Below are 56,790 nucleotides of genomic sequence, written 5' to 3'. Positions count from 1 at the left end.
CAGGGCAACACATCCTCCCGACTTGTTCCACATGAAACAAATTCTGAGGGTGAGCTGGTCCCCGTTTACAGCGGTACTCGTGTGGTGGATTTGTTTAAAAAGGACATCGGCCCCATCGAAGTCATTCACTGCCCATGCGGTGTAGACCTCATTCACACACTAAAGAACGACCACGATCTCAGTGAGATCGAAACCGGCCTCACGCTTGTAGACGCACTGAACCCGCGCGAGAATTTGCGTGAACTCATACAGCAGTACGACTATGTTTTGATCGACTGCCCGCCTAGCCTCGGCCGCAAGCTTTATGCTGCCCTCGCCATGAGCACCCATGTCGTAGCACCCGTCAAGCTGTCTGGTTTTGCTTACGATGGTCTAGAGGGCCTGCTGAGAACGTTGATCGGTGTTCAGCACTCTACGAATCCCGATCTTGAGATCTTGGGCGTCTTCATCAACGACCGCACGTCTTCGCTCAGCCATGAGCGTGCTGAAGAGAAGATACGCGCGGCTATCCCGGATCTCGTGTTCAAAAATACCATCAGAAACCGTCCCCCCCTGGATACAGCAACATCTGATGGGGTCCCGATCTGGACGCTCCCTTACGCTCACGTTGCCGCCAAAGAAGTGCTGGCCGTGATTAAAGAGCTGCTGTCGAAAGTGAACAAGAAATGAAGAACATCACCTCATTAACCGAACTGGCCGCTGTTGCTACGCGCGGCATTCAACAAGAGGACGGCAAACCTCTGTCCGTGGACATTGACGATATCGTCTCCAAGGCCCAGGTGCGCAAGCGCTTCAAGAACCTGGAAGAGCTTGCTGAAAGTCTCAAACTTGATGGCCAGATCAATGCCATCAACGTTGCTCCCAAGAACAAGGATGGCAAGTATGTGATCCTCAAAGGTGAGCGTCGCTGGCGAGCAGGCAAAATTGCCAAGCTCAAACAGATGAAGATCGTCATCGATACGCGGATGCAGGATGATCTGGACCGCACTGCGGAAGAGCTGGCAGAGAACATCCAACGTGAAAACCTCACGCCTTTTGAAATCGCTGATGGACTGAGCCAGTTCAAGGAAGCAGGGTGGACCAATGGCCAGATCTCCAAACGTGTGTCTAAAACTCCAGCGTTTGTATCTTTGTACCTGTCTCTGCTGAGCATACCCAGCTTCATTCGCGCGCTGAACGATGAGGACGTCACGAACGATGCCGAGACGCTGTACAACCTGAGTCGCATTCATGATCTGGCTCCGCAAAGAGCCATCGAGATTGTTGCCCTGGCCAAGGAAGAAAAGAGCCTATCTCGCACTGCCACCCGTGCCATCTTGAAAGAGCTGACCGCTGATGATGGGAAGGAACGTGGCAAGCGTGGACCTCAAGCCAAGGAGAGCAAGATAAAGCCCAACAGCAGCGACGACAGCAAGTCCGCAGCGGATAAGGCTCTCAATGCCAGCCAGGGCAAGCCTGATGCATCAAGCGCTTCCAGCGAGTCAGGCTCAACGGCCAGCTCTCAAGAGAGCACTGCCAAAGAGCTGGACAAGTCTGCAAAGATGAACAGTCCAGCAGCGCAAGATGCTGAGACGCAAACTACCGTGGCCAGCAAGCCCAACGATGCTCACAAGAAGCCAAGTCAACCAAGTGTTCAGAAGAATGTGAGCTTCAAAGCTGTCACACCAGGACAGATCATCCTGGCAGTTTCAGTCTCCATTGACGGCGTTGTTACAAATGCCGTGGTCATGAATGACCGGATTTCTCTTAAAGATGGCAGCGTTTGGGTGAAAACAGATGCTGGAAATGTAACTGAGGTGCTGGCCGAACAGATTACACTCCGGGGGGTTCAAGCAACCGACTAACTGTGGCTCATGACCATCTCGCGCGACACGAAGCGTAAATTCGATCTCATCAATGCGCTGTGTTCGCACGAGAAGCCTACCTTGCATGTTCTCCAAGAGACGACAAGCATCCCTTTGCAGACAATCAAACGCCAAATTGGCTTCCTACGGTCTGACTTTGGCATGCAGGTACGGTATGTCCGTGTCTCTGGGGGCGATAGAGGCTCCAACGGGTACTACACCATCGATGACTGGGGCATCATCGACATGAAGAACTTCCTGAAGCACTATGGAAAGTTCTGACGGAACACTCTTCCGCCAAGGATGTCCTACAAACCTGCGTATCTCCACGCAGGTTTTTTTTTGACAGAACTGGCATTGAATGAGGGCTGGCGCATGCCAGGTTGCATTTCTGGGAAGCAGGGTAGGGTAGTGCACTACCCCAAAGAAGAGCATCACCATGAAATTCAAACGAATGGAACGTTTTGAGCGCGCGGCTTGGACACAGCGCGGACTCGCCATGGCCACCTCAAAGCCAGCACGTTTGGCAAAGAAGCTCCAAGAGAAATATCCGCTTATTTCAGATCAACTCCCAGCTCCGAAGCCATTTGACGCAGATGCAGAGCTGTCACGCCGTCAATCTCTGCTCGACAGCACAGAGGCGCGGCAGCGCGCGCATGAAGCTCGCTGCTGGCGCAAAGCTCGGGGAAATTTCTTCCGCGCTACTCCTGATCAGCAGGAAGCCATTCGTAGCACCTGGAAGGGCTGGAGAGGCCCGCTGACGGCTTTCTACTTCGGCTATGTGGTGGACGTAGCCACAGGCGAATATGAAGCACGCTGCCAGCGCGCACGAGACAAAGAACGGGCAAGGTCCATGGAGATCAGAGCTAGGGAGCGTCAAGCTCAGACCCTGCAGCTCCAGTTCGCCTGAAGCATGTGAAAGGCTGTGAGGATCGACATCGAGCACATCACCCCAAAAATACCCCATGGATTTCGCTCTTCACGGAGCCGGTGAGGGGCAACCTCTGGTTGACCCAAAAACCCCCCCAAAAATTGTCCGAATAGCCCATTTTGGGCAACCATGTCGGGCATGTGACACTCTCAACCCCAAAAACCCCCCCGAAATTTTGACCGATAGGTTTGCCGGGAGCCAGCAGAGGAGAGGCAGTGATCAGCACCCGCTTTCCACCCCCTATTTTTGTCCAATTAAGGCAATGCGCCTGTTTCACCCTTATCAAAAGCTCATTTTGAGTAGCTTTTCCCCGTTCTAGATCTCAGCTAATCCGTTGGAAAGGGAAAAAAACTGTCCAAACGTACCAATTGAGGGGGGGTGAAGGGCATACCTGTTCAGCTCAGAACCGCACATACCAATTGAGGGGTGTTAAGGCCGATTTTTTCCCAGTGGAAGTGCTCAACGTACCAACTGAGGGGGGTTGAGGCCAATTTTTTTCCTAAAAGCACTCTGCACGCCTATGCGATAGCTCACCACTAGCTCAGATGGGCATAGCCATCAGGCCACAGTTAAGCACCTCAACGTGCCGCCTCAGAGCAGAAGGCGTTGTACCAATCCAGGGGGGATAAACAGATTTTTTGGCGCGATAGCGAAAAAGCACACGTACCAACTGAAGGGGGGATACGTACCAAATGAGGGGGGATGAACACTGAAATTTGCTTGATAGTGCTCCAGAAAATGGAGCACCAAACTGTGAATAACAGGGGCTATCGAGCAAATTTGGGTGACACCAATGATCCCAAATTAAGGTGTGTAAGAGCCCAAATCGGGGGTGACACCCTACCAACCAGCGGATGTTATCGAACCAATGGACGGGGCCTACCGTACCAATACGGGGGTGTTATGCCTCTGCAACCCATTGTCAACAAACAGCTTTTCGCTCTCTTTATTGTAGTTAGCGTATTAAAGTTTTTATTGTTTTTAACGGTGCGCTTTCGCGGTTTACAAAGGCAAAAAAATGCGGGACTCCCTGGGGTTCTTAAAACGTTGCAGCGGTAGAGCACAGAAGAAAATTTTTCCCGATAGCTAACCAATGCAGCGACGATTCACGGAGTCAGACAGAAGACGTTCCACACGCACAAAACCACTTGGCTAGATCAGGAACCAAAAAAAGGGGTCTACCGTACCAATTGAAGGGTGCTAACGAGCAATTTTTCTGTATGGCGGAGGGGGCCATACCTCTGAAATAGTCGCTGCTGAAAAGCTATCGAGACAAAATTCGTACTGGGTGCGGTTTTTTGCTCTTTACGCTAAAAATTTCCCAATACAAGGGAGCTATCAGCACAAATTAAGGCTTGCAACGTACCAACTGAGGGGTGTTGAAGTACCAATACCCGGCATTCTTCGTACCAATCAAAGGGTGTCATTGCTCTATAAGTTGTTGATAACAAACAACTTAATTAAGTCCTTATAGTATCTATGCCTCTAGGTATCTATGTTTTTACGGTGCGCGCGATGAGCAAGTGCACACCTATTGCAATCCTGCAAAAAAATGAATAAATTCCGGGGTGATAATCCGTTGGCAATCAATAAATTTTTCTCAAATCGGCTCCAGGATCAGGAAAATTCCTTGTCTTGGTTAGGGCAACAAAAAGGGCGAAGCCATGGCCAAAGACGTTGAAGCAGAAGAATTCAATCTGCCGATGACCGATGCTGACCGGCAAATTGGCCTGTCTGGCTTCCCTGACCCCGAACCTGATTCGAAAAAGCGATTTCGCCGCGTCAACGTCAGAGCAGCAAAAGCTCGGCCTGAGTCCATCAGGAAGAACTATCCGCTCATCCATTCGTTGACTGCAACATTGCAGACAAATCATCAGCAGAAGCTGATGAACATGATCATCAAGTGCGTCCAGACGCAAGAGCGCGATGCTGATGGTTTTTGGTCGATGCCATTTTCGGATTTGAAGGTTGCACTCAACCTCAACACCAACAATCGCACCCACATCTCTGCAGTCGCAAATTCGATGCAGGAGATCAAGATGCACTTCGACATGGCGTCGAAGGATCTGAAGAATCCCAAGCTGGTGTGGATTGTGTTCGTGCCGACCATCCTGTACGAGTCAGGCGAAGTGCGCTTCAAGATCAACAGCGATGTTGAGCATCTTTTTTCTAAAGACCATCGATACGCGTTGCTCGAAGAGCGCGAGATGGCCGCTCTCAAGCTTCAGTGCTCGGTACGGCTGTACGAACTCGTCTGCCAGGATGCTGGTATCCAGCACTCCGCACTGATGCCATGGGAAATGCTGCGAGGCCTGATCATGGCCAAGGACATTCCGAAGAAGGCCGAGACATGGAGCGGCTTCAGCGAGCGATATTTGATTCCATCGATCCATGAGGTTTCGATGCAGACCCGGTTCAACGTTGAGCTGGATGTCATCAAGCGGGGCAAATTCGTTCATCAGGTCCGTCTGCTGATCAAGCTGAAAAACAACCGGCAAGAAGTTCTCTCTGGCATCAGCGAAACACCTGCGCATGCTCAGATGCGTGGCTTCCTTGAAGGCTGGCCTCTCCCTAACGGTGACATCCTCAGCCTTTTCGGTAAGTACTCCATCGAGGACATACAAAACGCATACGCCCACACGCTGTACCGCTCGAAGTTTGAAAAGTACCAGCTCAAGCACCCACACAAGTATTTCTTGCGTAGCTTGGAGCACAAGTATTTCAAGGACTACCCCGATTGCGCGAAGGTGATGGGGCTTATCTTCGTCTCGGCTGTTCGCAACGAAGTTGATGACGTAGTGCCTGATGCCCGCAGGTCTAATGTCGAAGACACAGTGACGATTGAAGATATCGATAGGCGAGTCATGCTGCGTCGGCAAACCGAGCTACAAGGGATGGTTGATGGCATGCCTGCAGAGCAGCGCCATGCTCTGTTCTCCAAGTACAACGACACGCTGAAGGATGATCGATTCAAGCTCAACATCGGACGGCGCAACCGTGCCGGAAGCATGTCGATGTTCAGGCACTGGTACGGCGAAACGGTCTATGGTGCCATTTCTGCCGAAGAGCGTGAGTTGGCAAAGCAAGCGATCCTAGCTGAGGCCGTGGCGACTACCTACTGAGTTTGGTCTTGCATTTTTAACGATGCCGGTACTCTGGTTGTCAGTCACAACAGGAGTCCAGCATGTTTCAGACCGCCGATCTATTTGGGTTTGTCGCACCAGCAATTCAGCCAGGTGCGAAGGCAAGTGCCAAGGCCAAGCCCTTCATCATCGACATCAATGCCAAAGCACCGATTCCTGCTGCTGTCCGTGCACAGCTGAAAAGGGATGCACAAAACGTGCGCGCCTGCGCTGAGCGCAAAGGCCTGAGCATGGACCACTGGGAAGAAATGGATGAGGTAGACCATGCGAAAAATCACTTTGAGCTGGGATGCTGGCTGTACTTCTATCAACGGTCTTTCTATGACCTGAGCAAAGACAATATCAATGAGCGCGTGCAGTGCATGCTGCGCCTGTTCTTGAATGGATTCACTAACCCCGGCTATAGCTTCTACACGGTCTTCGATTTCGGTGAGCGCCAATTCGATTCGATCATGGAGATGGGAGACAGCGAGCGTGTGAAGGCAGAGATGCAAAAGGCTTTGCCCCTGGACAAGACAGGCAAAATTGCAGCTGCGTTCAGCTACCATGGCTGGTCCACAAATTGAAAAAGGTGAGGGGATGAAGCAGGCGATTTTCACCATTTTTGAAGATGCTCCGGGCTACTGGTTCGTGCCATACGAACAAGAAGCTGCAGCGAAGGCAAACCCCGAAAAGTTTCGGCAGGATGTCTACCAAACCAAGATCGCAGCCTGCCGCGCTACTCTTGCTTTGGCCAAGGAAGTTGGTGCAACTGAGCTTCATCTGCACGGGTTTGGTTCAACCACAACAATCAAGAAAGAAGCCGCTGCACAGGGCATCAAGCCCATGGTCTACTGGCCAGCAGCTTCTACGAAAATTGCTCCGTTTGCACGAGGAAAGTAAGGCGACTTTTTCGCATGCGAAAAACTTCGACAGTGGAGAATGTTTCGCGTCGGTTGATCGACGACTTATTCCCAGAAACCTTACCTAAGCGCACGAAGCCTCGCGTGTTGATGCATGTCAGCGATGCTGGCCAAGTGGATTCCGGCAAGCCGGAGGACATAGGCAAGCCGCTGTGCAAGATGGTCTGCAGACGCTGCGGTGCTGAGAGCGATTACATGATCTTCGGGACCATCACAGCGGCAAAACGCGGCATCCCATGCAAAGCATGCAATAAGCTAGGAAGTACGTCATGAAGGAACTGACAGCCCAAGCTGTTTTCGATGAGGCTTTCAAGCCTGGGCGCGCCCCACGCAGCGAGGCATACAAGCAAGGTGTACTGGCATCTCTTCGTGTTCGTATTGACAGGTTGCCGACGGTGCCATGCCCGTATGTGGTCGGCACTGCTGATTCAGATGCCTTCTTCGCAGGAGTCGAGGAAGGGCGTGATCTATCACCTGAAGACGGTCAACCTGGACTGCTCGATGTCTATGCTTATCTGGATGAAATAGAGCAGGGGGAAAACAGCTCTGTTCAAGAAGCGATCCCAAAGAACATCCCGCGATAGCTGAGTGCTACCCGCTTTTGTATTGGCGAATGGGTAGCGCTTGCATTTTTCAGGGCTATGAAAGACTGATTGCATCGTTTCAAGGACTTCCCCATGAGCATGCACACAGTCACAACTCGCAAACTCAGTGAGCGCGATGGATCGCCTCGTCTTTGGCTTGAGGGCAAGCGACTTCTCAACTCGGGCTTTGAGCCTGGACATCAGTTTGTTGTTGAACCCTATGGCCTCGGTGTCGTGCTTAAACTTCAAGTGCAGGGCACGAACAAAGTCGCTCGCCGTGAGCGTAAAAAAGACGGTCGTATTGATTCCATCATCGATGTCCGAGACTCCACGGCCCTGGCTCCGCTGATGGGGTGCAAGGCCATCCGCGTGGTCTTCGGTGAACGTCAAGTCTTTGTCTCTCCTATGGCCTCGGAGCTGCGTTTGATTCGCCGCGTCAAGCGTTTGATGGAGCGCTTGAAGGCGGGCAAGAGTCTCGCCACTGCGGGGGTAGCCAGCGGCGGTGGGGTTCTGGACCACGCGTTACATGCGGGCCTGCGCAAGGCCGGTATCAAGGCGCATCTGCACGCCTTCAATGAGATCCGCGAAGACCTCACAGAACAAGCGTTGGAACACAACGAATTACTCAATGACTCCACCATCGTATTGAACCTTCCTTTGCAGGAGCTGGCTTTCGATGAAATGGTGATGGACCGCATAGGTGAGGTTGACGTTGTTTGCATGGGCCTTCCGTGTTCTGGGGCCTCCAAAGCGGGCCGAGCAAAGCGACGTACAGATATGCCTGAAGCGCACCCGGAGGTCGGGCATCTGGTCGCAGGCGCAGTTGCGTTGCTGGCCAAGCTAAACGCATCTGTCTGTATCTTTGAGAATGTGATCCCCTGGGGCAATTCGGCCAGCGCGTGCATTCTTCGTCAACAACTGCGCGATATGGCCTATGAGACGCATGAGCGCGTTCTGAGCGGACCGGAATTCGGTGATTTGGAGGCCCGTGAGCGTTTTTACATGGTGGCTGTATCACGCGGGATGGACTTTGATTTTGATGCCATGGCCAGCAAGCCCGCGTGCTCGTCGCGCACCCTGGCAGATGTATTGGAGCCAGAAGAAGTCGTGAAGGACCGTTGGTCAACGATGGACGGACTCAAAGCCAAGCAAGAGCGCGACAAAGAGGCGGGGAAGAATTTCATGATGCGCGTCTTCAAGGCCGAAGATACGTTCATTGGTGGGTTGACTAAGGGCATCACAAAAAACCGCAGCACCGACCCGAAAATTCAGCACCCTACGAACCCTGAGTTGCTGCGCGTGCCTACAGCCATAGAGCATGCAGCGTGCAAAGGAATTCCTAAGCATTTGATTGAAGGCCTGCCCCAGACCAAGGCCAATGAGTTGCTGGGACAAAGCGTCACTTACGGTGCGGCTTCATCGCTCGGTGAGCATGCTGGGCTTGAGATCTTGCGTTGGGCTAATTCGTTTGGTCACTGCGTCAAGACCGCACTGCAGCAGCTGCGCAAGACTGTGCCCGTGGGGCAAAGTGAATTGTTCAGCGCTGCAGCGTGAGTGCGTTGCATCCATCAAAGATGCGGGTGGTACTGTCTGGCCATCTGGCGTGCCTGTGCGAAGCCTCGACACACAGATTCACAAACTGGTTTCTGAGCGCGAAGAAACATGAGGGCAGGGCCAATGCTGGGAACTTCAATTCCGTCGCGGGTGGAATTGAGATGGCCGAGATGGCTGGGCAGGTAGTCTTGCCATCCCACAAATTCTGGATACGGGATCAGGTGATGGCTTCCGCTGTCTCTCGATTGCACGCGCAGCCAGCTGCTCCCGTCCGCCATTTGTATGAACAGGACAGAGCGAAGTGGATCAACCCATGGCCAGGGCGGCAGTGCATTGCGCAGAGCCTCCCCAACGACCAGCTTTGGTGGCATGGCAGCTGGGGTAGGCCTGGACGGTGGAGAGTTGGTAGGGCGAGCTTTTGCAGCAAGTGCTTGGGACATGGCCAGTGCCTGCAGAGCCTCACTGGCCAGCTGGGCTTCGTATTCATTTTTCAAGCGTGCAAGAAGCTCGTGGGTATTGCTGATCAGGATCTGGCGCTCTTCCTCAGTCAGCTCTCGGCCATTGCCAGACGATACGGAATAGGCAGGCTGGCTCAAGTCGATACCTGCAGCATAGCCATCCTTGGTAATGCATGTAGACCCAATGAGCTTGATGTCACCAGCATCGTCCACCACGTAGATGCGCTTGTGGATCGGGTGATTGCAGTTGGGGAACATGCAGCGAACCCGGTTCTCTTGATTGACAGAGACGATGGCTAAAAGTCGGCGTTGATTCATGGTTCCCCCCATACACTGCTGGTGCCCAATCATCAGGCGCTGGCTGCTGGGATTGTCACAAAGAAACGGAGAGGAATGAAATGATCGAACGGGACAAGCTACCCGAGCAAGAGACGATGGTTGGCTTCATGGAGGAAAACGATGTGCAGGGTGTTTATTACGGCCTGCAACTTGCAGAGCGCGCATACGGAGGCGGTGTGCGCGCTGGTATCGATGCCCTGGTTCACAAGCCCAAGGAATTTGATGCGGCGGTCGCAAAGTACCTGAGACAGCCCAATCGACAGGTTCAAATGCACACTGCCATCTTTGGTGGCGGCGGCCTGCTTTTCGGAGCGTTAGCTGCTATTGATCTGATCAATGGGAGCGAAGATATCTTTCTGACCGTTTTCAAGGCTGCGATTGCTGTATTTGGGGTGCTTGCAGCTCTGCATGAGAGGATGAAGAGGGCTGTCATGGCCAAGATGATTGATTCGATCAGTGCGGCCTTAGACTCCACACCCGCAAGTTTGAATCGTGAAAGATATTCGGCGTTCTTGCATGAAAATCCCCAGCTCAAGGCTTTCGCTGAAAGGCTCAACCAAGCCAACGAACTTCCAACGTTGCGTGATCTGGTTGCGCTGAAGTTTCATGAGATTGACCTGTTGGGAGCAGTGAGCAGCTGAGCATGTCCAAGCAGTACGAAAAGCACAAATTGAGCCGTTGGGTTCGGGAGGACGATATTGGTCGCGTCACTGCTTGGCTGCGTGCCTTTCGCGCGGCGCTTGAACAGTTGGGCCTTCCCGGTGCGACGATTCGCTACGGTGACAAACGGACATTGCAGGAGTGGATTCGGCAGGACGGCTCACTCGTACTGGAGCGGGCCGACAACATCGTTCCACTGGCAACTAAGACCGCGAACTTGGTTCCGCAGGTAGTAGTGCATTTGCAAGTTCTCTTGCCTGCAGACGCACAGAGTTTTGGCATTTCGCAGGTTGTGCTTGATAAGCTGGTGTCCACGTTCAATGCGTTCATCGACCACAAGCCTAAGGCTCATACACCGGCCCAGGCCCAGGCTCCTGCCGTGACGATTGTGGAGTTCTTGGCCCACCTCCACGCAGTGATGCAAGCGCTCCCGAATCAAGGTAAGGATTGGGAGTTGTTCAGTATTCATGCCAGGGAGACGGTTGCTCGAATTGGAAAAGTGAAGCCGAATGTCGAGCAATTGCAGTTCGCAGAAAGTCTCTTTGAGCATCTGATCTACCGTCAGAAGAAGTTGGTCATTTCCTACCAGCGCTTCTTGCACTCAGGGCAAGTGCGAATCACCCAGAGGAATGGGGTGTTCGACTGGAGTGATGTACACATAGCCTGCAGGCTCTATGCAAGGGCTATGGGCATTAGGGACTTTGTATGGTGAGGGACGTTGGGATGGGTTCAGATTTCAAGCAGCTGCTGGCCAGCATTGACAAAGACCAATTGGCCAAGATTATCGACCGACAGACTGCTCAAAGTTGTGGCCTGACATTGGATGAATACGAAGCTTTGATGGCTTACAACAAATCGCTGCAGGAAGAGGGCGCGTTGTACCTCGGGAAGCCGGTATGCGAGTGGCCCGCGCTTGTTTTCAACTGGGACTATTCGCAAGCTGGACAGCACTTCGCAATGGATGGAGTGACTGCGCAAGCGATGCTTGAGATGTACCCAAATGGCCTGCGCTTGGGCCACATGCCGCTGCGCGAGTTCGATCAAAATCTGGCCCGTTACTGTCGCCGCGACTCTGAAAAAGAGCTGTGGTCACTCGGCTCTGATTGGCGATTGGCCCAGGTGATAGCTCATCTGCGCCGTGGGATGCCGATGACCCCGCCGCTTGTGATTCGCGTTAAAGATGAAGCTTTTTTCAGCGGTGGCAATCATCGCTATGCCGCAGCAAAGGCCGTGGGCTTAGCCGTAATTCCGTTCTATGTGAACGAAGACGATGTGGCCGAGATTGAAGAGATCTTGAATGTGACCTGGGGGCAACCGCGTTGAGTATGGGTGCTGGCCTTAATTGACCATCATGCAGATACGCAATGACCGGCCTGCTTGTACTGCACCACCGACAACAATCGCCCCGAAGCGGGTATCTATCTAGGATGGTTCTGGGATTCTCTGCTTGCCGCCTTTTTTCGGTCGTTGCCTTACTGGAGCTTGCTTAGGACCAGTTTGGGTAAGGCGAATAGACTCACTTTGGGGACGCCGAGAGCTGCTTCCAGGATGCTATCGCACAGGATGATGCGTTGAGCTTGAGGATCATGAAGCGCATTCGCCTCGATGTAGGCGTAGACCCTGCGCACCGCCTCAGCATGACTGATTCGTTCGTGACCAATTATGAGAGCGATGGATTGGGACGGTGAAAGCATTTTTTCTGGTTTTTCTGGTTCTGCTGGAGAGGGCAGCTCATCGTCATCTGCATCCAGGGAACTATCAAGGTTCTCGCATGGCGGTTTCCCACAGCGCTCACACTTTTCCCAGGATTCGCTCGTCGGACTGACGCGAACCCGCCAGTCCATATGACTTTCAAAGCACCCACGGCAGAGGACTGTAGACCAGTGCCATGGGCCATCCAGTGCGCCATCGTCATCGTAGAAATCACAGACTAGGTTGCTCATTTCTTGGCCTTCCTTTTGCGTGGTTCGTATTTGGAGCGTGGACTTGCCCAAAACGGGTCGCGCAGCATTGAAGAGTACAGCCTCGACGCTTCTAAGGTTCGGATTCCTTCACAGACTTTCACAGGAAATCATGAGCTGCATTCCAAATCGAACCTCGCCCAACACTGAAAAGAGGATTGGCGCGAACGGCGGCAAGTACCAGGCACGCTTCAAAAATGCTGATGGTTCTTGGACTCCATGGTGGAACCTTGGCGGGGGATTGAATGCGTCGGATGTCGAGGTGAAGCTGGTGGAAGCTGCTGAGCAGCCGGTGGGGCCAATGTGGAATGCGTTGCTTAACTATGTTCTGGAGAATCAGAGCGAAGATCCCATGGCGCTGCTTCGTTTGTGGCGCGAAGGTTCGTTCGACGTTATTCGCAAAGAGTGGCCGGATGCGCCGAAAGAAATCTACCCAACGGCATAAATTCGTTGGGAGTAGCCGGTCAGGTGTGTGGTCCTGGCTCTTCCGCCGGGAACTCACACCTTTTTGTCAAAAGAACTCTCTAGCTCTCCAAGCTGTCACGCCCTGGCAATTGGCGCATCCTGGAGATTCGTCGTGTAGTGCGGGGTTCTAAGCTCTTGCCTGCTGTAGCTCTTCACTGTGGTGCTGCCTGTGCGCAAGCAATTTCGGCCATAGCGCTCATTGACGGCATCGACGGCCAGCATCAGGGCATGTTCTTTAGACGACAGCGGCCCCTCGTTTGTCACGTCCGCACAATCATCAAACAACAATTGGCCTTGGGCCATGGCCTCTTCGCGCGAGCTGATGTCCATCAGCATGACGCCTACCTTCACGATGTCATAGCCAGTTTCAAAGATGCTCCGCATTCCAGCTGCTGCGGCAGTACAAAGCTTGCGGGAGTCGTCAGTCGCTCTGGCTAGGGGTACTACACGAGAGCGTGCGAATCTCGGGCCATCACGGAAGGGGCTACTCATCGCAAAAACGGAAACCGCCTTGCTCACGGAGCCTTGCTGGCGCAGCTTGCGCGCAGCATTGGTTGCGAACAGACTGGCCAGCTGCTGCAACTCCTGGCAGGACTCCACCGGCTTGGCAAGGGAGCGGGAGCACATGATCTGTTGGCGCGTGCTAGAGCCTTCGACATCGATGCAAGCAATGCCATTCAGCTCGCGCACGGTGCGCTCCATATTGACCCCCCACCTTGCACGTACAGTGCCCGCATCCATGTTGGCCAGATCCAATGCCGTGAGAATGCCGCCGTCGATCAGCTGCGCGGAGTAGCGTCGTCCTATACCCCACACCTCGTTGACGGGCGTATTCGCCATGCAGTCCTGCAGTAGGGAGGGCGCACACTGGCCAAGGTTGCATACATGGGCCAGTTCTGCGGGGTAGGTGCCTGGTCTACGAAACGCTTGCTTGGAAATATGGCTGGCCAGCTTCGCAAGCGTGAGCGTTTTTCCAATGCCCCCACCCATAGGCAAGCCTAGCCATTGGCCAACACGCTCTCGCATGCGCCAGACCCGCTCTGTATGGTCCCCGCGCATGTCTCCCAGGTAACTGAATGACTCATCGACGGAGTAAGGCTTTGTGTGCTCAGCAAGGCCTGCAAGCAGGCTGTGCATGCGTGTTGAATAGTCGGAATACAGCGTGAAGTTCGCGGACAGCCCCATTAAGCCTTTCAACTCGCGCAGATCCTTGAGCTTGAACCACGGCTCTCCCATCTTGACCCCCAGGGCACGCGCCAGCTCGGATCGAGCCACAACAGCTCCATCGTTTGCTGAAAGGATCACATAGGGGTGTGAGCGCAGCGCAGGCCGCATGTCCCCCTCTACGGATGCGTAAAAGTTGTGAGCGTCTAAAAGGGCGAACATAGGGCACCTATGAGGGCCGGATATTGAAGCCGGGAAGCGCGTGCAAGCCAGTGCGTGCAACGCCGAAGATCTCCAGCGTCTGTCCTTCGCGGGGAACCATCTTTGGGTAGGTGGGGTTCGCGGCTTCGAGGTAGAAGCAGCCGCGCTTTCGGAGGTACTTGATTGTGAAATCCTGGTCCCAGACTGCGACAACGATATGACCCGGTTCCGGGCGTATAGCGCGGTCTACAAGTACATAGTCCTGATCATGCAAGCCGGCCAGCACCATCGAGTCACCAGAGACTCGGAAGTAAAACGTCGCCTGTGGATGAGGAATCAGTAGCTTGCTGATATCAATTGGGGACTGGGAAAAGTCCTCGGCAGGGCTAGGAAATCCAGCTCTGACAGCGCCTGAGACGCCGATCAACCAGCATGGTCTGGCGTCGATTGGCAGTGGCTGTAGGGGAAGAGGTTGGGGCTGCATGTCGGTTTTGCGGTGTACTGTATATATATACAGTTTAGCAAAATGCGTGACTCAGCAAAAAGGCCATGGTCACAAGCCAGCTTTCCTGGCTGTGAGCATGGCCCGAGTTTTCGCGCGGCTTGCGGTGGTTCTCAGTGCAGCGTGTAGTCGGTGTTTTGTTGCTCTTGCACCAGGGACCATGCTGCACGGTAGACCGCTTCCTGGGCAACACCGTTTTGGCGCATGGGTTCAGCAGTGGTGGCCACTGCCAGCAATTCGTCGTGCGAGAACTCGCGGCTGACCTGATCTTTCTTGCTGGAATACATAACGGAGATGGCCACGGCAGTCACGCGCTTCAGAGCCAGTGTGAGCTTGTTGTTCATCAGCTCCAGCTGCTGCAGTTGATCGGACTGGCTTTCAAAGACTTGATTCAAGGTCATTGCGGATTGTTCGTTACGGACCAAGCTGCACAGATCGCTACTGTTGAGTTGACGCAAGGCCAGTTCGAGGGCGGTCAGTTCAGCGGTGGTTTGGTTTTGCATTGTTGAGTACCTGGAAAAGTGTCGTTCTTCGTGGCCCGTATCGGCCTCACATAAACACCATAGCCGGAGCCTCAGGAATGCAAGCTTCTGCCCAAACTGGCCCAATGCGAGTACTGAGCTGTACGGGGTGGCACAGGCATACTTGGCAAATCTAATTTGTTCCCCCTGGGAGCGAAAGGTGAGGTAGCTGGCCTCCACAAACAAACAGCTTCTTATTGGCCGCAAGGTCTTTTTCAAACCCGGATGGGCCTCTGTTGCCCTTGGGCCGGGGTCTGTCCATTTCATACGGAGTGGATATGTCGATACACGTACAACCTCAACCGCTGCAGGCCTGGGCCGTTTCCTTCACCAGTTTGGAAGGGGAGAGTGCCAAGGTTCCAACCAAGGCCAGCTACAAGGGGACCGTGCCACCTTCAAAGGATGGCGTCTATCTTGTCAATGGAAAGTTCTCGCGCTTTCTGAGCGGGTTGTGGCGAGTCCCGAGTTCTGATGTGGCCAAGGCCGCGCAAGAGGTTCGGTTTGATGCTTTCTCAAGCCCTGAGTTTCGTTTTGCGCAGCGATATCGCTGGACAGAAATCGAAGAGTGCCTGCTTGCCTGAAAAGGCATTCGGCTAGGACACAGGCAATCAATTGCCTTCACCGACTGGGTAGGGTCAACCAACCTTGATTGATCCCTATCCAACCCTTTGAGTCCGCATAGCGGTCTTTTTCAACCCCCTGGGGCGATTCAGCCCCTGTGGGGGAGATCGCCCTGATTTGTTTCAGGAGATCAAAATGAAAACGCTAGACCTTTTCCATGAGACAGCAAGTGATGTCGGGTCCACCACGGCGCTTGTTAGCGTGAGGCTGGAGTCAGCTGAGGATCGCGCTCGTCGTATCGTCTCGGACATCATGAAAGCTCGGCACATCTGTGTCGGTGCTTTCTCTGCAGGTAAAGACAGCTCGGTCCTGGCCAGCGTCATTTTGCTGACGGGTGCCGAGCTGAAAACGCAGGGCTATGAGGTGCCACCCATCGTCATCGTTCACAGTCAGACTGGCATTGAAAACCCAGTGGTTGCAAGGCTGGCGCTGGCTGAGCTTAAAAAGATGGAGCTGTTTGCGCAGCGTCACCAGCTCGATCTTCGGGTGTTGCTTGGTTATCCAGATCTGAACGACTCTTTCCCTGTCCGAGTGATTGGCGGGCGGGCGCTACCTGCATTCGCCTCAAGTCGCCCGGATTGCTCAACTGATCTGAAGGTCAAGGTGAACACTAAGCTGCTCAACCAGCTGATGCGCTCAGCACCGAATCTCGGTGATTGGAAAGCACCTGTGGTCATGACTGGTGTGCGCCAGAACGAATCTGCAGCGCGCGATAAGCGTATTGAAGAGCGTCAGGAGTCTGCCGAAGGGATCTGGGTGAATGATCAAGGTCATCTTCGCGCGTCACCAATATTGCTTCACACCGTCGATGACGTTTGGGAGCATCTGGGGATGTGTGCAGCTGGTGTGTATGACAGCTATAGCGATTTCTCCGACACCATGGAGCTTTACAAGGCTGCAGGAGGTTCGTCGTGTGTGATCGTTGCCGACATGAAAATGTCGGGAAGTAGCAAACCGTGCGGAGCGCGCACAGGATGCTGGGCATGCACTCGCATCGGACCGCATGACAGATCAGCAGAGCAGATGATTGATTCTGACCTGGTGCGCTACGGGTTCATGAAACCCTTGAACCGGCTACGCAACTGGATTGCCAACACTCAGTATGACTGGAGCATGCGGCAGTTTGTGGGCCGCTCGATTGCCAGTGATGGCTACATCGAGATCGGCGCAGACACATACTCGCCAGACACCCTGAAAAAGCTCTTGGTCTACACCCTGACTGCCGAAAGAAAGTCCGGTGTGCAAATCATCAGCATTCAACAGCTTATTGCCATAGATGCTCGTTGGTCTTTGTACGCAATCGCCCCTCCTTTCAGCGCTTTGAAGATCTATCTGGATCTTCAGAACAATGATGGATGGGAGGAAGCGCCGGTAGTACCAGTCTTCCCCAAAACGGACGTACCCAAAGTGGGCCGCATTCATGTGGGCGATGATTGGTACAAGGTCACAGGCATCAAAAGCGCAGTCGGTCTGCGTGATGTGGGCCTGGAGATGTTTGCGGACTCGTGCAACGTGGGCCTCAAATCCCTTTCCAACGGTGCATTGGTGTGTGACTACGAAGAGGCGGATGCTTTCTCGGTAGACGCTGTGGGAGCAGCAGACTTTTTGGAGTTCCTGGCCGAAGACTACATTGCGAGCTATTGCGATCCGTCTTGCAGCGACTGGACTTATGGCTTCAAGACCTATTTGCGCATGGGCACAATTTCTCTCGCCACTGGCCAAAGCCGGATGACCGATGAGATCTTGCGTCGCTCGCAATGGCGACAGGAGCATGAACTGCATGGCCAGCGCGCCTGGTTGGACCTGGAGCACAGATGCGACCAGCTCCATACAGCGCAAATTGCCTTGCTGTGACAGCAAAAAGCCCAGCTCGATCCTTACAGGGATTGGCTGGGCTTTTTTTATTCTGGCAATGAGCTACGGTGCTTTGTCGTGACGAAACACCGCCCAGATTGGGCCAATGCGCAGAGGCCGAAGACCATGCGGTAGGGGCATACTGGGCAGATTGATTTTGTTCCTTTCGGAACGAAAACGTGAGGTAGCTGGCCTCCGCAAACAAACAGCTTTTTGGCAGGCCTCGCGGCCTTTTCTAACCCAGATGGGCGACAGCTGCCCTGAAGGGTGCTGCGCGCATCTTCAACCCGCGAAAGAAGATGATCGCCAGTGAGCATTCTTTTCACAAACCACCCGATAAGGGATGGACCCATCAAGCTGTGGAAGCCGTAGCCAAGCCCACCGAGGCCTGGGACGCGTTCCTCGTTTCTCAATGAATAGGCTCCTCAGGAGTCTGACCTAGTAGCGACTGCAAATGTGTAGTCGCTGAATCTGTTCTTTCCCAACTTTCTTCAACCCTATGGGGCGCTGTCTTGCCCTATGGGGCGCGGTGCCCTTTCACTTCCCCACGAAAGGAATCCCATGTCCAAGCACTTCATCAAACAAACGAGCGTCAATGGTGTTGAACTGGTTCTGGAATGCGGTTACGACCGCCCAACGGAATCGTTCTTTGCCAACATCAGCTCTGAGGGTGATGTCTACTACACCTCACTTGCAGAGTTCGGGCCGAAAGACTCGGGCTGGCTGCTCACGGTGACTGCGAAGCACGGTCTGGTTCTCCCTCCGAGAATGATGGAAACCCTGGCCATGGAAGCAATGTTCGGCGGTAGCAATGCTGTCGTCGAGCATGATGCTTACACACTGACGAATGCCGACAAGCTGCTGCTGTTGCTGGGCTTCCGTCAGCAGATGCCTTCCATGTTGCCTGTTGGTAGCCCGGTATGGGTTTGGTACACAGACAACGAAGAAGGCCTGGGTGAATATGCATTGTTGCAATGCAAGGACTATCAAGCCTTTGTGCCTCGTTTGCTGTGCGATGTCCTGCCACAAGAGCAGGGCTGGCCGGTGCTCGATGAACAGGACTTGCTCAAGCACCTTGAAGTGATGCAAGTGCGTCTTTTGAAGGGCGCATATCAGGAGCATCCAGGCGAAAGCGTGAACGCGGTACTGCACCGCATTCTCGGGTTCGTGCCCGCAATACTGACCCTCGAATCCAAGTTGCATGTTCTCTACTCCGAACAGGAGTTTGAGCACGAAAAGCTGGGGTTCTGGGAAGGCGATTGCTGGGGGGCTTTCTCCACTGCGAAGGTCTACGAGCAGTGCGATGAGCCTGCTAAGGATGGCGAGCACTTCATCTCTGTAAGCAAGGCCTATGCCCTGCTGAGCGGTGAGCTGGTCAAGATCCAGACTTCTGGTGTCAAAAGCATCAGCGATGACGATCTCTGCGCCTCATGCGGCCACTGCAACTATTGCCCAGGCGATATGAGCAGTTGCAGCAAGGGCTGGCCTGGATATCAGGATAAGGATGGCTATGTGAAGGTGTGCTTTGCATCTGATGTAGCAGTCTGAAGCGAAAGCTTTTTGTTTAACCCGGAAGGGCGTTGTCGCCCTCCGGGCCGCGCCTTTCCAATTTAGGAGATTGGAAATGAACGCATTTAGCAACGAACCCCAAACCATCACTGTGATTGCAAAGCTCATCGTGACTACACCAGCAGGCGCGGCTTTTGAAAATCGCTTCAAGAACCAGGCTGATACGGTGGAATGGATGAAGGCTTGTTTGAACTGCAATGCCAACCACGCAAAGGTTGATATTGAGCCACTGTGCGCAAGTGACGACCCCGCTTTTCAAGCGCAGATTTCTGCACTGAAGGAAGTGACCGACACATTGAACACTGGACTGGGATCTGAGGACCAGGAAGAAGACCCCACGCCGGAACAGCTTGCCGCCCTCTCACGCTTTGCGAAGCGTGCTGGCGCTGACTGGAAAGGCCGACTGTCAGCCGCTTGGACTTCGGGAAAGGATGCGACGATGCCGGATGGGCATCTGTTGCGTCAACTGCGCAATCGTCTTGGCCCTGAATGGCTTATGAGTTTTACGCTGCCATAAGGCGGCGGGGTTCATAGGTCAAGAAGGTGAAGATATCTTTAAACCCGGAGGGGCCTTGCCCTTCCGGGGCATGCTCATCCTCAAATGGAATCTGGCATGTCTGATATGTCTGTTCAAACGTCAACTGCGGTTGCACAGTCCCTAGAAATGGTCCTTCAGCGGATTGACGAAATCTCTGCACTAGGCGAAGCGCGAAAGCGTGACGCTAGTGATTGGTTTGTCGCTTTGCATGGTGGAGCTACTGTCGATTTCCTCACTCAAGAGGAATTGGCTGAGATGCACACCTTGAAAATGAAGCTGCCGACCTTTACCCAACTGCGTCTAGAAGCGAGTGAACGCCTGAAAGCCCGCATTGCATCCCGCAAGCGCGGCCCCAAGGCCAACTCTGTTGTTTGACGATATTTAGAAACCCAGACGGGCACATGCAGCCCAAGGGCCTGTGTCTGTCTCTACCAATAGGAGATAGAAATGAACCAAAAAGCCTTCACCGTGGATGAATACCATGACACGCTTGGACAGACTGAGCGACCAATTTTTGATGTGTCTGTGTCAGGATTTATCGTGCCAGCTCATCCTGAGCTTGGTGCATTCCAACGTAGCTACAAAGATGCGGTCTGTGCTCTAGCTAAGAGCCGTGGTATCAGTCTTTCAGAGATACAGACCTGTGCGGCTGAGCAAGAAAAGTCGAAGGTGGAATCCTTCATGGATCTGCTCAAGAAAGCTGATTCAGTAGAACTCAGCTGCAGCCCACTGCTGTCGGGTTGGTCCACTGACTCAGTGAAAGGGGTTCCCTCAAATGAAATAGTCAGCTTTGCGTGGGTGGATGAGGAATCCGCAACCTACCAGCTGGCGCTGACAGAAGAGGGAGTTGCCAATGGCAAATGGATTGGGGATAAATTTGTCTGTGAGGACAGTGAAGGCGACGAAGTTCAGATCACTCTGAATGTCCACATCGCAATCACTTTTCACACGACTTCTATTCAAGCACCTGTCATCCAAGCTACTGCTGTTCAGGAGCAAGGAAAAGTGGAAGGACGGTTTTCTCTTAGCGATTTGTATGCGAAATGGGATGCTCTCGGAGATGTGCCGATAGATGGTGATGACTGCATTGAAGAGGTCTTTTTGGACTTTCGTGTGGGTACCCATCGGGAAGGCATCTGGCAATGGTTTGAGCGTCAACATCCACTATTCATTGTGGGGGATGTGATGCAAGGCATTCGCCATCAGGACGACGGAAAGGTTCAGTTGCTGCAGTCGTATGGCTACTTCGCTGGAGCGCGCGATCCTAAGGTCAAGCCGGAGTTCTCTGGACGATATATGGTGCGCGATACGGAAGATGATGCAGATGGCTTCTGCATCGTTGGCGATGACCTCGGTGCCCTTGTGCGTGAAGCGATTGGGTGTCTGGAAATAGCGTCCTCACCGGAGCGCGGAAACGTGCAGAACGTAAGCATTATCAAGGTTGTTGTTGCATGCAGAAATGCAAGTGGCAGTAGCGATATGCCCGTCTTTGATGTTGCTGCAACCCAAGATCAAATTGACCTTGGCGAGCATTACGATCTGGCTGAAAAGATGGCCTCCGAGGCGGGCTATGAAGCACCGTTTGTGTGCTTTGATCCCCAGGAGGTTCCGGCATTGAAACGTGCTCTTGAGGCGTATGGAAACCACGCTGAAAAAGCTCATGATGACGTAACCCCAGGCATGTAATTGCCACTCCTAACAAGCCCAGCTCGATCTTCGGATTGACTGGGCTTTTTTCATTGGTGCTCTGGGCTGCACATTCCTTGGGTGTCACGCGACCACGGAAAGATGGGCAACACGTAGTTGCCCAAGTGTCCGCTCAGGTGGTTAGGACACAGTCCCACTTCAGCCCTTGCTTCCGAGCTTCTTCCCCCGCACGAGTGAACTTCTTACGCAGGCGTAGCTTTTGTTGCCCTGACATTGGGCGCGAGTCATGAATTGCAGCAGCCAAGTCGGAGTACGTAACATGGGCCACGCCGTTTGCGGATTTGGCGGCAGCAGATTCGACCATCAGCATCAGCCCGACCGTGGGGAGAGAGGGAGAATCCTCGGTTTCCGTCGAAAGCTTCAACTGCGGATCTCGGTGCTGATTCGCATCACTCAGCGCGTCAGGTGTTGTAGATGGGCGCACATCCTTCAAGGTACGTTGAGCATGCGCGTAGTTGGCGAATCCGGCGCGCATTGCTGCCTGGTCAAGCGCAGCGAAGTGCTTGATCCCGGCGTCTTTCTTGATGGCTTTTGCGAGGCGCTTGATGCTTTCAAGCGTATTGAGCGATGTGGTCTCAGTGGGCATGGAACTCTCCTGTTTGAGGGAAAGAATCGTCTCTCGACCACCGTTCTTCAAACACGAAAGTGCCTGCGGACTTGAGGGCAGTGCTGGGTGGCTTTGCAGTGTCGAGAGGCGGGTTCCTGCCAGAACCGCTGACCCGGATTATCCTCGGATTTCTAACCATAGCGCTACTGGCCTGGATTTCAAGCTTCCTCGCATGGCAGGACACTTACGCAAAGAACGCTTCAACTCGATGGCCTAAGCTTCTGGTTCAGGTAGTGAAACATCGTTCGGACGGCGTTAACGACCAAAGCAGCCTCCGGCGTACCGACAATGCTCTCGTTGGGGTGAGCGATGCTGCCGTGGTTACGCAGGGTATTGATGGCATCGAGAACGGCTGCGAAGGGGGCCAAAATTTTCCCTATATCACCATCGTGATTCCCGAGTGATTGCAGCGCAGGATGTTGCGCACGCAATGCCTTGTAGGCCACGGTCAAGGTTGCACCGTCTGGGAGTTCGATTCCGCTTTCTTGGCACATGGTTTTTAGGTATCCATGCATAGCGGTATGGAGACGGTCAATAGTGCTAGGTGCCCCAGAGGTTGCAAGCAAATTATCCGCATCGGCCAAAGCAAGACGAACAGCCTCTGATGCAGAAATATGTTGCGCCACGGGGGGAACATGCCCTGCTTGGTAGCCCATCGAGATCAGCTTTCCCGGTTGATCTCGCTCCAGGTGGGGACGAATTTTTGGATGTTGGATAACCGCAACCAAGGCTTGAATGTCCTGCCGTGAGAAATGCTCAAGCACCGCAAATACATGATTGCTGTAGTCAGCATCATTCCAGGACAGACTACGCAGAAGGCGCGGATGCTTGGTGATGTAGTCCTGAAACCCCGTCTCATAGCCAATCTCACGCCAATCGGCTGCAGTAAATTCGGTCAATATTGCCCGCTGCATTGCAAGCAGCAATGGCCCGCGCCAAGCCGAATCATCCAACAAATCATGGTTCATAGTGCCTCCCTGAAAGGAGCAATCTAACCTAGATTGGGCGAGTCCTCTAGAATGAGTTCATACAGCTTGATTCCTAATGGGAGGGTGTATGAAAAATGTACTTTATGCCATCACGGGGGTCTTGTTCGCCGTTAGTGCAGGCGCAAGCCCAGCTGATAGTGTTCCGATCGTGTGCGAAAAAGTAGCAGAGCCAAGTTTTGGTGGCTACACGCTATACAAAAAGCAGCCAAAAACTGCTGAAGAACACGCAATGAACATAGTCACTGGTAATGGAGTAGCAGCGCTACTAATTGATAAGCCAAGGCGTATTACTTACGTTTTAAAAGAGGCTGTTAATAGGATTGAAAACACAGATGGAACGACTCAGTTTGGTGGAGCAAATATTGAAATTAATAGCCTTCATGTCAAAGCCGTAAGTCCTAGCCAAGTTCTTGAAATAAACAGGACCACGGGTGAAATGATCCATACATTTATCCTTTCGGACGAAGCAATAGCTTTATGGAAAGACAAGCATGGAGGGACTCCGCCAAAGTATGGAACTTGGCGTTATCTATGCAAAAAATCTACCCCTGCTTTTTAGTGCGAGCACTTCATGAAAAGACAGCATCTGAAGTCAGGTGCAGTACTTAACAAAAAGATCTACCTGATCGGTGAGTACTTCAACAGGCATTTGTTTAGCGCCAGCGAACTCCATGTAAGCTGATCTGTGTCGTCCATTGGTGAATGAGACGACCGCATGAATTCTTGGTGGCATCAATCCAAACCAGCGCTTGACTTGAACCTCTTCAATGGATGATCTCGGCATTACAGGTACACCGACCCCGCCTGGGTCCAAATGAGAACACAAGCCTTCACGTTTTTCGTCGCTCCATAACTGGATGTCTGGAATCCGCAACTGATTGCCGTTGCGCACGCAAGCCATGAACTTCGCTACGTCAACAACGACAACGGAATACCACGAATGGTTCGGGAGGGTGCGCTGCAGGAAGATCTGAGAGTAGGGAGCATGCGTCTGGGCAAGCTGGACAGTCCACTGCTGAGGAGTTGAAGCCATTGAAGAGTTTTCGGGTGCAGGGGCCGCGAAGGATCTGATGAAGATGAAAACCTATCAATGCTGCAAGTTTGTTTCCGGGAACTCTCTGCCCCCTTTGACGGGCGCTTGATCAACCTTCCTACGGAGGCTTGCTGAGAGAGGCACCGGAAGGGGTCAGACTTTCTGAAAATACTTGTTAGCACTCAAGTCAACCAAGACTCGGCCATGGAGAACCCGATTCGGAATTCTGAAGGAGAACGTCTTGGGGTCACGCTCCAGCCCGTGTCTCTTAGCGAAAATTTCTGCAGCCCCTTGAGCTAGGATCGAACCGGAGCCTTTGAGGATGAAAGTGTCTTCACCTATGGACGTTGTTGTGATAACTCCGTCGCCGTCTCTTTCTCGAAAAATCGCCATTTCTATTCCGGTAAATGTGAAGGTTTGAGCATAAGAGTTTAGTCAGTTGCAGCATTGAATTGCATTGAAATTTGCTGGCACACCAGGCCAACGACGGAAAGAAGTTGGGAAGCAACCCATGCCGTGATCCAGGCCTGAAAAAGGAGACAGGAATGTTCGGGCTAAAGAAGTTCTTCACCAAGTTGGTCAGCACTGATGAGCAGGCATCCGCCGAGGAGCTGCCGAACCAGATGCCCACAGTCAAGGTTGACAAGTCAAGACTGACCCCGGCAGTCAAGGCTCAGTTGAAGAAGGACATCGCATCGTTTGCCGAAATTGGCAAAAAGAACGAAGCAAAGGTTCTCGCTACCGCCCTGGAAGCATTGAACAGGGGCCGAGACATGGCTCATCTCTCTTCAGGGCTAATGACTATCGATGGGATGCCGAAGAACTGTGCGCATCGCATCACACGGCTGCTAGTGAACAGAGCTGATGTAATCATGACCGTGGAGCATCGCTTGACTCTTGGGATGAGTGAAGCGAAGTGGATTTATGCAAAAGCTCCCTGCATGCATGACCCAACGAATCCAAGTAAAGCAGACATCAAGCGTGATGCCGCTCACAGCGCCCTAGACGGTAAGACCTTTGATATAGCCAAAGGGATGGTGGTTGACGGTGTTGCAACGTGGCCAGGGTTCGACGAAGGCTGCAAATGTGTCTCCAGAACGATCTTGCCCGACTGATGGCTGCAGGCCAGTAGCCTCGTGCTCGTGGCACTGATCGACTGTGGAAAGATGGTTTCGCTCGGAAAATCACTGCATGAAGCTTGTGACACCACTTGACCGCCTCACCGTATCGCGCATCCCGTCTGCGCTTGAAGGAAAGTTCTATCTCGGCGGGCCATACGAGTTTGCTGAAATGCTTCGTGAGCCTGATGAATATGGAGATGAGGAAATCGACTGGCGCAAAGTGCAGATCGCACCAGTCAACGGAGTCCAGATGCGTTCTGCTCAGGTGGACGTAACTTGTGGTCATCACCACGTAAAGCCAGGTGCTTGGCCTGGTGATCCAGCTCAAGTGAGCTATTCAATGCGATATCTATACCGTGATGAGTTCAACTCACCCATCCTTGGCGTGGTTCAGCTGAAGGTCGCACATGAAGTTCATGGGGTTCGAAAAGGGTTCAAGACCCAGTGCAGGAAGGCCATACACGCCGTTTACGTGAAACCATCAAGCCAAGGTATGGGCATTGCTCGCATCTTGTTATCTGAGGTTTTGGATGACGCACCAGACGTTTGCGTCCATCCCCAGTTCTCCGAGGATGGTGCGCGGCTTTTTGGATTTGATCTGAACGGCAGTCGCGGTTAGCAGAGATGGTCAACTTTCCGCGTAGCGTTGGCCTAAAGCGCTGGAGTGCTCATAAGAAATAGGGCGAGGGCAAGCAGCAGGTGAATGAGAGTAAATTTGCGCAATGGAAGCTCCGTAGTTTGTTGCAAGCACCGTTGCCTGCTACTACGTATAGCGCTGCGTTTTATACATGCCGCCGCATTGGGCCAACATTCCTTGCTAACAGGCCGATCACGGAAAGATACGGGCCTGCCCGGAGAAAAGCAACACTGGTTACTGTTGCGGCCACTTAGTACAGTCCCACATCCAGCTTGGCCGTGGTTCTGAGCCGTCCAAATAGCTGCCCTCACATAAGTTCAAGGCACCAGCTGCGACACCTGCACCGAAGACCTCCAAAGTCACCCTCATGTAAGGAGCCGACTTGTCTGAGGGGTAGATGAGAACCTGCTGGCCAACTTCATTCTCTGTAGCTTCGACGAGGGGGATGCAGGGCATGTCCTCCATGGCCCGGTTCATTGATTCCTTCTGCGTCAAGCCTTGAGATTGGAAATGAAGCATAGTGCTGTTGGATAGAGCATTCAAATGCGTGCCACGTACCAGCCACACGACCGATACACCACTGGCTTTGTATCGCTCCGTCCTGCGTCGATAGTCATCCCAGTGCTGCTGGGATAGTTGGACCTCGATAGCGATCGGCCCAGCTTCAGAATTCACGAGAACGTCCGCCTGCCATTCTTCACCAAAAGGCGACGAACCTGAATGTTCAACTTTGGCGTCGTAGCCAGCTGCACGAATACCCAGCGCCAATTTGATCTTTGCGAGCTGGTGGGTAACAGATTCAGGGGCTGTTGTGCCACCAAAACCTGGTGCAGCAGCGAAGAATTGAAGCCCGCGAGGGCTGCGCTTGAGCACAGCTGGTGTGCGATTTCGGCCAATGACAAAGGAACCAATTGGGAGCTTGCGCCACTTCGCCCATATCTCAGAAGGTGTGGTGAAGGACTCGACCTCTAGGCCAGTGTCGGCAACATGTGCAATAAGGGGCATCCTTCCATTATCAGTCTGGCTTTTCAGTTTCCTTGATAGCGAGGATTGCCGCGACACCATAGGTGGCTTTAAGCACAAAGCTCAGATAGCATCACGGTAATTCGCACTTCTGATGAATTACTAGATGGCAAAACCACAGGTTATTTCAGACCGACAATTCGAGCACATGCTGAAGGCAACAGCTGCATACAGCCGCGTGCCCGAGCGCGACAAAGCGCTTCTGCTGACGCTCTATGGCACCGCCTTGGCTGTGACTGAACTGGCATGCCTGACAGTAGCCGACTACCTCATGCCAACTGGCGAAATTCATGAGAAAAGCCGAGTGCGCGCTGAAATCGCGCACAACGGCGTGCCGCGTCCTCTGTATTGGACAAACAAGCGGGTCAGCACTGCGCTTGATGAGTACCTGGCCTGGCGCGTGAAGCACAAGCATGGTGTTACGGTCAAACATGGTGCTTACCGTGGCTTAGACCCCTCAAGCGCTGTTTTTTTGACTGAAGCGGGGGCTGCATATGGACTCACAGAAAAAGTGCTTGTTTCAGGTGCTTTGAGCTATTCATGCAATGCGCTGACCGCGTACATCAGCAGGCTCCACGCAAATGCAGGCATAGAGGGTGGGTCTGCCCAGTCTGCCCGCCGCACGTTTGCGACAAAACTGCGTCGCTTGGGCTACGACTACCGGCACCTTGCCGAAATCCTGGGTGTAAAGAGCGTGACGACAGTGAAGCGCCTAGTAGAAGCTGACCCAGTTGACCTAGGCGAAATCGTTGCGGGGGCAGTGTGAATATGCAGCAGCAATACCTACGGGAGGCGGCAGCACTTTTGGGTTGGTCGCAAAAAGCACTGGCTGACCACATGGGAGTCCCCTGGTCAACCTTCGAGAAATGGCTTGCTCCTAGCGAGTCCAAGAGTTTTCGGGAGATGCCAGGGATGGCTGAGCATTTCGTCAGGCTCATCGTTGAAAACCATAGGCTTAGAGAACAGATAAAACGCTTGAAACACCCCCCAATGGGGGGTAGACTTCCCAACTCCAACAAAACGACGGAGAAAGCAATGAGCAACGGGAAAGCAAATTTGAGTACAAGCGACCACAAGAACATGGATGCATTCTTAGGTTACGTACTCGACGATTACAAGGCAGGAGAAATCACCAAAGAAGAAGCTGTAGGCGCGCTCGCTCATGTGATGGCCGCGCTAGACATAGGCAACACAGCAGAGGCAGTGAATTGGTTTAAGCAGGGCCGTAAGTTCATTCGCTCAACACGCTGAGCTACGGCCAAGGAAAACCACCATGACTACTGCCGAACAGAAGCCTGCCCCCATTCGCAAGCTGGATCGTGAAGAACTGCGCCAAAAGTTCGATGCGCTCAAAGCGCGTGACGCGGCCCTCACAGAAAACGGCCAGCGTTTGATGGCACGGATTCGACTGTCATCAAAGTACCACGACCAGGGCGAAGCTGGGGCACTTTTCCCTGTCTGCGTTACCGGGGCAGGGGAATACTGCGTACAGGGAGGCCCAGGGGGGCAGTATCGACTGCAGGACGTTGATTTGTTCGTGGTCTATGACGACAAGTTGCCGCCAGCGCAAATCACTTTTGAGCCATCCGAGGGCTGAAAGGAAACCCGCCATGACATTGACCCAAGCCCAGCAGCGATACATCGACCGAGTGAACAGCAGCCACCCTGGCCATGCTCGCCGTGTTTCTCGTTCGGCGTGGGCTCAGCTCAGCAAGTGGGCACAGGCACGCGGTATGAATGCGCAAGCTGTCTGCCAGGATGCCAAGGACATTGCAAAGCTTGAAGCAAATGCGGATTGCTGATTACTCAGGGAAGGGGCGTTATGCCAGCTAGCAGAGTTGTTGAGCAGTTTTTTGCGTGTGTACTACTTATTTTTGGCGTGCTGCTAGGTGTCGCAGGATGGCATCTAAATTCATGGATGTTAGGTTTTGGTGCAATTGCATTAGTCCTAGCTAGTGTGTGTATTTGGGGTGATGCCCGTTTAACGACTGATTGATGAAGGAAACCACATGAGCACGGGTATGGAAAATGAGTCGTTGGCTTATCTCGCTGAGCGCCTAGAAGCAATTCCCAGCGATGAGCCGAAAGCCGCCGCTGAACTGGTGCGCAAAGTCATGGCATCAAGTTCTGCTGCGCTCGAAAAGCCTGAAGCAGAGCACGCGCTGTTTCAGGCAGTCTGGAATCACATTTCACAAGCAATTGACCGTGAGGAATATGCGCCCCAGTTTGCGCAGCAAGTGAGCGCATTGGAAGCGGAAATGGCTGGCCGAGTGCTCACTTTTAGATTGCAGCGTGCATGGATTGCAAGAACTGCAAGCGGGCCAACTGAGTTCCGCAGAATTGAAGAATTTTTGTAGAACGACACATCAAGGAAAGCCATGTTTGCTGTCTTCAATCCAGAAAAAGCTAGTCCAGAGGCCTTAGCCAAATTTTTTTTCTTCGCAGCGATTGGCATATGCCTCGTGTATTTATTGTGGTGGAAAGGCGTTTTTGATACGAGCCAGAAGCCGCTTTCGGATTTAGAGCTGAAGTCCCTGAGCACATGCGAACGCGAAAAGGCGAATGGTCGTTTTGCGATGCTCCAACGGCCTTTGACACGGGAAGATGCCGACGACTTCACCCAAGCATGTAAGCAGGAACGCATGAACCAGAAAGCTGCTAAAGAACAGCAAACCTTGCTGCAGCAGCAAGCAAAAACTCTTGGCCTTTCCCCGGCAACGGCCCTGCCATCAAATTGAGCGAGGAAATCCCGCAATGCTGAAATCCACTATCTATCACGCCGATCAATCACAAGAGCTTTCGGGGGCGCAGGAAGGTGCGCTGCTGGACGCTGGTGTTATCGCACGGGTAGGCGAGAACCTGGGGCACCTTGAGTACGCAATCTGCACCGGCTTCACATGGGCTGATGTCGATGCTGTACTGGCTCGCTTGGCACAGGCCTCTGCGGCGTAAAACATCAAGGAAACCCATGCCAGCCGCGAGCGCCGAACCCAAGTTGCTGTTTTGCTGGGTAGCTGAAGGGCTGCATGTGCTTGTACCCAAGCGCCGTGGAACAGGGTTTCTAAGCGTCCCATACGGACACCATACCGACAAGGGGCTTGACGCAATCGCTGCGCTTGCGAACTGTGATCTGTACGGTCTTGATGGGGCTTTGAATTTCGACTGTGGCTGGGACATTTGCCATGGTCAGAAGGGTACTCAAGATGTGTTCATTGAGCGGATCAGAAAGCCTTTGGAAGCCCACTACAAGATGCAATCACAGCTCATTGATGTGAACACATTTTGGGAACTACACCCACATAAATCCAGATAGGACAGCGGATGAGCACGGGTATGGAAAAAGAGTCGTTGGTCTATCTCGCAGACCGCCTTGAGGGCGTCCCCTGTGATGAGCTGAAAGCAACCATGGCGACTTTGCATGTTGTAGCTGGCGGAATTCGTGAAGGCGCTCAGGTGTTGGGTGTTTTCACAGACCCTGGCATTGCAGAACGAGTGAAAAAAGCTGCTTGGAATCTCGGGCGCTGGGACGGCGTAGCTGTCACCGCAGTGGTGATTGATGCGATTGATCCTGCGTTCCAGGCCACGATTGACACTCTTGAATGAGTCAAGGAAACCAGCGCAGGCCTCCGGGCCGCGCCCAGGCTCCAGTGCCAAGGGAAAGGCCTTGGCAGTGCAGCTTGAACAAGGAAAGACATGTACCTGGGCACAGCTCTCAAGTTGGCAATTCCCTTTGCGATCTTGGATCGGGAAGCCATGGCCGATGCCCACACATCAGGGCCGGACGCCGATGCAGCCCATAAGGCGTGCGTGGATATGCGTGCTATTCGGGGTGTGAAGCCTTCAACCTTCACCGCCGAGCAGCGTGAGACGGCACGAATGTCGCTTCTGTGGGGTGAGCAGTACCTTGCGGGCTTCATGGATGCAACCGGGGAATCCGACAAAGCTGAACTTTATCTGGCGAAAAAGCAGCGTCAGCAGATACGCAGTGTGCGCTTCGAGCACTTCGGGAACACCGTGGGAGAAGCAGCAATGAAGGGTTGCTCCGAAATGCCTGTTGGCGGTCGTCACAACGACAAATTCTTCAGCATGCTCTCGCATGTGGTTTGCCCAGTCTGCAAGACACGCACAAATGGTGCATCTGCCGGTGATTTGTGCAGAGCTTGCAAGACAGGGATTTTTGAACATGCGCAATAAAGGAAATCGGCCATGAAGCCCGTTCGACTTGAAGACAACCATAACGGTAAATTCACCGCTTGGATTTTTAGCACCAGCTTTACCGGCAGCTATGAAGAGTGCCAAAGCTGGCTGAAAGGCCACGGCGAGCACATTACATGGAGCGTCAGCCCCGCGCAGGGAATGGGGCCTACGTACCACCATTTAATAGGTCTGAGCAGGCCTATGCTTTTGAACTGCACAAGCGAAGAAGCTCACCAGATCGCCGCAGCCGAAGAAATGTACAAAGCGCTAAAAGCTCTGCAAGACGTTGGAATGCTTGAAGATGATTCACGTGGAATGCATGACGGCATTCAAAAAGCTAAAGCTAAAGCTAACGCCCGCGCCGTCCTGGCTAAATTAGCTAATTCAATCTGACACCATGGAAAGAATAATGACTCAACTTGAGCACTTGGACGAAATTGCCCGTGAAGCATGGGCTGGCAACTATGACCGCACTGGCGTGCTGTCTGGTGGTGAGCGCCGCTATGTTGCCCTGGCATCAGGCCGGATGCGCGAGCTTTGCCCAGATGATTCGATTCCGTACGCAGTGAATAGCCTCGATCCAGGCTGGTTTGAGCACATGCTGACCGTGTGGCGAGCAGATGGCCAGCCCCAGAGCTGACCAAGGGAATCCGTCATGAGTATATGGGCTTGGATTCTTCGCGTATCAGGAGGCCGTTTTGTGTTGGGCGTTCTGCTTGTTCTTTTGGGCTGCACAGGCCTGAACATGCCGACTCTTGATAAAGATGGCGAATTTGTCGTTCAGACCGCACTTTGGAACTTTGGTCTTGGGCCGTTTTTGCTTTGCGTAGGAGTTGGCTTGGCACTGATTTCATGGGCGTATGCCACAGCCAAAGAATGGCAAAGTGCCAAATTTCATAATCCAGAGATTCAAGCAATCGCTGATGAAATGGATGCAGCAATTCGCGCTGAAAAGGAAAGCCCAGCGGGGCAACGTAAGGCACGAATCAAGTCAATCGGTATAGCTACAGCTCTTTTCGGCGTGTGTGTTGTTGTTACGGGCTTTGTGTCAGATGAACTACTGCTTTCTGATTGGTACAAGATTTGGTTCGGTTTAGGAATGGGCCTGACTTGTTTGGGGGCGTTTGCCGCCGCATTGTTCTGGGACTAGGAAATGAACTTCTGTTTGATCCAGAGAATTAGAGAGATAGCCCATGAATGATGCACATCGTAAAACCCGCTTGAATTACCTTATCGACCATGATTACGGGCGGGCGGCTGAATTTGTACGATCCACCGGCATCAGCAAGGCTCGCGTATCCCAGATGACCAGTTCAGCTCACCCTTTTGGTGAGGTTGCTGCACGCAAGCTGGCTCAGGACCTTGGGCTTCATGAAGATTGGTTCAACCACACTTTACCCACACCCAAAGAAGAGCTGGCAGGGAAGATTCAGCCGACAACGTTGGGTGTTTCGAGATCCAACGGCGGTGAAATTCTCCTGACAACTGAACGACTGAACGTCTTGACCAGCACAATTGAGCGGCTTCACAGCTTTGCAATCAGTCCTGTCTGTCCGCAGGCCTGCGCCGAAGAAATTTTTGACCGAATTGCGGATTTGGAAAAGCTGATTCGCGGCATTGAGCGTGAGAAGGCAATCAGTGCCCACTGTCTCAAGCCTTGATCAAGGGAGCACGAAATGATTGTTGGAGGCTTTGCCCTTGATCTGTACTGCGATAACCAGATGGAAGAGGGCACACGGCAGGAGCGCTGGGAGCACATGGGGAGTGACGAGTTCCCCGGCCCAGGCAGAGCAACTTATGTGCATGAGGAAAGCGGCGCGAAAGCGAGAGCAATTGCAAGGCGAGCTGGTTGGAAGCTGGAACTACAGAGCGGACGGGCACTGTGCCCTGCATGCGTCAAAGCTGGCTGTGTGTTGCCAGCAGAAGATTGAGAGAGGAATAACACCATGCCTCAAGCGTCCAGACGCGTAATTGCCGGAAGTGGCGAGACGTGGGTCGGTGGTGTCGCTTGGTCGGATGTTGCAGAAGAGTACGAAGGCCCGTGTCGCGTGAGCTTCAATAGCCGCACTGGACGCGTAGATGTCGCAGTCTTCCCGAACTACTGCGAAGCTCATGCGGCTGCAATGTGTGGCGTGACAGTTGAAGTGGGTGGGTATTGTGAGGCCGAGGTTACGGCAGCTTTCGATGGAGAAACAGTGACTCACCAGACCAGTGCGTGTTGGCTTGAAGAGTAGATGGATCGCGCGCTTGCTTACGGGAGTTGATCCTTACAAGACATTGTTCAGATAGTAGGAATACATTTCTGATGTGGCAGCAGATCTGGGGAACCCTTGAGTTGGTGGCACAGGACATGCCGGGTGGTGTCCCTGTGTTGCATGCATTTCTGCTGGTCGGATGCATTGCACTCTTGATGTTCGTTATAGAAGTGAATCAGAAGGTCATCCTGGCCAGGGTAGATTCACCGTCTCCGAAGCCCAGGAGACATTGAAGGCGCAGCCTGAGTGCATCTGGAGAGCGAAGCCCGCACTGCGAATGACCTCTTTTTCGCATGCGAAAACTCTGATGGGGGATTGCCCTGCAAAGGCCTACAAGTGCATTGCGTTTTCCGTATAGCCCAGCGTTATCGCACCTGATTCTGTAGAGTGACCCGTCCACCGAACAAGCAAGGAGGACAACACCATGAGTAAAGATGTAGATCAGGCCAGGGCGGCATATGAAGCTGCCAGAGCTGAGTGCATTTCCGAGATGCAGAGCTTTTGCAATCGACGCGATGGCAGTGTTAGGCAAGAAGCTATGGCAGAAGAGCGGCTTGAAAGAGCGCGTGCGAATGAGGCTGATAAGAAGCGAGATCTTGAAGCCGCAGAACGTAGGCAGCAACAGCAACAGCAACAGCAACAGCAGCAACAGCAGCAACAGCAGCAACAGCAGCAACAGCAGCAACAGCAGCAACAGCAGCAACAGCAACCGCTACCAAAGGATAGTGAACCCGGTTAAGCTGCACCAGTCTCTACCTTTCGATTGACATGAGATCGACGACGCTCTTTCCATAAGAGCGTTTTTTTGAACGCATTGGTCCAGCACAAAAGAACTAGCTGACCAATATGGGCCACACCACGGGCCGACTATTGAAGATGCGTGTTTAGCCTTGACACCATCTATAAGTCCGTGGAGAACTCCATGAAAAGCGTAAAAAAGGTGGTCCTGTACGCTACCGCAGCCCTTATTGCGGGCGCGGCAGGTTCCGTGCACGCTGATGTGCTGCAATACAAATTCAGTCAAGCGAGTGGCCAAGTGCGAGAGGTACTGGCTGAAGACAGGTACATCAATCCTGATAGTTTTCTCGATATTTATGCCAGCGCTGGTACAGATCGAAAGGTGAAAATCACCATTCTTCGAAAAGATACAGGCGCTGAAGTCGAAAGCAAAACAAGCGAGTTGTTAGGTTTCAACAGCAAGATTGTTGTAGATTCAAAATCTTACTACGGTGCTATTCTGAGATTCAACTCTCCCTCAGAAGGAACCTTTATAGCCCGTCAAGACACTCTGTCATCAGCGAACAAAATCGTCCAGACAACACAAACCGAATTTATTGTTGACAGGACACCACCAAGAACAGGTGAGTGGTTCTGGAGCGTACCCTATGGCGGTGGAATACAGGGTGATGGGATACCTAAATTCGGTACAACCGAAGCGAGAAATATTGGTATTAAAGATGTCCAAGATTCAAGTGGGATATCGTCTATCAACTTCAAAACTGAAGTTATTAATGGGCCGAAAACCGGCCTGATCACGAACACTGGTGATGTTGGTTACAACGAAAGCTTGAAAGAGGCAATCATCGGTGGGGCTAATGTCAATGATCTGTTCGACAAAGCATTCAACTCGTTGGGGGCAAACTCAAAGAATAAGATTACATTCTTTGTGACGGACAAAGCAGGCAATAGTTCATCATCTTCGATGATCTTTCATAATGATAGCATTTGCCCTGCAACTCCAATTCCGGTTGGATACTACGATCCAGCATATGGCGGAAACCTGTATGGTGTTCAGCAATTAAAGGGATATAGAGAGATTACTGGAAGTTTTAATCTTCCTCAGAACCCAGGTAGCTTCATCTATCGATCTCCAAGAAGCCAAAGCAAAGCTGCCACAGAAACACAACCCTATGGCGGATATTTTGTAGCCGATGCTGGTGGGGTTATTAGTCATTCTGTTATTCATAGTGATAGCAACTATGTTTACTACAAGATTGACGGTGTTATTAATCCAGATAAACAATTTGGGGATTTTTTGCGGTGGAACAGTGACGGGTTCTGGGTTTGTGATGATGTAAGACTTCCTCAGGCTAATTTCACAGCTTCAACGACTCCACCTCATAATAAAATCAAGCAAGAGTTTGACATCGCTGGTTATGGTCGTATCCAAGTCGGATTCAAAGATATTCCAGGAAGGACGATTCCCAGAGATACCAAGATGACTGGTATCGCAGTTGAGGTTGAACCACGGCCATATGTACAAAGGGTGATGGTCGCTCAGCAGACCTGTGATGTCCCCGCGAATCAGAAGTCTTGCTATATCAATACGAATACGCCTTGGAACGTCACAGGCGAAGTTGTGATGTATCAGTATCTGAGTAATGTTAGTCGGTTAGATATGCCTGGAATGGTGGTGCCTGCGGGGTATATAACCCTTGCCTATGATGGCGAAGATCCGATATTTCAGAGGTTCGTCAGTCATGATAGTTTTGAGAAGAAAGTATCTGTTGAATTCTTCGAAGGAAATTCAGGTAGTCTTTGGGGAACTGTAAATCTTCCGCATTCAGGCCTCAGATTTGTCGATAAGTCTGGAAAAGAAACTATTTTCAATCATGAATCTGTCGTTTCTGGAAATAACAAGTATACATTTACGACAAGCTATAAAGGTCTACCCCCTGGCCAGTATGATGTTTACGCGTGGGCAACGGATAACTGGGGAAATACTGCAGCTCCATCTCCAAAATTATTCACCATTGCGAACGACACAACCAAGCCAGTGATTAAGATCATTTCATCAGGGAGCGGTGTGACAAGTCTTGATGATATTACCTTCACTGTGAATGATGAAACTACGGCGAAGCCGCGAGTCACAAGCATCAAGCTTGAGGGCGGACCTACAAAAGATACGGTTTATCTAACGGCACGCTCACTGGGACTGAATTACTATGGTTTGGAGTATCCAATCATGTTCCCGAGTCTTGAACAAGGTGAAAGCTACACGCTCACAGTTCAAGGCGTAGACGATCAGGGAAATATAGGAGAAGCGAGCTTCGGCTTCGACTACACACCTCGCCAAATAACGATGTCGCCAGACGCGAGTGGCATATTGTCGATCCCTGCCTTGGCAGCGGAGTTCAGGCGTGCCAGCGGCAAGGAGGTGATCGACTCCAATCCCGTGACAATGCGCGATGGTACGGTTGTGTCGGGCCGATATGACATCATGGCCACGCTGCGCAAGGATGCCAAAGTACCGCTGAAGGTCAACGGTTTCGTTGTCGAACCTGGCCAAACTGTTGTCGTGATGCCTGCCCACGACTTCGCCAGCACAGGTGGCAAGATCAGCCTGTCCGTGTCTGCAGCAGTGGATGGCCAAACGGGCACATCCAATTTGCTGGTCACAACCTCAGCTCCGAACTCCCCGGTCCTCATTGCGAATATCAACGTCTGGAAGCCAGCTGGGAAGCTCACAGGAACATCTGCGTCCGTGCGCCAGGGCATTGATGTGTACACAACGAATGCAGTGAATGACGCTGCTAATGGGAGCCGGTGTGCCCTGAGTACGGATGAATCCCGTGCCAAGACCGCTGATCCCATCACAGCCCCAGTGTGTTTGCTGGGTTGGGACAAGATTCCAGAGGGGGATTACCAATCTACTGAGAAAGACAAGAGCACCATCAACCTGCAAGGTAGGGCATCCAAGCTGGGGAGCAACGACATGACGTTTGCTCTTTACATGTATGCCTCCAACGGCACCAAGTATCTCGTTGGTAACGGCAGTGGCAAGCTAAACGTCACATCGCCAATGGGTTCGGTGAAAATAGCCACGATCACCGATCTCTCGAAGGTGACTCGTCGGATTCAGGAAATTGACACTCGCGTCAAGCAGGTTGAAGGTCCAGTGTGTCTCTTCGTGCAAGGCGCTGAGAAGGCCGCGCTCGATGCCAGCACCAAGATGAACATCGCAGCAAGCCCAAGCTGCTGGGTGGAGTGGACAAAGCTGCCTGTAGGCTTGAGCCAAGCTGAGAGAGTCGAAGTTCCCCTGCTGCAGGGCAACATCCCGAACAAGGGCGCGACTGAGCTGAAGTGGAAAATCTCGATGTTCAGCAAGTCGGGACAACAGATTATCCTGAATGAGCAAACACAGCCTATTACGGTCGTTGATCCTTCTGTTCCTACGGTAGAGATTACCTCCCCGCACATCGTTAACGATAGCCTGCTAGTAGTGCCTCACACGGGGGGCTATGTGGGGGACGTGACCATCACATCTGAGAGATCTCAACTGGATGTGAGCATCATGCGAGGCACTGACGTTCTTGAGTCTGGTGTGGCTGAGCCAAGCCGATTTGACAAGAGCCAGCTGTACCGCCGTATTGATACCGACGAACGGCCTCTTTGGACGGAAACACCATACACCGTCAACGTCAACTACACGTTGTTGCCTGAAGTGAAAACAAAGAAGGTCTACCGCATCGTGGCAGGCCCATCGCTTGGCATGAGGCCGGTTGTATCGGTGAATTCGAACCAGGCTGTGGACACTGAAGCCATGAAGGTGAAGGTGACGATGAGTGACCGATATAAGCCTGCAGAGGCCTATAACGCAAACATGGGCAAATGGAAGGTCCGTTTGGTCAAGCTCATGACCTACAACAAGCGAGAGCCAATGACGGACTATGTGGAAACCGTTGACGGCGTGGCCACGTTTAATGTTGGTTTGGACAATGTGAATGCAGCATCGGTGCGCTTCATCGCAGAGGCGGTGCTTGTATCTCCGATAGAAGGCTACAAACGAACTGAAGAATCAACAGTGCCGACATTCATTACCGTGTTGCGAGGTAATGCGATTGGGGCATCAGTGACAGGGCGACGCCTTTCGGGCGAAGCTCCATTCGTGACAGCATTTAAGTTGGCACTGGATGAAGCTCTTGATATGCGTGCGGTCGGCGCTGTCGTCTGGGAAGTCAGCAGCAACAGGGGATCGAGCTGGGAGAAGATCGTTCAGCCGGAACAGCGCAAGATGATGTTCATGCGTACCTTCGAGAAAGGTGAGTACAAGGTCCGGGCCAAGATCACCAACATCAACTCTGCAAAGGAAAAGTACACAGAAATCGTGGATGTGATCGCCTATGACAAGCCCAAGCTTGAACTGACTGGCGCGCAGCAGCACTTCATCGGCTCCAAGGCCACGATGAGCGCCAAATTCAAATTTGGTAAGGACTACATCAGCAAAGATCGTGTCGTGATTGAGTGGTCTAAGGATGGTGGCAAGACCTACGCAAAGGGTAGTGACACGTTTCAGCTGACCTCTGACAAGGAAGCCCGAATCAAGCTATCCGTTCGCGCTCGATCCATTGATGCACCAGGCAGCGATGCATATGCTTTTGATGTCGTGAACAAGAGCATTGACTTTCTGCCAGTGAAACCGCCCCGTCCTTACGTGACTGGTCCCTCACGAATCGAATTGGGCAAGACATACACCTTCAATGCGCGCATCACACCTCCGTACCCTTCGATGGACGTGAAGATGGCCGGTGCCTTCACCTTGCCGAACGGCAAGATCGTCAACGGCGAGTCGGCAACCTATACGCCCACTGCAGCTGACTTATCAGCAGAGCGAGTCGAGACAAAATACACCGCCTGGGTTGATGGCTACCGCAACCAGGGGGCTGAAGGGACTCACTCGATGCGTTCGCGTGTTTGGGAATATGTGTTCCCATCTTTCGGTCTGCAGATCCGCAAGAGCGCAAACGTGTCGCCAGTGCAGATCACGCTGACAGTGCGTCCGATTGCTTTCGAGGGCACCCTTGAATCTCCTACCTACGACTGGAATATTCCAGCAAGCGCGAATGTGCTCGACGACAAGTTCCCCACGCTGCGAACCTTCGTTCTCAATTCCACGGGAGCATTTGATGTCGGTGTGGTTGTCCGTGATGCGCGAGGTAACGTTGCAAAGCTGAAGGAAACCATCCTGATCGGTGAAGCTGCACCTTACTCCGTAGAGGTGAAGTACTCGGGTTCGAACCCGATCAATCGCGCACCATTGAGCGTTCTGCTGCGTCCTTATGTGACCGGTGGGCATCCGCAAGATCGCATCCTGACTCGGGAGTTCTTCGTGAACGGTGAGAAGCTGAACGTCACTGGCTTCTATGGCCGGACTGTCCTGCAGGCGGGTGAGCATGACATTCAGTACAAGGTTGTGAGTCAGATGGGCAGCGAGGCCACGGCCAAGCTCAATATCTCGGTGAAGGAGAACCAGCCTCCAACCTGCACCATGACAAGCCGCGAGACAGTCGGCTCCTGGCTCTTCTATGCGTCCTGCAAAGATGAGGATGGCCGCATGAAAACCTACGAATGGACTGTGGATGGTGAGGTGAAAGCGGTTACAGGTGATCGCCTGACGCTGAACCGCAGCGGTGATGCCAGGAAGCCCAATGTTCAACTGATCGGTATCGATGATGCAGGCGGGCGCTCACAGCCAGCTGCGCTGCAGTAAGGATCTGTAGCTACTAAATAAGGCCCGCGCTCTTGGAGCTGCGGGCCTTTTCATTTCCGCCCAGGAAGGGCAACTTGGTGTTCAAGGAAATCAAAGGGCGAATCTTAGACTGAAAGCTCCCATAGTTACGTGGAGACGCGTATGAATTTCCGCAGAAAGTCAGGTGCATTGTTCCTGATTGCAGCAGCTGGCCTTCTACATGGGGCCAATGCTGAAGTTGTCCAATATGAATTTACGGACACTTTAAAGAAAACAAAAACTGTTCAAACTTCTTCAGCGATTGATTTCTTGAATCCATCCGGTGATATAGCGGTTACTGTCAGTGCCGGTATTGATCGGAAGATTAGATTGACGGCCATTGATGCCACTGGAAAACAAATAGCGACCCAAACGAGCGCAGTTGTTGGACCCAATGACAGAGTTGTTGCGAACAACAAAAGTTATTACGGGTTTGTAATGACTTTAAGGCTACCAGGGGAAGGCAAGTACACAGTAAAGGCCGAGCTTCTTTCATCGTCAAATCAGGTGGTTCAGACTGATGGGTATCAGGTCATTGTGGACACGACACCACCGACCGCAGGCGAAATTGCGATCACGTCCCCCTATGGTGGCGGCATCATGGCCGATGGTCTTATTGCCGTTGCGAAAGTAGATAACCAGACAGGTTTAGCCAGTGTCTCCATATCCAATATTTATGACAGCAACTCTGTCAAGGCAATTAATTATGAACTTCTGACATCAAATTCTGGCATTGTTGTCAAATCCGGTGATGCTCAGTATGCCGAGAATTCGAATTCTATAGACTTAAAAAGAACTTTCTTTGCAAATACATTCAATGTTGATAATGGAAAGTATAGACTCAAGTTCAACATTAATGACATTGCTGGCAATACTTCAGCAGTGGAAAGAGAGTTGTATGTAAATTCAGCCTGTCCTGATATACCGGAATTTATGGGTCTTTATGACCCCAATTCAACAAGCAACTTTCTTGGTATTCCGGCGTTGAAGGGATTTGTTGGCCCAAGCAATGGAAAGAATGTTGTTAAGTTCAATCCGGCTAAAGCATTGTATCGTGTTAAAAAAAATCAATCGAGAGATTTTGACCCGATTTGGGGTGGATACTTTGCGAATATGGGAGTCGCAAAAACCGTATTGACAGCTGATGGGGACTATGCTTATCTGGTGATGGATGGGCCTGTAAATGAACTCGGCAACTTCCCTAACGAAACGCATAGGTGGACCAATACGTCCACACATGCATGTAAGTCGATGTCGGTTCCAAATGCTGAGATTGATCCATTGCAGTCAGCACCGGAGCCACTGTTCACGGAGGCATACATTGATGGATTTGGTTGGGGCGCTAATACTTTCTACACGAAAGATAAAAATGTTCCTGCAGATACCAAAGTATCACGCCTCCGATTTCATATCAAAGCACCTAGAGGCTATGACATCCAAGTTACGCAAGGGAAGCCTTCATGTGTAATTCCGGCTGGTGAAGTTTCGTGTGAAATGGAAGTTGATTTTCCATTTAACACTTCAGATTCGCATGGTGCATACTCATTTAATGGCGTATTTAAAAGAGCGTCAGACGGCCAGCTTTCACTGTCAGGAAATGGGCGGTTTTTCTACTGGGATAAGAAGAGTCCGACGATAACATCTGTATCTCATATCCGGGAAACAAAGGAATTTGTTTTTACTGTCAATGAGCCAGGCACAACCTCATATGGGATGGGACTCAATAAGGGATATATCGATGCGAAAAATAATAAAAGTGGAGTGGTGACGGAAATTGCCGAAGTCAGTGGAAGAACATCTGCAGGCAACGACCATAATCTCACGATTTCATATAAGTCTCTTCCTGATGGAGAATACACTTTTTCATTGAGAGCATTGGATAATTATGGAAACTCTGTCGAAAAAAGTGTTGATGGTATTTATGCGATTGATTCTACCCCGCCTGTCCTGAACATTGTTGCCGGAACCTCAATTTCGACACTTGATGATGTCAAGATTAACTTGATTGATGCACTGGACAAAACACCCAGGATAACCGAGGTAAACCTGAAGGGCGGGGCGTCCAATGAGAACGTTTTTTTGACTGTGCGTTCACTTTCTGCGGGAAATTATGCTCTGGAATACCCAGTGATGTTTCCAAGCATGAAGGAGAATGAAAAATATACTCTGAGCATCAAGGCTCAAGATAGTCAAGGAAATCAGGTCCAGAAAAGTGTCACTTTCAAATATGAGCCGAACCAGATCGCGCTAAAGGGAAATTCTTCCAAAATTTCCATTCCTGCATTTGAAGGCGACTACCTGTTGGAAGGTGGGAAAAGGATTCTGGAAACGGAAAAATTTACTTTGAAAGATGGCTCAAACGTTGTTGGTGTCTATGATATTTTCTTGACTCTTAGATCTGACTCTGAGGCTCCCGTGCGCGTTAATGGTGTAGAAGTTTTGCCTGGAGAAACAAAAACAGTTATCAAAGACTACAACTTTGGCGCTAACGAAAGCAAGATTGCATTTGATATTAAGCCCGGTGCTCAATTCAAAAAAGGTGTGGCGAATATCTTGGTTTCTTCTTCTGCACCTAATTCTCCAATCGTTGTTGGTGAAGTAACGATGTGGAAGCCAGAGATTGACATCACGTTCCCCTCGCGCAGCATTGTTCAGGGAATTGAGAATTACACTGTCGCTCTTCGACCGGAAACATCAACAACATGCCAACTGACTACGCAAGAGTCGAAGGCCAAAGCAGCAAACAATATTCTTGCGCCGATTTGTCTCGTGGACTTCTTTTCAAAACCTGTTGGTGACAGTATTCAGATAGATGTGGCGAATGGTGTAGACCTCGTTGGTCGTATGAATCAAGTCGGTAGGGAAGGTGTTTCATTTGCGCTGTATGTGTACGACAGCAAAGGGAAAAAGAATCAGGTGCAGAGTGGTATAGCGTCGGTGAACTCGGTATCGGCTTTGGGATCTGTATCACTTGCTGCTACTGAAGATATATCCAATGTGGTCCATTCAATTACTGATGCCGGTGTAAGGCTGAAGATCCAAGATGGCTACAAATGCAGTCTCACAATGAACAGAGATGCGGCGATTCAAGATGCTGCCACTCGATCATCTGAGCAAGCGAGCAATTATTGCTTTGTTGAGTGGATCAAGACCCCACCAGGGCTGGTTCAAGATGAGCGGTCTGACACGCCCTATCTTCGTGGCGTTGTCTCGTCTGAGGGTGTGCACCCCATCTCCTGGCGCGTGAGTCTGTTTACCAAAACTGGGGCTGAAATCAAGCTCAATGAGCAGTCAATCAACCTGACGGCGGTGAACCCACCTAAGCCCGAGATCCTTATCAACTCCAAGAGCTTGGTTCCAGATTCTGAAAACGTGTTGGTTGTTCCGATGGCGGGCGGCTACATCGGTGATGTCGAAATCAAGTCAGTACGTGCAGCTCTGGACCTATCCATCGCGCGTGGTACTGAAGTCTTGGAACAGGCAAAAATTGAGCAGTCGATGGGCTTGTCAAACAATTCGACCTTCCGACGATTGAATGCGGATGCCCGTAATCTGTGGGAAGTCACGAAATACAAGGTTGCAGCGGCCTTTACCGCACTTCCTAGTGTGAAACAGGAAGTCGTGTATAGCGTCTATGCCGCGCCCAGCGAAAGTGTGAAGCCGGTCATCAAACTGGATTCGGACACAGCTGTAAACACCTCGCCCATGAAGGTGGTGGTCACGATGAGTGACCGAGGCTCAACCTCTTCGACCTATACCCCCGAGACAATGGGGAAGTGGAAGGTGAGGTTGGTGCGAGTCATGACGTACAACAAGCGCGAAGAGCTTGCTGCACCAGTTGCAATCTCTGAAACTGGCGAGGCTGTATTCAATGTCGATGTTGGCAGTTTAGATTCGACGGCGCTGCGGTTCGTGGCCGAAGCTGAGCTGGAAAGTCCTGTACCTGGCTACAAGCGAGTGGCAGAGTCGCCTCAAGGTGCCTTCGTCACCATTTCCCGAGGCGGAGAGATCACATCAGCCATATCTAGCCGTCGAACGTCTGGAGAAGCCCCTTTCACGAACACCTTCAAGCTGAGCGTCGATGAGCGTTTAGATATGCGCGCTGTTGGCGATGTTGTCTGGGAGGTCAGTTCAGATGGTGGAAAGAGCTGGGTGGCGCACGATGTCAAGAACAAATCACAACGCTTCATGTTTGTGAATGTCTTCGACAAAGGTACACATCAGGTCCGCGCAAAGGTGGTCAATGCTAATTCGCTGAAGTCCAAGTATTCGGAGCCAGTGGTTGTCATTGCTTACGACAAGCCGAAACTTGTGCTCACAGGTGCGCAAGCCTTCTACGTGGGAGGTACAGCCAAGGTCACAGCTGCCCTGACGCTCAATGGGAAGCCAATGGACACAGGTAATGCAGTAGTTGAATGGTCTGTAGACAACGGAGAAACCTTCAATGAAGGATCGACCGAGTTCGAGATCAAACAGTCTGAAGTGGCCCGAGTGCGTTTGGTGGCCAGAGCGCGCTCTAAGGAAGCGCCTGCAGAGGACATGAGTGGCTACAGCGTTGTTCGAAAAACTGTGGAATTCCTGAAGATGAAGCCGCCGCGCGTCTACGTCGATGGCCCAATTCGGGTCGAGAAGGGAAAGACCTATGAACTGGCTGCACGGGTGACACCTCCGTATCGAGACATGGATTTGTCGTTCGATGGCGAGTTCACTCTACCGAATGGAACTGTTCAGAAGGGCACATCCATCCAATACACCCCCAGTGATGAAGATCTTGCATCGCAAACGATTAACGTGACCTACACGGCATGGGCACAAGGTTTCCGTGAAGATGGGGCTGAGTCCACCTACGTTTTCAAGACAAAGGTTTGGGAGTATGTGTGGCCAACCTTTGGCTTGGAGATCAAGAGAACCGCAAAGGTTGCACCTTCAGAGGTGACGGTCAAGATCCGGCCTATCGCATTCAGTGGCAACCTTGAAGAGCCTACCTATAGCTGGTCTCTTCCTACCAAGGCAGTCATTACGGACTCTAGCAAGGCGACACAGCGCACCTTCAAGATCCTTGAAGACGGTGTGTATGAAATTGGCGTTGTTGTGAAAGATGCCCGTGGCCATGAGACTGTGATCAAGCAAGATCTGGCAATCGCTGAGTCTGCCCCCTACAAGGTGGAACTTCAGTACTCTGGGTCGAACGCAATCAACCGCGCCCCCTTGGATGTCCTGCTACGACCATATGTGACTGGTGGCCATCCGCTTGACCGCATCGACACACGCTCGTTCACCGTGAATGGTGAAAAGCTGGATGTCGCGGGACACTATGGCCGAATCACTCTTAATGCTGGTAATCACGATGTAGCGTTCAGCATCCGCAGCAAAATGGGTGAGGAAGCTGAGGCAAAGGTGCGGATCAGTGTGAAAGAAAACACTCTGCCAACATGCACGCTGACACAGCGAGAAACAGTAGGCTCCTGGCTCTTCTATGCATCCTGCAAAGATGAAGATGGCCGCATGAGGTCCTATGAATGGACGGTAGACGGTGAGGTGAAAGCGGTAACTGGTGATCGCCTGACGCTGAACCGCGTAGGTGATGCGAAAAAGCCCAATGTCCAGCTGATCGGCATCGATGATGCAGGCGGGCGTTCGCAGCCAGCCGCGCTGCAGTAACTCTCAGTAGCTGCCAAGACAAAGGCCTGCGCTCTTCGGAGCTGCAGGCCTTTTTTGTGCGAGTGCTCAAGCAACAAGCTCATGCTGACACGGTAAATGCCATTTCTGCAGTGGGATTTCTGCTGTACAGATCTGTCTCACTTCTGAATAGAACGCGCTCACGTTCTACTGTGTGGAGATGGAAGATCTCAGAACGCTCTGTGATGCGGCCAGCCTCATCCAAACTGTCCTGGATGCTCCCGTCACGGTAGCGAGGCACCAACTCCATGCGTGGTTGAGCTGATGCGGGTGTCCAATTTTGTGCAGCTGATGGCCAACGGTTTCCGAATCCGCCAAGGCTGGGAGACATTGTGTGCCACAGGACCATGCTCTCAGTAATCGCATCCATCTCGGAATCCAAGATCACGTATTGGACCTTATGGGTTACAACGCGCTCCGCGCCTACTGCCCATCGTGTGATGGTCGTGAGCTGGTTGATGCGAGTGGGAGACTCTATCAAGAGTCCGTTGATGGCTTTTTGGCCGACCTTGCGGCAACCCACCAGGTAGTTCTTGTTGGGGTATGGACGCCTTGCCACCAGCTCATGTCCATTTCGAAGAAATATGCCGAGCGTCGGACATTCAAAATCGATCAAGGAGCATTCGCCTTCAATTGAGCGGAAGGCGTACAAGCGTGGAATGAGATGAAGCAGCATTGAGAATTCAAATTTCCAAAAAAATCAGCGTTTGACGCCCGACACAAGAATTGCCTTTTCCACATTCAATGAAGCGATGGCGACTTGGAGCTTGAAGATCTTGTTGGCCTGGAACTTAGCGATGAATGTCAGCACCAGGGCAACAATCGACGAGACTCCGGCAAGCACCTGGGCGCGGGCACTTGACGCATCCGCGCTGTTTGTTGCGCCGTAAAAGGCGACTGCGGCACATGCGAGCAGCAGTACTGACGCGATGAGAACTGTCATGTTGATGACTCGGTGGAAATTCATGTAGCGCTTTCGGCTGTGACGGAGATTGGTGCAAAGCCAGAATGCACAGAAAGGGCTGTAGCAGCTTTTTTTACATTCGGGCGGGGTAGTAGCGGGTGGGCTTTTTCAAGCACTCCAACGAGCGATTCGGCGCGCTCGCGCGCATCCGCAGGCAAGGCCTGGGCTATCGCATGCATAACGTCAAACAGAGCCAGCATTGCGGTGTAATCCTCAAGTGTAAACAGGATCGCCAAATGCGAATATTGAAAGCTTCGTGCGAATAGCGGGTGATATTTGCGAATAGACTGACTCTCTTCAAGTCCCTTCGTTGGGGATGAGGGAGCACAGTAAAAAATGGCTTTGGTTCATAAATCTATCGAGCAGCTCGACCTCGATAGCAAATTTCTTTGGCTGTTAGATTTTTTTGGGGGCTTCGTTGTCAATCCGGCCGACGAGCCTCAAGAGAGCGTCGAATGCATCCTCACGCCATGCAGCCCTCATCCCCAGTTTCCAGGGAGGATGCAGCGGCATCTATCTCGCCAAGAGGTAAGGACTGTCGGCGTAAATTCCCTAGGCTTGCTGCAACTTGGACATTGTTTGCAAGATGGGGTGTTCGTACCAAGCTCGATCAGTTCAAAACTCGAAGAAATTGAATTCCAATTTGATTCGAGAAACTTACCGGAGAGCCATGAACTCTATCTAAATCAGGTCGGTATTGACCCGAGTTCCTCTTTGATCAGTGACAGACTGTTAAACGAAGGTGTCCACAGTGCCGTCAAAGTTATCGACGGAGAAATTCTCAAGACCTCGCTTAAAACAACCCCTGAGAAGGATGCAAGCCCGCATAAACCATATCCATTTAAAGTTCTATTTCATGAATTAGAAATCATGAGATTTTACTACACAAACTCCGCAAATTTGAATGGCGCGGTGTTCGGTGGTCATTTTTCGGAAGACTTCCTCTATAGAAAAGTTGTTAGCAATCTTCACGAGGGACCCCATTGCGAGTTAACTTCAAAAGCTGCTCGTTTTGAATATCAGGTTGATTTTAGTTTTGACGATGCAATCCTCATCGGTCGAATTCTTTTCGAAGATCCCAGCTCGGCCTTGGAAGGTGTTCGACGGATTCATCTCAGTAAATTGGTTGCCAGAGCGAATGAAGTGAGTCCAAGGTTAACGGGCTATCCTCGTACTAAATTCCCGTTCAAACAAAAAGCGGTAATTAAGATCAGAGGGCGTCGAATCAAGCTGCTTGATAACAAATTCATTTTTGTGGCTCATCGCATAGAAGAATGCAACGCCAAGTTTCCCTTTGACGATTTGACTTTTCAGCGAGTTGCCGAACCCGGGGGGAGTACTCCGCCACCAGGTGCGCCGGAAGCGTATGCCAACCAACAATCGCAGACAGGTCCTGGCCAGCACCAAGGCGTCATCGATACCGAGGCGCGCCCTGCAAAGAATAGTGTTGCAGCGACGGCTGTGCCAGAGATCCGTCGTTTCACCTCATTGGAGTTAAGTCGATGCATGACGCGGAAAGCGCGTCCTTCCACGCATTCTTCTGCGGAAAAGAAACCCCCCGTTTTCAATCCCAGGCTGGAAAACAGCAGCGCAGGAACGCCGACCTGGGGCAATTCAACTGCAGTGCGTCAGGACGTCAGTGACAAGATCGTCGGAACTGAAGTAAACGAGGAGCCGCTGGAGGACGATCTAGACGAGCCCGAAGTCGCAAAGAGATCGATTGACCTGGAGTCGTTCAAGAGAATTCTGGATCACTTGGAGAGTAAGTTTGGTATCGACTCGATCCAGCCTATGCCTATTCCAATGATTCAAACTGTAGCAGGAAAAATCTCGACAGGAGACGACCTGTATAGCTTTTTTCCGGTAATTCCCTGTTTGAAACAACGGTCTCGCAATAGACAGTTTTCCTTCTTAGATAAGGCGCAAAAAGAGAGGCGCAAATTAATTTGCGTCTCATTGAGGGCTGGTGAGCGCTTGTTTTATGTGCTCGAAGCCGAACGGCGAATCAATGAACAGAATATCTATATGGAGGATTTTCCGATTTTGCTATTATGGGCGAACGACTTTGGTGCGGTGGAGGTTGGAAAGCTGCGGGAAATTCTTATCAGAACAGTGAGAAATCCTAGCAAAACATGGCCGCTTGACATCTCGTTTTTGGACTTAAAGCAAAAGCGAATTGACCACGATTCAGTCCGCACGACTGACGTGATCGCCGGTCGAATAATCCAAGCCATCGAAAGCACTTAGTTTTTGGCGTAGCTACGCCTTACAGAGTTACTTCTAACAAACTGCTGATACTAGAAACTATGATTGCGACCAGCGTGAGCCGCGTGTTCTGATATAGCGCTGTTGCGGCTAATGAGGCCGCACATGTCTTTCAGATCAGGATGGGCTGGTTCTCTGTGGACTTGCATCAAAAACGGTGCTCCAATAACGCTCTTGAAACCGTACAAGCAGCAACTTACCGAAGCAAAGTCTGCGCGCATTGGCATCAATGAGCAAAAGACGACTTCTCCCAAATCTCGCGCCAAACGACGGACTGTTGTACTTCGAGCCTTTGTACCTCCCGTGCTGGGATGGCCTGCGGCTCGATGGGAGATCGTGGGTAAGTATTTAAACCACAAAACAGCGCAGGCGCGAGCTGACGAGCTTGCGCAATCGGACGCGTTTTATAAATACGCAACATCTTGGACGGTTGATGCCGAATCCTACGTTCCCTCCACGTTAGACATCTCTCAGCCGACACTTCGACCCTGATCTACCTGCGTATGCTGGTGCTGATTGTGAGACCATCAACCCGGTGTTATTTGACCAGGCCACTGGTGATAGCCACTGGCGCTGACAGCCGCTTTGCAGCGACGGACTAAACCGCTCGCGCGGTAGGCGCTTCGCGCAACCCGCTGGCGACTGATCGCCGCGTTGGTGTCACCGTCGGTGTCGAGGCAATCCGCCTCGTTCACCGACGGAGCAGCAACCATGGACAAGATCACATCGGCGGCAACCCCACTGCGTCAGCGCATGCTCGAAGACATGCGCATGCGCAAACTGGAACCACGCACCCAAGAGGCCTACATCCGCGCCGTGCGCAAGCTGGCAGCCTACCTGCACCGCTCGCCCGACACGGCCACCGTGGAGGACTTGCGCAACTTCCAGCTCCACCTGGTGGACACGGGCGCCTCACCCATGACGTTGAACGTCACGCTCACCGGACTGCGGTTTTTCTTCGACGTCACGCTGCAGCGGTCGGACCTGATGGCCCGCATGCATCCGGTCAAGCTGCCACACAAGCTGCCGGTGGTGCTCAGCCCACAGGAGGTCTCCCGGCTGATCGCCGCTGCTGCCAACGTCAAGCACCAGGCGGCGTTGTCGGTGGCCTACGGCGCTGGCTTGCGTGCCAGTGAGGTCATCGGCCTGAGGGTCACCGACGTGGACAGCCAGCGCATGACACTGCGGGTGGAGCAAGGCAAGGGCCGCAAGGACCGCTACGCCATGCTCAGTCCGGTGCTGTTGCTGCGCCTGCGTTCGTGGTGGCGCATTGCCAACAGGCAGGGCCGTATGCTGCCCGGCGGCTGGTTGTTCCCAGGCCTGGATCCGACAGACCCGCTGACGCCGCGCCAGCTCAACCGCGCCGTGCACGCCGCTGCAGAGGCCGCCGGCATCGACAAGCGTATCTCCACGCACTCGCTGCGCCACGGGTTTGCAACGCACCTGCTGGAGCGCAAGGTGGACATCCGCGTGATCCAGCTGCTGCTGGGCCACAAGCGGCTGGAGACGACGGCGATCTACACACATGTGGCCACCGATCTGTTGCGCGAGGTGATCGGCCCGTTGGAGCCGCTGCCACCGTCTTGAGGACGTGGTCGTGGGACGGCCCTCTTTGGAGGTCGCCGACGTCTTTCATCAGCACGGCCCGGCCTGGCGTGCCGCCCAGCGCGGCCACCTGAGCCTGGGCCAACTCAAGGTCATGTCGGCCATCGAGCAGTGCCGCAGCGCGGCGCTGGGTGGGCACGTGCTGCGCTGTGGCGGCTGCGGCACGGACCAGGTTTCCTACAACTCGTGCCGCAACCGACACTGCCCCAAGTGCCAGAGCGCGGCGGCACAGCGCTGGCTGGAGGCCCGGCAGGTCGATCTGCTGCCGGTGGACTATTACCACGTGGTGTTCACGCTGCCGGCGCAAGTGGCCGACCTGGCGTACCAGAACAAGGCCGCGCTGTATGGGCTGTTGTTCGATCTGGCGGCCGAGGTCTTGCAGACCATCGCTGCCGATCCGAAGCACCTGGGCGCCAGGATCGGCGCCACACTGGTGCTGCACACCTGGGGCTCGGCGTTGACCCACCATCCGCATGTACACGGCATCGTGCCCGGTGGTGGTTTGGCTCCCGACGGCAAGACCTGGGTGGCGTGCCGGCCGGGCTTCTTCCTGCCGGTGCGGGTGCTCTCAAGACTGTTCCGGCGGCGCTTTCTCGAAGCGCTGGGGCGGTTGCACGCCGGCGGCAAGCTGCGGTGCTTCGGCGAGCTTGCCGCACTGGCCGATGCGCGCACCTTCCAGCGCTGGCTGGCACCACTGCGCAAGGTCGAGTGGGTGGTCTACGCCAAGCATCCCTTTGCGGGCCCGCAGGCCGTGCATATCAGGAACTGAAACAGGGCAAGTGGAAGAGATAAATACGTGCGTGCATCTCAAGTGCGCTGATCCTTCGTTATAAACATCCACCCTTGGTCCTGGGCTTTAAAAACCCAGGACTTTCTCATTGCCGAGATAAATAGTGCTGTGCGCAATCAAGCGTGCAGCAGGCCAGGGATGGCCTGATAACAAGGGTTATAACTATGTATAAGGTAAATGCGGCCGGGTGTGGCAAAGGCAAAAGCACCCACAATAAAAAATTCATCACAGCGCACAAAGACACACGCTTTCTGGTCATCGTGCCATCGCTCGCGTTAGCAGATGAATATGCCGACTATGGCACCACTATTCACAGCGGAAACAGTCACAACGTCAAACAACAAGTCTACAAAGCCATCGAGGCCAACACCCGTGTTCTCGTGATCACGCAAAAAGCCTTCTTGGACTTTGAATCCAAAACGCTGCTGTGCACCAACCGCACCGTGCTGCAGGACGAACACCTTGAGCCCTTCTATGTGTGCAAGTGGCAGATGGCCAATCACGCGCAGTGGTTGGATATGTTTGTGGTGGGCGCGAGCGATAAAGAGGGTTGGTACAAGGTCACGCTGAATACGGCGCGTGTAGCTGAGTTCCTGGCCACAGCCGACATGCTGGACAACAAGCAGTTCATGCAGGACTTGCTGGCAACACCGCAGGCCATTTACACCAACAAGGCCACCATGGAGATGGACTCGCTGCTGTTCCGTGTCGTGAGTCCCGACATCTATGCTGGAGCCGATGCTGTGCACATCGCCTGCGCCAACTTTATGGTGACACGCCAGTACCACTTATGGGCAGCAATATATGGGGCGCAGTTCCACTTCACCCACGCATTCGAACCCTACTCAACACCCAATTTGACGCTGCATTCGGCTGAGCAAAATCGGAACAGCAAGACGTTCAACCGTGCCAACACTGGCCTCAAGGACACCGTCACGGCCTACATCAAATCCCAGTGCGCCAATCCGGTGTATGTAGACAACAATATGTATGAAACGGAGCAGGGCTGGCAACGCGTCAAGCACAACTGCCACGGTGTAAATCAGTTCCGCGATGAGTCGCATATCGCCATCCTCAGTGCCATCAACTACGACAACCTGGCAACAGCCTTTTTGATGGACATGGGCGGCATGACGGCACTACAGGTTCGTCACGCATTGCTGGGAGAAATCGCCCATCAAGTCATTATGCGCGGTTGCCTGCGCAGCGACAACGCCAATGCCTGTCACGTCTACGTGATGGAAGCGGACCTGGCTAACTATCTGCTGAACAACATCTTCAAAGGCAGCAAGCAGCTACCGATTGACGGCACGAAGCGCCCAGAACGTGCCCCGGTGTTGACACCCGTGCAACGCAAGAAGGCCACAATGATTCGAAAGAACTTTCCGCTCTACCAAGAAACGCCCACTGAGCTGCTGATGAAGGAAATTATCTGGTCAATGACCAACACCAATGGCTTATATAACAAGCTCCATCGGGAGAACTCAGCGGGTGGCGCTACAGCGTGATGGCTGAAATGGGCGCAGTGCAAAAGATGAATTGCCAAGAACTCAACTCAAACTGGTTGAAGACCAACGCAATGAGTTTTTGTCACGAAAGCCGGAAGGCTGAAGTAAAAAAACGAAATTGCATCCACGTCGTTTGCGAAGCGGCAGCGCAGCGAATGACGGCTTATTTCGACTGGCTATCAACGAAGAAGCGATATAGACAGAACAACCAGCTATTCATACCCCTCATTCTGAAAGCATACACACCTGCGGTGTGCTGCTGACCACGGCGCGGATGTGCTACTCATTTCATTCGTTGCACATCCACTTGTGGTTCCTTGCTTCGCATTCATTGAGTTGAGACAGGAAAAGAGTAACAAATAAGCAAACAGCACTTATAGTTGAATTGTTACTTTTTTCAGTCATCGATCTTTTTAAGTGGGCGGGAGATTCACGAAATGGTCCGCTCTGTGCGACGGCTATAACACCCCTACACGTGCTTGACGGACAGCCTCGTGCATGAAGCGAACCACGAATCTTTTACGGGATGCTGTAGGCTTGTCCGACGGTGTGATGTTTGAGCGCCGCCTGTTCCATTCGCTGTTTGACACCAACGACCAGAAGGCAGGCATGGACGCCTTCGTGAACAAGCGCCAGCCGACCTTCACCCACTCCTGAGCAGGCTCCTAGGATGTCGCGGCGACAAATTTCCCTGTTTGCAACCACGCCACAATTGCGTTCGCCAACTGGTCGCTATTGCTCTCCATCATCATCATGTGGCCATTTCCCTGGATGCCTTTTTCACCGAGAGGAATGAACTCGGCACGCGCGCCGTTTTCATTCAACCAATCCACGATAGGTTTATCGGTCGCGACCGTGTGGTCCGCATCATTGGTCCCCATGATCAGGGCGATGTGCTTACCTTTGTAGCCAGAGAAATCTGCGACACGAGGCGCACTGTTCGCATAGTTCACCCGCTCCAGCAGAAGCCTGGGTGGGATCACAGCCAGCGTGGCGACACAAGCGTCCAGGAATTCCCGCGGGAAACGTGTACTGGTGCCTACCAGCTTCTTGGCGGCCCAACCGGGCTCCGCAACAAAAGGCTGCTTGCGACTGAGCTTGAGTATGGGCGCTCCTGGTGCCAAACGTACCTCTACGAAGTCGGAAGTGTCTGTCAGAAACTCCGTCGGAGCACTCACGTTCCCTGGCCCTCCAGGGGCGATGGCAACAAGTTTTTCGATCCGGTCACCGTAAAGTTCGAGCAGCTTCCAGCCGAAAGGGCCCGACATCGAATGCGTCATGACAATCGCGGGGCGATCAAGCGTGGCAAGTAGCTTTCCCAAGCCCCGTATCACCGTTTCTCCGGTCAAGGCGTCATAAGGGATATATCCGCTGCGACCCGTCCCAGCCCAATCTGGCACAACAACCTTATAGCCTTTGGCGGCAAAAACGTGTGCCCAACCAGGTCTGCCATCGGCTGTTGCCAAATAACAAGAGCCGCTAATCGCCCCGCCGTGGATAAGAACCATCGGTGGTTTGTTGGTCTTCGTGACCGGCTCCAGCACCTCGTAATAAGTCGAGGGATCGCTGACAAATCCGCTATGGAAGTTAATGGCGCTGGGTTGACGCGCTGCGGCTGCAGATGCGCTGCAGCTCATCGTCGCGACAACTGCAGCACCCATACCGGTGCTGGAGCGGAAAAATTTCCTGCGGGATGTCGGATCGTTGTTCTTCATAAATGGTCTCCTGAAGTTTTATAGATCTCGTTGATCGCCCCAAACTCGCTTCGCGAGATCCATACAGAAAGGTATAAGGCCCGCTCAAGCCAAGCCAAGCCAAGCCAAGCCAAGCCAAGCCAAGCCAAGCCAAGCCAAGCCAAGCCAAGCCAAGCCAAGCCAAGCCAAGCCAAGCCAAGCCAAGCCAAGCCAAGCCAAGCCAAGCCAAGCCAAGCAAAGCAAAGCAAAGCAAAGCAAAGCAAAGCAAATATTATTAGTTAACTAAGAATATATCACTCTGTAGAAACCCTAAGGAGCCACACGCTGAAGTGCTGCCAGCAAGGCTGCGCGCTTCAGCATCGGGCAAAACGCCCTGGTGCGCCGCCAACCCGCTGGCGGGCTCTGGCACAAAACGCCAGCGGGGGCCGCTCCACGATTCAGAGTTCACGTTGGTTGATCGAGCACTTACTCCAGGCAGAAGATGTAGACCGGCACATGCGCTCCATTGCCCATCAGATGCCCGGTTGGCTACCGCTCGGCTTGTCTGTTCGGCGACTACACTCGGATCATCGGCTCCATCCAGGTCATGCCGTCAGCGATGGCGAACGCCGTTTGATGCTCATTTTGCGGCGCCGCCAATTCATCATCTCTTCCTTCAGGAACGCTATGCCCGAACAGTCCAGTCTGCTTGCCTTTGGTCTGATCTCACTTGGCATGGTGCTGACTCCAGGCCCGAACATGATCTATCTCATCTCGCGGTCGATCTGCCAGGGACGAATAGCTGGACTGATTTCCTTATGCGGCGTGGCATTGGGTTTCGTCGTCTATATGCTTTGCGCCGCATTTGGCATCACGACCCTGTTATTGGCTGTTCCCTATGCTTATGACGCCCTGCGGCTCGGCGGCGCACTCTATCTGCTCTATCTCGCTTGGCAGGCGGTCAAGCCCGGTGGACGCTCTCCATTTCAGGTGCGTGACCTTCCAAAGGACGGTCCGCGCAAGCTGTTCATGATGGGCTTTGTTACCAACCTGCTGAATCCAAAAATCGCGGTAATGTATTTGTCGCTGTTGCCCCAGTTCATTAACCCCGTCGGTCACGGCAGCGTACTGGCGCAATCCATCGTGCTTGGTTTTACGCAGATCGTCATCAGTGTGGCCGTCAACGCGCTCATTGCCATCATGGCTGGCTCCATCGCGGCATTCCTCGCAAGCAGACCCGTGTGGCAGGTCGTGCAACGCTGGCTGATGGGGACAGTCCTTGCGGGCTTGGCCGTGCGCATGGCCATCGAATGGCGTCGCTAAATTGGGCTGTTTGCGGGAAGGCATCAGGCCGCATCAGCGGCCTGACAATTCGTTCAAGCTGAAACCGTTTCGTGGCCCGGCTCAAAGGCCGTATCGAAGGTCAGCTTTGGAGCAAGCCGGACAGCCGGTATGGGCCCCATGCCGACCTTCGGTCCGCCGAAATCTTGATGGATAAGCAGTCTTGCTGGACTCGAATCGGCATTCGTCGTCCTGACGTGCCTGTGGCTCTCGGCTTCGGCCACAGGCGCGGTCTTCCTCGCTGACACGGCATCCCTGGTTGATAGCGGCGTTTCGATCACACGAACCTGAATCGCGGGGGGCTCTAGTGGATCCGGCAGCATCGTTGCCCGGCCGCCATCGAAAGTGCGGGTCTGTCGGTCAGAGAATTGGAACTGTTGTTACGCTTCAAACGCAGGGGGCAAGTTTCCGAAGGTCTTTGACATGGTGCTGACCCGGGGTATAGGATGGCCCGGCAACAGCATGGAAAGGCCGGCGGTAAGAAGGCCATCGACGCTGTGGCGAGGCTGGTCTGTTACCGCATCTGATTTACCTATTCGAAAAGGCGTGGAGCAGGCTAGCGATCAGCTGCGGTTCGGGGCAGCGATGCTTCATCATGGCCTCAACCGAAAGGAGGCATCAATGAAAATCTTCCATCCCCTGCTGTGCCTCGCGTGCACCGTATTCTTGTCCGCCGGTATTGCGAACGCCCGGGACGGCGCAGCCCAAAGCGCCTCGGCCGCGACGCTGTCGATCGACCTCACCCAGGCCAAGCCCTGGACCGGCGATCTGGACGGCATGATCGAGCGCCGCGTCATCCGCGTGCTCACCGTCAACAGCAAGACCTTCTACTTCCTCGACAAGGGCGTGGCGCGCGGCGTTGCCGTCGACTACTTCCGCATCTTGGAAGAAGAGCTGAACAAGAAGCTTGCCGCCGAAAACAAGCTCAAGAACAAGCACTTGAAGGTGCGAGTGGTCTTCGTCCCGGTCCGGCGCGACCAGTTGCTGAGTGGCGTTGCTGCCGGCAAGGGCGATATTGCCGCCGGCAATCTGACCATCACGCCCGAGCGAGAGAAGATTGTCGACTTCTCGGCAGCC

56 protein-coding genes and 2 pseudogenes (2 of these 58 running past the window's edge) are annotated in these 56,790 nt (G+C 52.8%); 46 read left to right on the top strand and 12 right to left on the bottom strand.

Translation table 11 applies throughout. From position 1 onward, the window contains the following. The 9 genes from FSY45_RS20255 to FSY45_RS20215 all read left to right on the top strand — a co-directional run. On the top strand, nucleotides 1-669 hold the 3' portion of the coding sequence (locus FSY45_RS20255) for a ParA family protein (protein ID WP_046462401.1). 159 nt of this gene lie to the left of the window's left edge; 669 of the gene's 828 nt are visible here — the last part of the coding sequence; its start codon lies off the left edge, out of view; its stop codon occupies nucleotides 667-669. After that, nucleotides 666-1,844, top strand: a complete 1,179-nt coding sequence (locus FSY45_RS20250; protein WP_148748324.1) for a ParB/RepB/Spo0J family partition protein — start codon at nucleotides 666-668, stop codon at nucleotides 1,842-1,844. The genes FSY45_RS20255 and FSY45_RS20250 overlap by 4 nt, the downstream gene beginning before the upstream one ends. Nucleotides 1,845-1,853: 9 nt before the next feature. Then, entirely contained in the window at nucleotides 1,854-2,126 is a 273-nt protein-coding gene (locus tag FSY45_RS20245; protein WP_034367538.1) for a helix-turn-helix domain-containing protein, read from the top strand. A 157-nt stretch (nucleotides 2,127-2,283) separates the two neighbouring features. Then, on the top strand, nucleotides 2,284-2,754 hold the full coding sequence (locus FSY45_RS20240; RefSeq protein ID WP_131367707.1) for a hypothetical protein: 471 nt from the start codon (nucleotides 2,284-2,286) through the stop codon (nucleotides 2,752-2,754). A 1,685-nt stretch (nucleotides 2,755-4,439) separates the two neighbouring features. Beyond that, complete coding sequence (locus FSY45_RS20235; protein ID WP_034396707.1) at nucleotides 4,440-5,897, top strand: replication initiation protein; 1,458 nt, start codon at nucleotides 4,440-4,442, stop codon at nucleotides 5,895-5,897. Between the two features lie 62 nt (nucleotides 5,898-5,959). Further along, nucleotides 5,960-6,484 (top strand): hypothetical protein, encoded by a 525-nt coding sequence (locus tag FSY45_RS20230; protein WP_052052891.1) that lies wholly within the window; start codon nucleotides 5,960-5,962, stop codon nucleotides 6,482-6,484. Continuing rightward, nucleotides 6,465-6,800 (top strand): hypothetical protein, encoded by a 336-nt coding sequence (locus tag FSY45_RS20225; RefSeq protein ID WP_131367706.1) that lies wholly within the window; start codon nucleotides 6,465-6,467, stop codon nucleotides 6,798-6,800. The genes FSY45_RS20230 and FSY45_RS20225 overlap by 20 nt, the downstream gene beginning before the upstream one ends. 289 nt (nucleotides 6,801-7,089) lie before the next feature. Then, nucleotides 7,090-7,404, top strand: coding sequence for a hypothetical protein (locus FSY45_RS20220; RefSeq protein ID WP_148748323.1), 315 nt, complete (start codon nucleotides 7,090-7,092; stop codon nucleotides 7,402-7,404). Between the two features lie 93 nt (nucleotides 7,405-7,497). After that, nucleotides 7,498-8,958: a DNA cytosine methyltransferase gene (locus FSY45_RS20215; RefSeq protein ID WP_059441751.1), complete on the top strand. Its 1,461-nt coding sequence runs from the start codon at nucleotides 7,498-7,500 to the stop codon at nucleotides 8,956-8,958. 14 nt (nucleotides 8,959-8,972) lie between these two features. Here the strand turns inward: FSY45_RS20215 and FSY45_RS20210 are convergent, their stop codons facing one another. Continuing rightward, nucleotides 8,973-9,734, bottom strand: coding sequence for a hypothetical protein (locus FSY45_RS20210; RefSeq protein ID WP_131667157.1), 762 nt, complete (start codon nucleotides 9,732-9,734; stop codon nucleotides 8,973-8,975). Nucleotides 9,735-9,814: 80 nt separating this feature from the next. Here FSY45_RS20210 and FSY45_RS20205 point away from each other — a divergent pair, with 80 nt between their 5' ends. The 3 genes from FSY45_RS20205 to FSY45_RS20195 are packed head-to-tail and all read left to right on the top strand — an operon-like array spanning nucleotide 9,815 to nucleotide 11,738. Then, nucleotides 9,815-10,396 (top strand): hypothetical protein, encoded by a 582-nt coding sequence (locus FSY45_RS20205; protein WP_034396700.1) that lies wholly within the window; start codon nucleotides 9,815-9,817, stop codon nucleotides 10,394-10,396. Nucleotides 10,397-10,398: 2 nt separating this feature from the next. Beyond that, complete coding sequence (locus FSY45_RS20200; RefSeq protein WP_148748322.1) at nucleotides 10,399-11,127, top strand: hypothetical protein; 729 nt, start codon at nucleotides 10,399-10,401, stop codon at nucleotides 11,125-11,127. Between the two features lie 11 nt (nucleotides 11,128-11,138). Then, entirely contained in the window at nucleotides 11,139-11,738 is a 600-nt protein-coding gene (locus tag FSY45_RS20195; RefSeq protein ID WP_148748321.1) for a transcriptional regulator, read from the top strand. Between the two features lie 149 nt (nucleotides 11,739-11,887). Here FSY45_RS20195 and FSY45_RS20190 read toward each other — a convergent pair whose 3' ends face one another. After that, on the bottom strand, nucleotides 11,888-12,358 hold the full coding sequence (locus tag FSY45_RS20190) for an SWIB/MDM2 domain-containing protein (protein WP_148748320.1): 471 nt from the start codon (nucleotides 12,356-12,358) through the stop codon (nucleotides 11,888-11,890). A 130-nt stretch (nucleotides 12,359-12,488) separates the two neighbouring features. On the opposite strand from FSY45_RS20190, the gene FSY45_RS20185 reads away from it, so the two are divergent. Further along, nucleotides 12,489-12,821, top strand: a complete 333-nt coding sequence (locus FSY45_RS20185; RefSeq protein WP_034367562.1) for a hypothetical protein — start codon at nucleotides 12,489-12,491, stop codon at nucleotides 12,819-12,821. 95 nt (nucleotides 12,822-12,916) lie between these two features. Here FSY45_RS20185 and FSY45_RS20180 read toward each other — a convergent pair whose 3' ends face one another. The 3 genes from FSY45_RS20180 to FSY45_RS20170 all read right to left on the bottom strand — a co-directional run bounded on the left by FSY45_RS20180 (nucleotide 12,917) and on the right by FSY45_RS20170 (nucleotide 15,109). Continuing rightward, complete coding sequence (locus FSY45_RS20180; protein WP_148748319.1) at nucleotides 12,917-14,227, bottom strand: Y-family DNA polymerase; 1,311 nt, start codon at nucleotides 14,225-14,227, stop codon at nucleotides 12,917-12,919. 7 nt (nucleotides 14,228-14,234) lie between these two features. Continuing rightward, nucleotides 14,235-14,690, bottom strand: coding sequence for a LexA family transcriptional regulator (locus FSY45_RS20175; protein ID WP_148748318.1), 456 nt, complete (start codon nucleotides 14,688-14,690; stop codon nucleotides 14,235-14,237). A gap of 131 nt (nucleotides 14,691-14,821) precedes the next feature. Next, a complete protein-coding gene (locus FSY45_RS20170) occupies nucleotides 14,822-15,109 on the bottom strand; it encodes a hypothetical protein (RefSeq protein WP_148748317.1) in 288 nt (95 codons plus the stop codon). Nucleotides 15,110-15,507: 398 nt separating this feature from the next. Between FSY45_RS20170 and FSY45_RS20165 the strand changes: the two genes are divergently transcribed. From FSY45_RS20165 to FSY45_RS20140, 6 genes are all read left to right on the top strand, one after another. Further along, nucleotides 15,508-15,810 (top strand): hypothetical protein, encoded by a 303-nt coding sequence (locus FSY45_RS20165; RefSeq protein ID WP_148748316.1) that lies wholly within the window; start codon nucleotides 15,508-15,510, stop codon nucleotides 15,808-15,810. 175 nt (nucleotides 15,811-15,985) lie between these two features. Further along, complete coding sequence (locus FSY45_RS20160; RefSeq protein WP_148748315.1) at nucleotides 15,986-17,704, top strand: hypothetical protein; 1,719 nt, start codon at nucleotides 15,986-15,988, stop codon at nucleotides 17,702-17,704. 561 nt (nucleotides 17,705-18,265) lie between these two features. Beyond that, nucleotides 18,266-19,252, top strand: coding sequence for a hypothetical protein (locus FSY45_RS20155; protein ID WP_148748314.1), 987 nt, complete (start codon nucleotides 18,266-18,268; stop codon nucleotides 19,250-19,252). A gap of 76 nt (nucleotides 19,253-19,328) precedes the next feature. After that, the gene (locus tag FSY45_RS20150) at nucleotides 19,329-19,790 is read left to right on the top strand and encodes a hypothetical protein (protein ID WP_052084781.1); all 462 of its coding nucleotides are present in this window, start codon (nucleotides 19,329-19,331) and stop codon (nucleotides 19,788-19,790) included. 96 nt (nucleotides 19,791-19,886) lie between these two features. After that, nucleotides 19,887-20,186 carry a hypothetical protein gene (locus FSY45_RS20145; protein ID WP_148748313.1) on the top strand — a complete coding sequence of 100 codons (300 nt, stop codon included), beginning with the start codon at nucleotides 19,887-19,889 and terminating at the stop codon, nucleotides 20,184-20,186. A gap of 72 nt (nucleotides 20,187-20,258) precedes the next feature. Then, complete coding sequence (locus FSY45_RS20140) at nucleotides 20,259-21,497, top strand: hypothetical protein (RefSeq protein WP_148748312.1); 1,239 nt, start codon at nucleotides 20,259-20,261, stop codon at nucleotides 21,495-21,497. A gap of 133 nt (nucleotides 21,498-21,630) precedes the next feature. Here the strand turns inward: FSY45_RS20140 and FSY45_RS20135 are convergent, their stop codons facing one another. Both FSY45_RS20135 and FSY45_RS20130 read right to left on the bottom strand, forming a co-directional pair. Beyond that, a complete protein-coding gene (locus FSY45_RS20135; protein ID WP_148748311.1) occupies nucleotides 21,631-22,104 on the bottom strand; it encodes a hypothetical protein in 474 nt (157 codons plus the stop codon). A gap of 221 nt (nucleotides 22,105-22,325) precedes the next feature. Further along, on the bottom strand, nucleotides 22,326-23,093 hold the full coding sequence (locus FSY45_RS20130; RefSeq protein ID WP_187427585.1) for an abortive infection family protein: 768 nt from the start codon (nucleotides 23,091-23,093) through the stop codon (nucleotides 22,326-22,328). 88 nt (nucleotides 23,094-23,181) lie between these two features. Here FSY45_RS20130 and FSY45_RS20125 point away from each other — a divergent pair, with 88 nt between their 5' ends. Next, nucleotides 23,182-23,673: a hypothetical protein gene (locus FSY45_RS20125; protein ID WP_148748310.1), complete on the top strand. Its 492-nt coding sequence runs from the start codon at nucleotides 23,182-23,184 to the stop codon at nucleotides 23,671-23,673. A 33-nt stretch (nucleotides 23,674-23,706) separates the two neighbouring features. Here the strand turns inward: FSY45_RS20125 and FSY45_RS20120 are convergent, their stop codons facing one another. Next, nucleotides 23,707-24,147 carry a hypothetical protein gene (locus FSY45_RS20120; protein WP_148748309.1) on the bottom strand — a complete coding sequence of 147 codons (441 nt, stop codon included), beginning with the start codon at nucleotides 24,145-24,147 and terminating at the stop codon, nucleotides 23,707-23,709. Between the two features lie 545 nt (nucleotides 24,148-24,692). Here FSY45_RS20120 and FSY45_RS20115 point away from each other — a divergent pair. Together FSY45_RS20115 and FSY45_RS20110 are read left to right on the top strand one after the other, a co-directional pair. Further along, the gene (locus tag FSY45_RS20115) at nucleotides 24,693-25,262 is read left to right on the top strand and encodes a hypothetical protein (protein ID WP_148748308.1); all 570 of its coding nucleotides are present in this window, start codon (nucleotides 24,693-24,695) and stop codon (nucleotides 25,260-25,262) included. A gap of 76 nt (nucleotides 25,263-25,338) precedes the next feature. Further along, complete coding sequence (locus FSY45_RS20110) at nucleotides 25,339-25,887, top strand: GNAT family N-acetyltransferase (protein ID WP_148748307.1); 549 nt, start codon at nucleotides 25,339-25,341, stop codon at nucleotides 25,885-25,887. A gap of 252 nt (nucleotides 25,888-26,139) precedes the next feature. On the opposite strand, the gene FSY45_RS20105 is transcribed toward FSY45_RS20110, so the two are convergent. Further along, nucleotides 26,140-26,910, bottom strand: coding sequence for a competence protein CoiA family protein (locus FSY45_RS20105; protein WP_187427584.1), 771 nt, complete (start codon nucleotides 26,908-26,910; stop codon nucleotides 26,140-26,142). A gap of 124 nt (nucleotides 26,911-27,034) precedes the next feature. Here FSY45_RS20105 and FSY45_RS20100 point away from each other — a divergent pair, with 124 nt between their 5' ends. From FSY45_RS20100 to FSY45_RS20020, 17 genes are all read left to right on the top strand, one after another. Further along, nucleotides 27,035-27,694, top strand: coding sequence for a site-specific integrase (locus FSY45_RS20100; protein ID WP_148748305.1), 660 nt, complete (start codon nucleotides 27,035-27,037; stop codon nucleotides 27,692-27,694). 2 nt (nucleotides 27,695-27,696) lie between these two features. Then, on the top strand, nucleotides 27,697-28,179 hold the full coding sequence (locus tag FSY45_RS28075) for a hypothetical protein (RefSeq protein ID WP_222864874.1): 483 nt from the start codon (nucleotides 27,697-27,699) through the stop codon (nucleotides 28,177-28,179). Between the two features lie 22 nt (nucleotides 28,180-28,201). After that, a complete protein-coding gene (locus tag FSY45_RS28330; RefSeq protein WP_255443394.1) occupies nucleotides 28,202-28,525 on the top strand; it encodes a hypothetical protein in 324 nt (107 codons plus the stop codon). 13 nt (nucleotides 28,526-28,538) lie between these two features. Next, a complete protein-coding gene (locus FSY45_RS20085) occupies nucleotides 28,539-28,730 on the top strand; it encodes a hypothetical protein (RefSeq protein WP_148748304.1) in 192 nt (63 codons plus the stop codon). 207 nt (nucleotides 28,731-28,937) lie between these two features. After that, on the top strand, nucleotides 28,938-29,285 hold the full coding sequence (locus FSY45_RS20080; protein WP_148748303.1) for a hypothetical protein: 348 nt from the start codon (nucleotides 28,938-28,940) through the stop codon (nucleotides 29,283-29,285). Between the two features lie 21 nt (nucleotides 29,286-29,306). Then, entirely contained in the window at nucleotides 29,307-29,666 is a 360-nt protein-coding gene (locus FSY45_RS20075) for a hypothetical protein (protein WP_148748302.1), read from the top strand. A 16-nt stretch (nucleotides 29,667-29,682) separates the two neighbouring features. Beyond that, on the top strand, nucleotides 29,683-29,880 hold the full coding sequence (locus tag FSY45_RS20070) for a hypothetical protein (protein WP_148748301.1): 198 nt from the start codon (nucleotides 29,683-29,685) through the stop codon (nucleotides 29,878-29,880). Between the two features lie 16 nt (nucleotides 29,881-29,896). Next, on the top strand, nucleotides 29,897-30,241 hold the full coding sequence (locus tag FSY45_RS20065; RefSeq protein ID WP_148748300.1) for a hypothetical protein: 345 nt from the start codon (nucleotides 29,897-29,899) through the stop codon (nucleotides 30,239-30,241). A 20-nt stretch (nucleotides 30,242-30,261) separates the two neighbouring features. Beyond that, nucleotides 30,262-30,531, top strand: a complete 270-nt coding sequence (locus tag FSY45_RS20060) for a hypothetical protein (protein WP_148748299.1) — start codon at nucleotides 30,262-30,264, stop codon at nucleotides 30,529-30,531. A 90-nt stretch (nucleotides 30,532-30,621) separates the two neighbouring features. Continuing rightward, on the top strand, nucleotides 30,622-31,122 hold the full coding sequence (locus FSY45_RS20055) for a hypothetical protein (protein ID WP_148748298.1): 501 nt from the start codon (nucleotides 30,622-30,624) through the stop codon (nucleotides 31,120-31,122). 12 nt (nucleotides 31,123-31,134) lie between these two features. After that, the gene (locus FSY45_RS20050) at nucleotides 31,135-31,518 is read left to right on the top strand and encodes a hypothetical protein (RefSeq protein WP_148748297.1); all 384 of its coding nucleotides are present in this window, start codon (nucleotides 31,135-31,137) and stop codon (nucleotides 31,516-31,518) included. A 16-nt stretch (nucleotides 31,519-31,534) separates the two neighbouring features. Further along, the gene (locus FSY45_RS20045; RefSeq protein ID WP_148748296.1) at nucleotides 31,535-31,765 is read left to right on the top strand and encodes a hypothetical protein; all 231 of its coding nucleotides are present in this window, start codon (nucleotides 31,535-31,537) and stop codon (nucleotides 31,763-31,765) included. Between the two features lie 15 nt (nucleotides 31,766-31,780). Further along, complete coding sequence (locus tag FSY45_RS20040) at nucleotides 31,781-32,275, top strand: hypothetical protein (protein ID WP_148748295.1); 495 nt, start codon at nucleotides 31,781-31,783, stop codon at nucleotides 32,273-32,275. A 43-nt stretch (nucleotides 32,276-32,318) separates the two neighbouring features. Then, complete coding sequence (locus FSY45_RS20035; protein WP_148748294.1) at nucleotides 32,319-32,786, top strand: hypothetical protein; 468 nt, start codon at nucleotides 32,319-32,321, stop codon at nucleotides 32,784-32,786. A 1,018-nt stretch (nucleotides 32,787-33,804) separates the two neighbouring features. Next, nucleotides 33,805-34,119: a hypothetical protein gene (locus tag FSY45_RS20030; protein ID WP_148748293.1), complete on the top strand. Its 315-nt coding sequence runs from the start codon at nucleotides 33,805-33,807 to the stop codon at nucleotides 34,117-34,119. A gap of 183 nt (nucleotides 34,120-34,302) precedes the next feature. After that, entirely contained in the window at nucleotides 34,303-39,870 is a 5,568-nt protein-coding gene (locus FSY45_RS20025) for an Ig-like domain-containing protein (protein ID WP_148748292.1), read from the top strand. Between the two features lie 141 nt (nucleotides 39,871-40,011). Continuing rightward, complete coding sequence (locus FSY45_RS20020; protein WP_148748291.1) at nucleotides 40,012-45,549, top strand: Ig-like domain-containing protein; 5,538 nt, start codon at nucleotides 40,012-40,014, stop codon at nucleotides 45,547-45,549. A 79-nt stretch (nucleotides 45,550-45,628) separates the two neighbouring features. On the opposite strand, the gene FSY45_RS20015 is transcribed toward FSY45_RS20020, so the two are convergent. Next, complete coding sequence (locus FSY45_RS20015; RefSeq protein WP_034393996.1) at nucleotides 45,629-46,243, bottom strand: DUF6012 family protein; 615 nt, start codon at nucleotides 46,241-46,243, stop codon at nucleotides 45,629-45,631. A 24-nt stretch (nucleotides 46,244-46,267) separates the two neighbouring features. Next, nucleotides 46,268-46,510 carry a hypothetical protein gene (locus FSY45_RS20010; protein ID WP_131367689.1) on the bottom strand — a complete coding sequence of 81 codons (243 nt, stop codon included), beginning with the start codon at nucleotides 46,508-46,510 and terminating at the stop codon, nucleotides 46,268-46,270. 357 nt (nucleotides 46,511-46,867) lie between these two features. Here FSY45_RS20010 and FSY45_RS20005 point away from each other — a divergent pair, with 357 nt between their 5' ends. From FSY45_RS20005 to FSY45_RS19985, 5 genes and pseudogenes are all read left to right on the top strand, one after another. After that, entirely contained in the window at nucleotides 46,868-48,778 is a 1,911-nt protein-coding gene (locus tag FSY45_RS20005) for a hypothetical protein (RefSeq protein WP_148748290.1), read from the top strand. Nucleotides 48,779-49,507: 729 nt separating this feature from the next. Beyond that, a complete protein-coding gene (locus tag FSY45_RS20000) occupies nucleotides 49,508-50,383 on the top strand; it encodes a site-specific integrase (protein ID WP_148748289.1) in 876 nt (291 codons plus the stop codon). Nucleotides 50,384-50,393: 10 nt separating this feature from the next. Further along, nucleotides 50,394-51,155 (top strand): annotated as a pseudogene (locus FSY45_RS19995) (transposase zinc-binding domain-containing protein); the annotation flags it as partial. Between the two features lie 200 nt (nucleotides 51,156-51,355). Beyond that, the gene (locus FSY45_RS19990) at nucleotides 51,356-52,699 is read left to right on the top strand and encodes a hypothetical protein (RefSeq protein WP_123324686.1); all 1,344 of its coding nucleotides are present in this window, start codon (nucleotides 51,356-51,358) and stop codon (nucleotides 52,697-52,699) included. A 537-nt stretch (nucleotides 52,700-53,236) separates the two neighbouring features. After that, nucleotides 53,237-53,356, top strand: a pseudogene (locus FSY45_RS19985) (enoyl-CoA hydratase); the annotation flags it as partial. Between the two features lie 8 nt (nucleotides 53,357-53,364). Here FSY45_RS19985 and FSY45_RS19980 read toward each other — a convergent pair. After that, nucleotides 53,365-54,414: an alpha/beta fold hydrolase gene (locus FSY45_RS19980; protein ID WP_148748288.1), complete on the bottom strand. Its 1,050-nt coding sequence runs from the start codon at nucleotides 54,412-54,414 to the stop codon at nucleotides 53,365-53,367. A 645-nt stretch (nucleotides 54,415-55,059) separates the two neighbouring features. Here FSY45_RS19980 and FSY45_RS19975 point away from each other — a divergent pair. Continuing rightward, nucleotides 55,060-55,695 carry a LysE family translocator gene (locus FSY45_RS19975; protein ID WP_148748363.1) on the top strand — a complete coding sequence of 212 codons (636 nt, stop codon included), beginning with the start codon at nucleotides 55,060-55,062 and terminating at the stop codon, nucleotides 55,693-55,695. Nucleotides 55,696-56,334: 639 nt separating this feature from the next. Then, nucleotides 56,335-56,790, top strand: partial view of a lytic transglycosylase F gene (locus FSY45_RS19970; RefSeq protein WP_148748287.1) — the start only. The gene runs 1,035 nt beyond the window's last position; only the first 456 of its 1,491 coding nucleotides appear in the window; its start codon is at nucleotides 56,335-56,337; the stop codon falls past the right edge of the window.

Source organism: Comamonas sp. Z1 (genome assembly GCF_008121555.1).
Taxonomy (GTDB): Bacteria; Pseudomonadota; Gammaproteobacteria; order Burkholderiales; family Burkholderiaceae_C; genus Comamonas; species Comamonas thiooxydans.
The sequence above is the reverse complement of the archived record's forward strand: the minus strand, read 5'-3'. Positions and strand labels throughout refer to the sequence as shown.

Coding starts and splice junctions, on each gene's coding strand:
- FSY45_RS20035 (WP_148748294.1), top strand. CDS start 32,319: ATGAATGATGCACATCGTAAAACCCGCTTGAATTACCTTATCGACCAT.
- FSY45_RS28330 (WP_255443394.1), top strand. CDS start 28,202: ATGACTACTGCCGAACAGAAGCCTGCCCCCATTCGCAAGCTGGATCGT.
- FSY45_RS20000 (WP_148748289.1), top strand. CDS start 49,508: ATGGACAAGATCACATCGGCGGCAACCCCACTGCGTCAGCGCATGCTC.
- FSY45_RS20065 (WP_148748300.1), top strand. CDS start 29,897: ATGCCAGCCGCGAGCGCCGAACCCAAGTTGCTGTTTTGCTGGGTAGCT.
- FSY45_RS20220 (WP_148748323.1), top strand. CDS start 7,090: ATGAAGGAACTGACAGCCCAAGCTGTTTTCGATGAGGCTTTCAAGCCT.
- FSY45_RS20075 (WP_148748302.1), top strand. CDS start 29,307: ATGTTTGCTGTCTTCAATCCAGAAAAAGCTAGTCCAGAGGCCTTAGCC.
- FSY45_RS19975 (WP_148748363.1), top strand. CDS start 55,060: ATGCCCGAACAGTCCAGTCTGCTTGCCTTTGGTCTGATCTCACTTGGC.
- FSY45_RS19990 (WP_123324686.1), top strand. CDS start 51,356: ATGTATAAGGTAAATGCGGCCGGGTGTGGCAAAGGCAAAAGCACCCAC.
- FSY45_RS20130 (WP_187427585.1), bottom strand. CDS start 23,093: ATGAACCATGATTTGTTGGATGATTCGGCTTGGCGCGGGCCATTGCTG.
- FSY45_RS20235 (WP_034396707.1), top strand. CDS start 4,440: ATGGCCAAAGACGTTGAAGCAGAAGAATTCAATCTGCCGATGACCGAT.
- FSY45_RS20025 (WP_148748292.1), top strand. CDS start 34,303: ATGAAAAGCGTAAAAAAGGTGGTCCTGTACGCTACCGCAGCCCTTATT.
- FSY45_RS20170 (WP_148748317.1), bottom strand. CDS start 15,109: ATGACCTTGAATCAAGTCTTTGAAAGCCAGTCCGATCAACTGCAGCAG.
- FSY45_RS20240 (WP_131367707.1), top strand. CDS start 2,284: ATGAAATTCAAACGAATGGAACGTTTTGAGCGCGCGGCTTGGACACAG.
- FSY45_RS20200 (WP_148748322.1), top strand. CDS start 10,399: ATGTCCAAGCAGTACGAAAAGCACAAATTGAGCCGTTGGGTTCGGGAG.
- FSY45_RS19980 (WP_148748288.1), bottom strand. CDS start 54,414: ATGAAGAACAACGATCCGACATCCCGCAGGAAATTTTTCCGCTCCAGC.
- FSY45_RS20140 (WP_148748312.1), top strand. CDS start 20,259: ATGAACCAAAAAGCCTTCACCGTGGATGAATACCATGACACGCTTGGA.
- FSY45_RS20110 (WP_148748307.1), top strand. CDS start 25,339: ATGAAGCTTGTGACACCACTTGACCGCCTCACCGTATCGCGCATCCCG.
- FSY45_RS20145 (WP_148748313.1), top strand. CDS start 19,887: ATGTCTGATATGTCTGTTCAAACGTCAACTGCGGTTGCACAGTCCCTA.
- FSY45_RS20150 (WP_052084781.1), top strand. CDS start 19,329: ATGAACGCATTTAGCAACGAACCCCAAACCATCACTGTGATTGCAAAG.
- FSY45_RS20020 (WP_148748291.1), top strand. CDS start 40,012: ATGAATTTCCGCAGAAAGTCAGGTGCATTGTTCCTGATTGCAGCAGCT.
- FSY45_RS20070 (WP_148748301.1), top strand. CDS start 29,683: ATGCTGAAATCCACTATCTATCACGCCGATCAATCACAAGAGCTTTCG.
- FSY45_RS20085 (WP_148748304.1), top strand. CDS start 28,539: ATGACATTGACCCAAGCCCAGCAGCGATACATCGACCGAGTGAACAGC.
- FSY45_RS20015 (WP_034393996.1), bottom strand. CDS start 46,243: ATGCTGCTTCATCTCATTCCACGCTTGTACGCCTTCCGCTCAATTGAA.
- FSY45_RS20180 (WP_148748319.1), bottom strand. CDS start 14,227: ATGTTCGCCCTTTTAGACGCTCACAACTTTTACGCATCCGTAGAGGGG.
- FSY45_RS20060 (WP_148748299.1), top strand. CDS start 30,262: ATGGAAAAAGAGTCGTTGGTCTATCTCGCAGACCGCCTTGAGGGCGTC.
- FSY45_RS20030 (WP_148748293.1), top strand. CDS start 33,805: ATGAGTAAAGATGTAGATCAGGCCAGGGCGGCATATGAAGCTGCCAGA.
- FSY45_RS20205 (WP_034396700.1), top strand. CDS start 9,815: ATGATCGAACGGGACAAGCTACCCGAGCAAGAGACGATGGTTGGCTTC.
- FSY45_RS20125 (WP_148748310.1), top strand. CDS start 23,182: ATGAAAAATGTACTTTATGCCATCACGGGGGTCTTGTTCGCCGTTAGT.
- FSY45_RS20120 (WP_148748309.1), bottom strand. CDS start 24,147: ATGGCTTCAACTCCTCAGCAGTGGACTGTCCAGCTTGCCCAGACGCAT.
- FSY45_RS20160 (WP_148748315.1), top strand. CDS start 15,986: ATGAAAACGCTAGACCTTTTCCATGAGACAGCAAGTGATGTCGGGTCC.
- FSY45_RS20055 (WP_148748298.1), top strand. CDS start 30,622: ATGTACCTGGGCACAGCTCTCAAGTTGGCAATTCCCTTTGCGATCTTG.
- FSY45_RS20105 (WP_187427584.1), bottom strand. CDS start 26,910: ATGCCCCTTATTGCACATGTTGCCGACACTGGCCTAGAGGTCGAGTCC.
- FSY45_RS20245 (WP_034367538.1), top strand. CDS start 1,854: ATGACCATCTCGCGCGACACGAAGCGTAAATTCGATCTCATCAATGCG.
- FSY45_RS20040 (WP_148748295.1), top strand. CDS start 31,781: ATGAGTATATGGGCTTGGATTCTTCGCGTATCAGGAGGCCGTTTTGTG.
- FSY45_RS20045 (WP_148748296.1), top strand. CDS start 31,535: ATGACTCAACTTGAGCACTTGGACGAAATTGCCCGTGAAGCATGGGCT.
- FSY45_RS20080 (WP_148748303.1), top strand. CDS start 28,938: ATGAGCACGGGTATGGAAAATGAGTCGTTGGCTTATCTCGCTGAGCGC.
- FSY45_RS20155 (WP_148748314.1), top strand. CDS start 18,266: ATGTCCAAGCACTTCATCAAACAAACGAGCGTCAATGGTGTTGAACTG.
- FSY45_RS28075 (WP_222864874.1), top strand. CDS start 27,697: ATGCAGCAGCAATACCTACGGGAGGCGGCAGCACTTTTGGGTTGGTCG.
- FSY45_RS20225 (WP_131367706.1), top strand. CDS start 6,465: ATGGCTGGTCCACAAATTGAAAAAGGTGAGGGGATGAAGCAGGCGATT.
- FSY45_RS20250 (WP_148748324.1), top strand. CDS start 666: ATGAAGAACATCACCTCATTAACCGAACTGGCCGCTGTTGCTACGCGC.
- FSY45_RS20165 (WP_148748316.1), top strand. CDS start 15,508: ATGTCGATACACGTACAACCTCAACCGCTGCAGGCCTGGGCCGTTTCC.
- FSY45_RS20215 (WP_059441751.1), top strand. CDS start 7,498: ATGAGCATGCACACAGTCACAACTCGCAAACTCAGTGAGCGCGATGGA.
- FSY45_RS20135 (WP_148748311.1), bottom strand. CDS start 22,104: ATGCCCACTGAGACCACATCGCTCAATACGCTTGAAAGCATCAAGCGC.
- FSY45_RS20230 (WP_052052891.1), top strand. CDS start 5,960: ATGTTTCAGACCGCCGATCTATTTGGGTTTGTCGCACCAGCAATTCAG.
- FSY45_RS20210 (WP_131667157.1), bottom strand. CDS start 9,734: ATGAATCAACGCCGACTTTTAGCCATCGTCTCTGTCAATCAAGAGAAC.
- FSY45_RS20050 (WP_148748297.1), top strand. CDS start 31,135: ATGAAGCCCGTTCGACTTGAAGACAACCATAACGGTAAATTCACCGCT.
- FSY45_RS20100 (WP_148748305.1), top strand. CDS start 27,035: ATGGCAAAACCACAGGTTATTTCAGACCGACAATTCGAGCACATGCTG.
- FSY45_RS20195 (WP_148748321.1), top strand. CDS start 11,139: ATGGGTTCAGATTTCAAGCAGCTGCTGGCCAGCATTGACAAAGACCAA.
- FSY45_RS20185 (WP_034367562.1), top strand. CDS start 12,489: ATGAGCTGCATTCCAAATCGAACCTCGCCCAACACTGAAAAGAGGATT.
- FSY45_RS20010 (WP_131367689.1), bottom strand. CDS start 46,510: ATGACAGTTCTCATCGCGTCAGTACTGCTGCTCGCATGTGCCGCAGTC.
- FSY45_RS20175 (WP_148748318.1), bottom strand. CDS start 14,690: ATGCAGCCCCAACCTCTTCCCCTACAGCCACTGCCAATCGACGCCAGA.
- FSY45_RS20005 (WP_148748290.1), top strand. CDS start 46,868: ATGGCTTTGGTTCATAAATCTATCGAGCAGCTCGACCTCGATAGCAAA.
- FSY45_RS20115 (WP_148748308.1), top strand. CDS start 24,693: ATGTTCGGGCTAAAGAAGTTCTTCACCAAGTTGGTCAGCACTGATGAG.
- FSY45_RS20190 (WP_148748320.1), bottom strand. CDS start 12,358: ATGAGCAACCTAGTCTGTGATTTCTACGATGACGATGGCGCACTGGAT.